This window comes from Pseudomonas brassicacearum, assembly GCF_000585995.1.
Lineage (GTDB): Bacteria > Pseudomonadota > Gammaproteobacteria > Pseudomonadales > Pseudomonadaceae > Aquipseudomonas > Aquipseudomonas brassicacearum_A.
On record NZ_CP007410.1, the window covers coordinates 4,177,301 to 4,232,436 of the forward strand.

The window sequence follows — 55,136 nt, forward strand, 5'->3', positions numbered from 1 at the left end:
TGTTCTGGCACCAGATCGCGGCCGAGACTGGCGCAGCACTCGGCGGCATAGGACTGGGCGGCGGTATGCGCGGCGGCCATGGCGACACTGCGGTCGGCATTGGCGTAGAAGGTGATGTTTGCCTTGATTTGATAGGCGACCTCGACGGGTGACTGCGCACTGACCGTGTCGCACAGAGGGCGAAGTTTTTCGCCACTGACCTGGCTTTCAATGCGTTGGAGTAAGTCGTCTGTTGGCAGACCGGTGGTGGTCAGCGGGAACAGTGCGACATGGCCGTCTGGCTGACCTTCGTCTGGGCCGTGCACGGCGACGTCAATAATGGACTGGTGCACAGCCAGGGCGTGATAGCGATACGCGGCCCGGCTTCCTGCGTTGCTGAAGGCTTCGGGGGCCAGGATGATGCGCTCGCGGTAGCGGTCATCGTCTTCATCCTGGGCACCGTGAGCGGTGACAGTCGTGTTGCTTGCGGTCAGCCCCGGCGCTGGCGCGTTGCTGAGTACGCTGATCTGCCCGGCGGTCCAACCGTTGCCGTGCTCGCCAGCTGTCAGGCAGGTCGCGGTAACGGTTATGTGGGTTTGACCGACAGCCAACACCACGTCTCGATCGGTGATGAAGGTGAGCTTGGCATCTTGGGTACTGACCCGAGTACCCCTTGGGATCGGCAGCGGCTGCGCCACGGCTGCGGGCGTGGTGAAACGGATGTTGCAACGGGCGGCTTGGGCCAGCAGTCTGGGTGTAGCGACCAGTTCGCCGAGGTAATCGAGGATCGGACCGCGGGCGAACCGCACCAGCAGTTGTTCGCCGGCATGTTGGATGCTCATCTGTAACCGGGACACCGCGTAGGCAATCTGGTCGATGTACAACCGTTCGATCTGGGCCGGGTACAGGGTTTTGCCGGACTTCTGCTCATAGCGGGCGATGAGTTGGGCTTCTAGCGTGGCGGGGTCTATTTTGATGAATTCGGGTTTAGGCAGTTCGCGCATAAGGTACCTCGGTCAACTGGGGAGCCTCCCCGGCTACGCGCCATTTCACCCGCACGGTGATCTGCGCTGTATGAATCTGAATTTGCACCTGGACTACAGAGACGCGGGGTTCCCATTGGCGAATCGCGTCGACGGCTTCGCGGACCAAGTGCGGGGTGACGCGGTTGGTGGGCCAATCGAGGTACAGCTGCAGGTCGCAGCCAAATGCCGGGCGATGGGGATCGCTGCCCTTGGGCGTGCAGAGGATGATGCGGATGGCCTGGTCGATGTCGCGCAGGCCCTCGACCACTTCGCCGCAGGTGCCGAGGGCGGGCTGCCAGTGAGCGGCGGTGATGCTGGTGTGGGGAATGGGCTTAGTCATGAGCCCATGGTGGGCGATCCAATTGATGGCCGCTTTTAATCGGATTTAAAGATGCTGCTCGCACGGCCGATGACGCGATATCGCAAAAATATCGAAGGGAGTCGTTTTAATGTTTGGCATCTCAAAATCAACGGTTCAACAGCTAGTAAAAGAGTTTCGAATACCCCTTGTGGTCGCGACGGCGTGGACCACCTACGCCGTTTGGGGGCCGGAAGTCTCGTTTAAAAGCATCATTTCGACTTTCGGAACTTCGTTTTTCTTGGCTAGCTGGATGACTGGTCAGATTTTCAGAGTGCGGAAACAGGCTGGTGTGGAGAAGAGCTTTGGGAGCGTCGAACAGCGCCTCAATCACTTGGTTAACGAGCTTGAAAGCAAAACTGAGAACATGATTAGCCACATCACTGGCGGCGACAGTTACCTGCATTTTTTTCCAGTCAGTTTTGTCGGCACAAAAATACTGTGGATTGCTATCCACAAGGGGCAGTATTCATTGCAGCAAGTGAACGTGACCATTACCGATGTGGAAAAGCTAAGCGGTAGCTTCAGGGCGCAGGGCATTCTGGACTTCACAGCCAAGCACAAACTGGGTGACGTCCACTGCGGTATGAACCAAAAAATCGCTGAAAACGATGTTGGCGATCGAGATCGGTTCAGCTTCAAAATAGTCACGCATGCGCGAAACGGTACGTTTGAACAAGAGACTCGATTTGCGAGAGTCAACGGTGCCATGCGTGTTGCCACGCGCATCAAGGGCGATTCAGGCGTCGTGCATGAAGAAATCCACCCCGAGTTCCCGGGGTACGCAGAAGGGAAGATTGCTTGGGATAAACCACACGTTGGTGCCGGTGATGAAAAGCCGAAAAATGTGGAGCCAGCGACCTAATGACTATGGTGATTTGAGTTGCCTTTGGCATCCATAATGCTGCCGGCTGCGCTGATATTGCCCTTCACCTGCAGGTCACCGTTCAACGTGACCTGCGCGATATCCAACGTCGCCGAAGGTGCTTTCACCACCACGGGACCACCTGCTTCAATCGTGATGTTCCTTCCACACTTCAGCACCAACGCCCCTACGCAATCCAACGTCATCACCCCGGCCTCCCGGTCATACGTCGAAACCGTCCCATCACTAAACCGCACGTAATCCGTGTCCTCATCCCCAACCGGTGGCGGTTCGGCAGTTGAATAGATCCCGCCCAAGTACACGCCACCCACCCCATCCGCATCAAGCAACACCGCAACCTGCTCCCCCAGTTCGGGCATGAGTGGACGACGTTTGGTGCCCTGGGTATTGCGTTGAGGAATGTTGAGCCAATAAGTCTGAAGACCATCGCGGTCGTCCAGACGGACGCGGATGCGGCAGTTTGGATAGTCGATGGCGCTGACTTCGCCATAGGCCAGGTCGATGCTCATGGGGTTTGCTCTTGATTGGTCGTGCGGACGCGGCACACGTGTTTGTAGACGGTGTAGCCGCCAATACGGGTGATGCGGTGGTGGGATGAGGTGATGAGGTAGCGGCCGCCGAGTTGGCCGGCCGCGGCCAGGGTGACGACGCTGCCGCTGACCAGGTTGGGTCGGCCCATGGCCGCCCAGCTGCCGGTGGTGCGTTCGCGGTTGGCTTTGGCCCGTTCTGCGTTGGCTTTCGCTTTGGACTCTTCGGTGGAGGCGCTGCGTTTGCGGCTTTTTTGGGTGTCGCCGCTGGTGGTGGTTTTGCTGAGGCTGCTGGGCACGGCAACGGTTTCGCCGTTCTCGATTTTGTAGGTAAGCAGTTGTTTGCTGGCGGGGTCTTTGTGTTTGAGCTCGATGGTCTGGGGGACGTTTTTTATTTGGTCGCGCAGGTTCACGCGGCTTAGGTCCTGGAGTATCAGGGTTGCTACCGGCGCGGTGTTGGCCAGCTCGCTAATGGCATGAAAGACCAGGCGTTGGCCGGTGATTTTGAAGGCGTAGTCGTACTCGGCGGCGAGATTGCGCAGGAAGGTCAGGTCGGCGTCTTGCTGGGTCAGCCGATCGAGAGGGATCGGTTGGATGTTGCCGATCAGCTGCAGGCCTTGGCGGGTGGCGATTTGCTGGGCGATCGTGGCCAGTGTGGTGTTTTCGTAGGCGTGGTGTTGTGTGGTGCGCAACGCCGCTTTAATGCCGGTGGCTAAGCCATGGAGTGTGATGGTCGAGGGTGGGCAGTTGAGTTCGATTTCGTCGATTTCGAAACGGCCGAGGGCGCGCAGGGGCTGACCCTCCCAGCCGATGGACAGTTCCAGGCTGTCGCCGTGGCCTGGGTACCATTGGTCACGCCACTGGCCTTGTGTGTCTTCCAGCTCGACCGCCAGGCTATCGGCCTGGCCGGTGAGGTAATCGGTGTAGGACAAAGACAGCAGGTGTTGGCTGACATTGCGGGTGATGTTGCGCTGCTGGTAGATGAGTACAAAGCGCGCCTGTGGCACCTGTTGGGGAATCATCGCATCCATGGCGGCAGATCTTCTGTGGTGGGCAGCGGTTGCAGTACAGGGATGGCGAGGGTCAGCCCCGCGGGCAATATGGCGCTGATGGGCACGTGGGGATTGGCCTGGACGATCGGCAAATAACGGTGGGCATCACCGTAATACCGCCAGGCCAATTGGTCCCAACGTTCGCCTTCGGTGGTGATATGCGCGATGAACATCAGGCCCTCCGGGTCAAGACTTGCGCGGCCAGCCCCGCCAATCGGGTGTTGGCCGCGTCCATGGTGCTGAGTGCTTGGTCCAGTGCTTCTTGGGACGCGGAAAAGCGATCGAGGATGTTGCCCAGGTCAACGGGGTTCAAGCTGGCGCGTGCGCCCCTGACGTTGCCCAGCACTTGCTCGCCTAGGCGGGATAAATCTGAGCCATGCTCGAGCAACCCCGCGACGGTGGCTAACCCTTGCAGCGGCTCGATGACTCGCGCCGTGATGCCGAGTAGCTGCGGCACTTGGCCCAGGATCATGGCGGCGTTACCGTCCTTGACCGTGTGATAAAGGCTTTGGCCCGCCCTGAGCATGTTCGCTGCCGTTTTCGCATGGGCGATCACCTTTTGCGTGGTGCTGGGTGATGGCGTCACGCGGGTGATCCAGCCAGGTGAACCGCTATTGGCGGCTGACGTACCGCTCAGGGTGGCGTCGAGTAAGCCGGGGCGCGCGACTTTGCGCGTAAAGGTGCCGGTGTATTCCGCCAGATTGAGCTGCACAGTGGCCGCTTTGGTCTGTCCGGTAGCGGTGGCGCGCCGCAGGGTGTTGCTGATGTGTCTGATGACATAGGCCCCCAGGTACTCGCCACTGCCCATGACGAAAGCCAACGGCTGGTGTTGGCTTTTGGCTTGGCGCAACGCTCGTAGACGTTCTTCGGGGTCGCCGAGCATCGGGTGTAACTCGATGGTCAGGTTGTATTCATCCAAGCCATCGCCCATCCATTCCAATAACGGCTTGCCCTGAATGCGCGCATGCTCGGCCCAATCGGCCGAGGCGTTGTGTTCCATGCCGCTGATGCCGCCTGCGACGGTGAATTCGATATCGCCCAAGATGGCAAACATTAGGCGGTGACCTCGTCGGCGGGGCCGTAACTGCGGCGGCGTTTGTCGTGCAGGTAGCGCTCCATCAACCGCACCCATTCGGCATAACTGGCGTGTAAGCCTTGGTTGATCTGGTCCATGCCGGCACCGCTGGGTAGGTTGATCTGAGGCGAGAAATGGAAGGTCATTGGTCTCGCGAATTCAGAACCCGCTACGGCTGACCTTCGGCCAGTGCCGCCCATCATGCTGGCCTGGGTCACCTGCGCGGGATTGGGCGGCGCCATATCGACCGCGCTTTGTGCGGCCATGCCAAGCGCCGCTTGCCGAACCAAGCCCGCCTGGGCGCGGATACCGAGGGCTGCACCTTCACTGATGTTAGCGCCGTAACCGATGAAAACCCGGCTGGGGGACTCAATGCCCAGGGTTTCGGTAAACCAGCCCTTAACGGATGATCCAATGCCCACGACACTGTCTTTAAGGGCGCCGGCCATGTTGCTGATGCCGTTGACCAACCCCGTGACCAGCAGCCCGCCGAACTCGGTGAATGTACCCGGTAGCTCGATACCCAAGTAACTCATGACACCGGCAAAGGCGCGGTAGAACCACCCGACCGGAGAGAAATTGACCAGTAAGCCGACGATGCCGGACAGACCGCCGCTAAAGCCAGTGGTGACCTCGGCCCACAGACCGGTGAAGAACGCTTTGATCGGCGCCCAGTGCCGGTAAATCAAATACGCCGCCAGCGCGATGCCGGTGATCAACAACCCAATGGGATTGAGCATCAATGCTCGGCCAAGCCATAGGACGGCTTGCCCGGCGAGCTTCAAGCCGACCAACAACGTACCGCCAAGCATCTTGCCCAGGAACAGCGCGCCGCGGGCGACCTTGAGCAACCCTGCGCCGATACGGCTTAGCCGCGTGATGAGCGGCGCAAATGTTCCCGTCTGCCACAGGCCACGGAGCAACGCCCACTTGGCAGACATTGCGGTGACGGTGGTGGTCATGGCCACGAACGGTGCCATGACCAGTTGGGCGCCGTAGGCCACGCCGATGAAGGCCAGTTTGCCGAGCAGCAGGCCCCCCACCAAGCCGACCACGCCGCGAATAAGGTCTGGGTGCTGTTCTGACCAGGCCGAAAACGAGCGCATGAGCGGCACCACGGCGCGGCTGACGTCGACGATGGCGGGCAATAGCGCGCTGCCGACTGAAAGGCCGATGTCGGTCAGGTTGTTGCGCAGCTCTTTCAATTGCTCTTTGGAACTGCCCATGCGCTTGGCCCAGTCCTGATCGAGCAGGCCTTGGTCGGCGGCGCGTTTGCTGCCTTGTTCGATACTGGCCAGGTCCTGTTGATTCGCCAAGGCGGGCCGGACAAAAGACAGGACTTGCTGGTCGGCGAATAAGGCGCCGAGCTTGTAGGCCTCATCGAGCCGGGCCAGTGCCGCCTGCCGTTCTTGTTCGTCCTTGATGTTCAGCGCTTTGCCGTACTCGGCGGCTGCGGCCGGGGCTTTTTTGCCCAGGTGGGCGGTGAGGATGTTGAGCATGGCCTGCGCGGGCGACAAGCCCTCGCTGACCAGGTTTTTCATACTGCCCTTCAGGTCGATACCAGCCTTTTCAAAAGCCTTGAGTGTCTCCGGCGCCGTGAGTTTTGAAAGGAAGTTTTTGTAGTTATTGGCGGCCTCATCATTGCTGCCGGCCCCGCGTCGGGCGATCTGCAGCGAGGCGCCGATCTCGGCCACGGCGCGCTCGCCGGTGATGCCCAAGGCAGCGAACTGGGGCGTGAGCTGCGGCAGCCATTTGGCCATGTCGGCCAGTTCGAACTGACCGCTTTTACCGGCAAACGCCAGCATGTTCATGGCGCGCTCAAGGCCTGCGGCGCCAATGCCCAAGTTGTCGTTGAGCGCGATGGCGACCGAACCCAAATCTTTCATGCTGGCGCGGGTGGCGGTGGCCGCTTTTGCCATGACCGGGGCGTACGCGGTGAGCTCTTGCAGGTTGTCGAGGCCGCCGGCGATGAGGATGGCGGTGCCGTTGGCGATGTCGGTTTGGGTCTGGTTCCACCTGAGCGCCGCGCCACGCATGGCCATGCTCAGACGCTGTTCTTGCGCTAGGTTGAAGCCGCCGGTGATGGCAATGTCGCGGGTCTGGTCCTGGAAATCGACCGCGGTATTGAACGACTTCATCACGGGCGCGCCCAACGCTACACCGGTACCGACGACCTCCATGGCCTGACCGCGTAGCTCACGGCGGTTGCCCTTGAGCGCCGCACCGCGCTCGATGCTGGCGGTGAGGCTGTCTTGCTTGGCTTTGAGTTGGTCGATGGTTCTGCCCACTGACTCGTACTGGTGGCGCAGGTGGACAAGGCCAGTGCCGCCGCGCGCCAGGGATGCCGACAGCGCGTTGCCAATGGTCTGCTGCTTGGCAGTGAGGCCATCAGTGGCCCGCCCGAGCTGCTGCACAGTGGATTTGGCTGAGCCGAAGGCCGCATTGAAACTGCCTGAAACAACCCCACCGATTTTTAACCCCAACAGGACTTCATTCGCCATGGATCTTGCTACGCTTTGGGCATGATTGAAAAAGCCGCGCTACGCACCGCCCACACTGTTTACACACTGGCCATCGGCGCCGGTGTGATCTGGCTTGCCTGGCTCTGCCTGGTGCACTTGCCGTGGTGGGCGGCGGTGTTGGCGTTCTGTTTTGGGCTGCCGTTGCTGGCCTTGGCCGCCACCCCTTTGGCGGCGGGCGGCGCGTTGCTCGCCGGGCTGGTGGTGGGCGTTGTGACGCTGATCAGCCACTGGCTTTGTCGGCCAGTTCGAGCCGACGATTGATCTCTCGTTCACACACCGCCACCCAGCGCCAGTACTCCGCCATTTCGAGCTGGGCGATCTCAGACGGCTGCATCCTGAGCACCAGCAGCAGCGCCTCGTCCCAGGACTGCAGCAAGGTCACGTGCGGCTGCCATTTCCCGCAACACCTCGGTGGCTAGGCGGGAGTCGGCGATATCGAACTCGCCGAGGTCTTCGAGCGTGATGCTGAGCATCTTGGCGACGAGCAGATCTTCCATGGCGCCTTCATCTTTGGTCACCGATTGAGCGGCGGTGATGTCTTTGCGTTTGAGGCGTTTGATGGGCAGCGTCGAGATCTGCTCACCGCTGGCGCTGTTGAAGGGGAATTTGAGGGTGAAGCTGAGTGCATCGGTCATCGCGGGTGCTCCCGGTGGGGTTGCTCTTTGAGAGCCCTGATGATGCGGGTTGGTGTAGACGCTGGCTTTTAATCGCCTTTAACGAGAACATTTGTGGCTTGGCCGAGCGCGTTATCAAGCAGCCATAAGCCTTTAGAAATAGACAAGGTGTCGCAGATGGAAGATGAAGTCACAATCGAGCATGAAGGTACACAGTACGCCGCCCCATATCTGGTGTCGGGCGATATGTTGACGGTGTTTTTACCGAATGGAGAGCAACGGTCTACAGAGCTGCGTGGCCTGAGCCCCGACAGCGCTGCGCGCCAGCATCTGCGATCTTACGTCGGTAGCATTGCCGCAAAGAAATAGCAGCAGTCCTTGAGTGCTTCTAAATAGCGAGGGCGCAAGCGCCCTCGCTATCTGCCCGGCGACTACCCAGGCTTGTGGTTGTCCAGTACTCGATTGACCGCTAACTCACCCAACATGATGACCCGTTGCAGCACCAGCATCGTTTGGCGTCGTGGGCCGTCCGTTAAATCGGTGAGGTCGCTGACCATCACGCTGGCGGATGCGAAGGATTCGCACGCCTCAACGAGCAACGTTTCGTCATCCACCGCTGCGTCGATGGTGAAGATCGTGCTGAGCTTGCGGGGCTGTATCTGCGTTTTCGTTGCCCCGGGGTTCAGGTAGTGCTTGAGCGCGCGGTCTGCCGCCTCTTTCAACTTTTCGGGGTCGAGAGAGTCGCCGTAGAGTACCGAGTCGATATCCGGGGGGTTGGGAGTAACCTTGAACATATGACTAATTCCAGAGTTGGGGCCGCAACCGTTCTCGACTAAAAGAGGGTGGCGGCTGTACGCAGGTTAGTCGACCGGTGGAATTAGCAAACCCGGCGCGCCCAAGGGCGCCCTGCGCACAACCACCATCAAGTACAGGAATAGATGACCCGACTGAATGGTACTCATACACTTTACTAAAACCGACCGAGCGACTAAACCCGACCACTGATGGGCAGTGGCAGGTAAACGATAGAGGCCAGGGGCAAAGGGCACAAGCCAGCGGATTCTGACGCATGCGTAAGTAAGGACGCAAGGTCTCGTAGCCTTTAGGGCGTAACGTGGAATGTATTTAAACGTGTCACGTTGGATATGTTTACAGCAATTAAACGGGCCGAGTTTTCTTCGTTATTTCTTGAAACTGTATTGTTGCAAATACAGCGTCTTATGGGACCCTCCGGCCTCATCGATATTAAACGAGATCATGCTGTAGATAATACGCTGGCGGATGCTTTGAGGAATTTACCTACATTTGCCCGCAGCAACGACGTGCTTTCTCGGCAGAGGGTTTGAGGTTGGAGGTTGTTGTCTTGGGCGACTGGCTTCGGCCCTCGACCGCTCTTAATGGGTTTTGAAGGCTGCTTGGCGGAGGGAGGCAGCTGTACGAGGTCACCAGCAAAGAGGTCGCAATTCGATGCAGTGAGTTGAACCCTCGCACAGCCACCATAAGTAGCCGGGGCGCTAAAAGATGGCCGCTGTAGCCGGAGTAGACCGGAGAACCTGGCATCACCAGAAAGCCTAGGGGCCCAGCGTACAGCGCCATCAAACATCGGGCGGAGCAACCTGTTCATTCATGAGAGGCACCTAAGTACCACCGCAGGCTGCTCCGCCCGGTCACCGCGGGCGGCGACGGGGGATAAGATACCGGGGGGGCTATGGATGCGCTGCCGGGGGATTCTGTGGTGGTTGTAGGGAATGGCGCTGGATGTTGTAGCCCCACGAAAGTCCTCTGTCCCTTGACGGTCCCATATCTGCGCGAGCTTTGGTGGAGATTGCCATGAACAATTTGATGGCATCCGACTTGGGTAATTGAACGCAGGCAACATTTTGCTAGGACTGTCCAACTGATTCGCTGACGGGGCGGTACTACTTCCGCGCTCGCAAACAAGGCGAATCTTAAATTTTCGAATTCAAACCGGATTCGCCCCACTGGTTAACTTTTTCAGCCTGCATATGCTCATGAACAGCTTGAGGGATATGCGGTGATTCAAATGCTAGAGAGTCAATACGGCCCCTAAGGTCTTCAACCTTTTCGGCATCGATCTGAGGGAGGATGCGCATAAGCTCTATCTCTCTACCAATGGCATTGTATTTTGCCCCTGCGGCACGATGCTTTTCCGCCAGTTCCTGATAGCGAAGTGTTGATTGCAACGCGGTAAGGATTGCCGCTATCACGCTCATTGCGCCCACGCCGAGTTGCAACCAGAAATTGGATTGCTGTTGAAGCGTAGCAAACACAGCTGTACCGACTATTGCTGAAAGCCCCACGGTGGGTAGCGCCAGCCAAAAATGCAATCTGGAATACCTGAGCGCCGCACGGTAATGCCCCACCGCGACGACGGATGATCGTTCATACCATTGGTCCAGTACATTTTGCGGATTGCTTTGAGTCATCATTGGAACCATGAGTGTTTGAAAGGGGTAGGCGCAGAGCTACTGAGAAACTATTTTATTCATATTTCATACGACCTAGCAGGTCGTACATCAAATCGCCGTCGAGAATTTCGAAAGGTAGCTCGACGTAATGGTCAGGATGTCTGAGTTTAGCTTTACCATCATGAGGTGCGTTCTTGGTGTGGCCCTTAACAAACTCACCACTTTCCTTAATGTATGGAAGCACAACGATCCGGCCATGATTTTTAGAAAGTATTGTTCCTTCTCTCCAAAGTGTATGTCCTTCTTTTCCAGTACTCGACTCCCCCATCTGCATAACTATCCATCCGACAGAGTCTTTTTCTTCGTACCAAAATACAAAACCGCCACAGACGACGACACGTTGGCCACGACGTTTCGCATCGTCGAGCATCATCTTGAATCCCGTTTCTTGAAGCAGCTGATTCGCCCTAGGGAGCAATGCAGAACGAATTTTGGCCTTGGTTTTCCCCCAATGATCTGTACCGGCCAGATTAAATCCTCTGGCTATTTTTTCACGTGCGCAATAGATGGCCGTCTTTCGATCGTGAAGCGCTCTTGTAGTCCAATCGTTGTCGTCTTTACGAGTCAAAGTGATACCAAATTGAGAAATCCGTGCATAACGGATGTACGGGAATTGCTGGAGCACCTTAAACAGTGGCTCACGCAGCTTCTCTAGACCTGGCGAAAGCAATAGCTCTCCTGCTTTTGGACGCGGATCATTCACATGCCGATTAATTGCCTCCTTCAACATCCAGCTTTCTTCGTCCATCAAACGGCCTTCGGCAGTGATCGATTTCTCGACCTTGAGCTTTATCGAAAGCTTTTCCTCAGGAGGTAACGCCAACGCATCCAAAGCTTTAATTAATTTAGTATTTGTAGCCTTGACGTCCGTTAGTGCGTCATCCAAATTATTATAAGTTATTGGTCCGTCAGCAGGGTTGCGCAGAAACCAATCTAGCTTTCCATCACGTTTTAGCTGAAGATTAAATATATGCCAGACTTCATCAGACTCAGGCCATTGTTGAGGCCAGCAAGCCAAGGTTGGTAGCGGTACTCGAGAGCGCTTTAATGACTTCATGGTCGTCCATTCCTTGTGTCGTGATGAATAAGTGCTGGTCGTTAATTATAGGCTAGCTTACATTTGGTAGCGCTGGAAGATTGTAAGGCTTGGTAATATTGTTGAATCCAGCATTGATTGCATTGCGAAGTTTGTCGAAAGTCGCCGCAGTCTCTGGCAAATGTAAATCGCAAATATTGTCATTTAAATTAATCTCCCCACTCTGGACGTGGGTACGAAAAAGCTGTCGTAGAACGCGCAATTGGTTGTAAATGACGTTGAGCTGATCGGCAAGTGTGTGATCATCAAATTTGGATCGAGGCTTCGTCACGAGTTGCTCCTTCCACTTGCCTGCTTTTATTAAGCCAATAAGGTCGGTGATCGTTCTCCCGAAATCCCTATAGTTGTTTTCCATGTCCCAAGCATCCTGTAGTGCGGGGCAATCCATAAGTTCCCGGATATCGTCAAGAGCCTCCGCATCGGTCTTGTCCAAGGCAGATATTACGGTATTACCATAGCTAATCTCACTTTTTATGAGTAAAAGTATAGCTTGGAGCTCAAGCGTCGTCTTTCTTTCGATGTCCTGCATTAGCGATTTATTATCAATAACGTCGGTAATGCAATTGAAGTTCACTCCGCTAGGAACTACTACAGTGCTGTACTTGCCTGTTCTTTTGCCAATCAACAGGACTTTGAGAGACTTGTAGGTCGTCCCCAACCCATGCTTCCCGAACTTGTCCAAGGTCTTTTGTATCTTTTGCGCTCGTCGATCCGAAGTGACCTGAACGGCGAGGCCAAGGTTTTTGTCAGCTAAGTCGATTGCAGCAGCGTTTAACTGGCTATGGTTGAGGTTGACAAGATTGTACCCGTAGATCTGATTTAGCAACCGTTCGAAGAAGTGTTCTGCTGCAATATTGAGGTCGAAAAAGTGCATTCCTCCGAGAACTTCTACAGCTGCGCTTAGATGTGTCAGGTGGAGTGTAATGTCTTTGATCAGTTTTTCGCGTTTCAACATAACATTCCCAAAATTGTGCGTAGCAGTCAGCGGGGTTGTGTTTTATGGTCAACTGAGTTCGTAAATGTTGCGGGATAGCGTTGATGACAATATTTTCGGGGAAAAGCCCCGGCTTGCTGGGGCTTTAAAAACAATATGGACGCTTAGACAGCGCTAGGAACTTTAAAGGTGACAGCGCTTTCGATTTTAACAAGATGCACCTTGTCTCCCTCTTCGTTCCATACCGAGCTATTCAGCCCCCAGTAGAAATAGCTCGCAGGAGTCCCTTCGGTAGTCTTTCCTTTTCTGTTTGTGCCCGATCTTGTGCTGATGAAGATATATTCATCTTCTTCTACTTCCCAGCTAGGAAAAGTAAAAACATGGCGATGTTTGTTGCTGGTGCTACCATCGTCTTTGTAGGTCTCGTCCAAGATCATGTAACCCTTGAGATCACAGGCTTTCTGAGCGCGAATAACAACATATTCGTTTTTTGCATCACCTTGCTCGACCACCCGAATGACTTCCAAATCCATTACAAAATCCTTATCCATTACAAACGTTTCAGTTCGATCAGGCAAAATGCCAGCATCAGCGCTAGGCTAGCTTGGAGGGTGGTGCCAAGGGAAGGTTTTTTTGATCCCAACAGGACGTTCAAAACCTCTCAGAGCTCCAACCTGGGGCGTGGGTGCGCACCTTTTCCATCGGACCCCGGGTGATTCCTTCCAGGTCCGCAGCAAAGTCCATGCGACTTGACCTTCATAACCAAAATGGATTTTATCTGACGCTTACCTCGATAGTTAGGACGCTAGGTATGTGGAAATAAGATTGGGAGGCATAGAATATTAACAAGTTAATCCTCCCCGGCCACCCGAAAAATATCCGCCAGATAATCCAGCGTCGCACCTCATCCCCATTGATCATCTGCCGCACATAGATCGCCGAAAACGGTGCTTCCTATTTGGTCGGACTCCTCGGTTTATGCGTGCCCAGCTGATATATTATGATTTGCTTGGCATGACAGTTACTTTCGAAACTCCTAACTCTGTTAACGTTGCGTCCAGCCTTCTTAAATAGCTAACCGTAAATTTGTCGTAGTGCTGTAGTAAATTCCAGGCATTCTCTTCGGTATTGCGCTTAGATTCTAACGCATCGAATAGCCCTTCGGTCGTTCTATCTTTAATGTCCGCATTAATAACATCCTGTTTCAATGTCGTAAATCGAGCGTAACATTCGATTTGGCCGTAAAGCTTTTCGATATCATAATTCTTGTCGTCCCCCGGCGGCGAGCAAGGATTTGGGGAGGAATGATTATTTACAGGATGAATGTCGATTTCATCGATATGAATTAGCTCATTCGCCATATTTTTGCCAAAGTAACGAGACAGCTTAAAGTGTTCGGCGATCAGTTGCTGACGCCAGCTTCGTTGGAATTGCATGTACTCATGCCACGGCCCTTTAGAAAATTCCTCCCAACCTTTGTTATCCGTTTCTTTTAATAACTTATCGAGCGCATTGTAGCCATCGTACAACAGGCGGCTGGTTTCTTGCGCCGTGGCTTGGGCACCGTCCAGAAATTTAGCTCTGTCCGCTCGCTCATCTTGGCGAGCTTGCTGGCAGCTCGTGCCAGCAAGGGTTATAGCAGCAGTGAGGAGTGAAGCCGCGAGGGTCTGCAACCACGTCAAATCAGCCATCAATGATTATCCAGTTTTAAGAAATTCACGCTCAATATCGGCTGACGTCCCGGCTTCGTGAGTCACTTCCTTACAACCCTCGAATGGCAATGAAATTTAAGCCTGCCCTATGTTTTTCCGGTACTTGGCCAACTGATCCTCCCCACCCACCCGAAAAATATTCGCCAAATAATCCAGCAACACCACCTCATCCCCATTGATCATCTGCCGCACGTAGGTCGCCGAAAACGGCGTCTCGTACTTGGTCGGATCTCGCGGCTTGTGCGTGCCCAACTGATACTCCTTCCCCGTGATGGTCATGGTCGTGACCAGCGGAATCTCATTCACCAACCCGCCATTGTTGAACACCTGCACGTTAGAACGGCACTGCAACTGCACGCTCTTGAACGGCGTCACCAGCTTCTTGGCCGCCTCAAAGTACAAGCTGTTCCACGTAATTTTCCCTTCCAGCTTGTCGATGCCATCGGGCAGCTCGATCAGCCCGACCATGCCCAGCCCCTGGAAGTCGCTCATCACGGTTTTGATGGTGCCCAGGTCGATCTCTTCGCATTTGCCAAAGAAGCTGGTGCCATCCAGGTACACGTTGGCGTTAGAAATACGATGCGCGCTAAAGCCGGCCATTTATGCAGCCCCCAAGTTGACCAGGTAGTCCCCGGTGATTTCAGTTTCAAAGGTGCCACGCTCAAACGGCAGCGGCACGGTGAGTTTGTAGTTGAACAGTGCGTGGCCTTGTTCCAATTGGGTTTGTGGGTTGCGAGCCGGGTCGTACCAGCACTCGCCGCCGAGTAAGGCGCCGTCGCCGATGAGTTTGCGCAGGAACAGGTTGACGCTTTCGGTGATGCTGGTGATTAACGAGGTGGTGATGGGCTGGTCGACGAATTGCAATGCGCTGTAGCGGATGGATTCATCAACGACGTCTTTGGTGCGTCGCACGTTTTCGAAGTTGCGCATGTGGGTGACGGTCGGCCAGGCCGCTGTGCGGTTACCCCATAAGCGCAGGCCACTGCCGAAGGAGTTGAAGACGGTGGTGATGCCGTTTTCGTTGAGCAGGTTGACTTCGCTGTTCGAGTCATCGACCCGAGCAGTTAGCGGCCGCTCCAGGCCTATGACGCCGATCAGTTCCTGGTTGGAACTGCTCCACCAGTAGCCGTGGTCGTTGTCGACTTTGGCGCGTAGGCCGGCGGCGCGAATGGACAGCGGTTGCAGGCGTTCGCCGTGGGCGGCGTCGCGGACTTTGATGTGCGGGTAGCACAACCGAACACGGTCACTGCTGGTGTTGAAGTTAATGGCACCCGCTGGACCGCGCCCGGCCAATACCTGCTGCACGGTGGTGCCGATGGGCGCGTCGATGTAGGCGATGCCGCCGACTTGGCCGGCCGAGGCGCCCAGTTCGGCGGTCACTTCTTTCAAGGTGCTGAAGCCCGGGGCAATGAAGACTTTAGGAAAGAAGCCCAGCTGGTTATAGCTGTCTTGGAAGGCTTTCAGGCCGGTGCGCCGCCCGGCAGCGTTGACGGCGCCGATGATGTCCGTCGCGGTGACTTTGCTGGGATCGGCGTAGGTGTAGGCCACTTTGATCGGGGCGTTGGCGGCAATGTTGCCGGTCGGCAGGCGCCTGATGTGACCTGTGAGCCTGTCGGCTTTGTAGTCGGTGCTTTCCAGGTAGGTGATCAACCCGTCGGCGGATTTTATTTGCAGCGTTTGCAGCGCACCGTGTTCCAGTTGCAATAGATCGTTGGGGGCGAACTGTTTGTCTTGCTCGTCCACGGTGGTGCTGTGGACGGCAGGATCGAGCACGTTGACGACCAGTACGGTGCCGGCGCCGAAGTCGAAGATGCCTTGCAGGGCTTCGGGGATGGAGAAGCCTGTCCTGTGCGGGCCGAACTGTGCGGCGTGGGTGTCGTTAAGGCATAGGGTCAGCTCGTTGATGGGGCCAGTGGGCGCCGTGCCGATCACGGCGATGACGGCGGATTTAACCACCCGGATGGGTCTGGGGCCGCGTTCGACTTCAGTGGTTTCGATGCCGTGTAGGTAGTTGGCAGGCATGGGTTATTCCTTCGCGGCGGATAATGTTTGTGCTGCCTTTACGGGTAAGCCCGTCGGCAGAGGGTTAACGGGGTGCGGATGCAGGTGTTTGAGGGCCAGCAAAACGCGGGTGTATTCGTGGTCGGCCGGCATGCTGACCGGTTGGCCTGGGTGCAGGAGGACTTCAAGGCGTTCGCCGGTTTTGCCGACGCGTAGAGAGGCGCAACTGGGGGGCCCGGCGTAGCGGTACGTTGTGAGTTTCATGGGTGCTCCTGGCATTGAGCTGAGGTCAGCCGAGGTCCGCTTTCGGGGACAAGGGTTTGCAGGTGTGTGGTGCGGGTGGTGAAGTCTTGGGCGTACTGCCAGACGCCGTTGTGGTGGCCGATAAAGTGTTCTGCGACGGGGCGGCAGGCCTGGTTGGCGTGCGGCGGGTACCAGCCGGTGAGGCAGGTGCGGATGCGGTCAAGGTGACCGACGACGCCGTCTTTGCCATTGAGTTGGCGAAACACCAATGTGAGGCGCAGCACCCAGTGACGTGCCTGGAAGCAGGCGTCGGTGCTTTCTGATTGCCCGAACGTAGATTTGCCGTAGGCGAGCAAGACGGCACCGCGGGGATGGTTGAGCCGGTATTGCAACGGGTTTTCAGGGAACAGCTCGATCATCAATTCGCTGCCAAGGTCGGCTTGTAGCCGGACGAGCATGGCGTCGAGCAGTTGTTCGGTTTGGGTTTTGGCCAGGGTCATTAATAGCGGTCCCACTGTTGGGCGCCGAATTGTTGAGGACGTGCGCGCACGCGGATCTCGCCCGGCTCTGGCACGGCCTGGCCGGTGGGTGTGCCGAGGGTGATGACGCCGTCGCGGATGTTTTCCAGTAGTTGGAGGGTGTCTTTGCGGCTGTCCTTCACGGCGTCGGGCAAGGCGCCCTCGGGGCGGCGTTGGTAGAGCCAGTGGCGGGCCAGGTAGACGACGGCATCGCGCAGGACGGTGGGCACCGGGTCGAGTGGCAGTTGATAGCGGCCGCGCAGGTAACCGTCGACCAGTTCCTGGGCCTGGCGCACGCCGTCATCGATGACGCTTTCGTTGGGCACGGCGGCGGCCGGGTCGTCGTTGGAGAGCTGGATGAGGGTCATCAACGGGATGGCGTTGCCGAGGTCGGCACGGGTGCAGTAGCGCATGGCTCAACCCGCCTTCAGTTCAACGAGGGCTTCGGGGAACAGGCACATGGCCAAGGGGTTGGCCTGGGCTTCCAGGTCCCAGCCTTTGCCCATCTTGCGCGGCTCGGCTTTGCTGTAGAACGCCTGGCCCAGGGTGTTGACGGTTTCGTTGTAATTGGCCGGGGCGTTGAACAGACGGAATACGCCGCGGGCGACGGGAAAAACCTGGGCGATGTCGGCCGGGATGAAGCGCTGGCCGCTGACGGTGACGTCGTATTCGATGTACTCGATGCCGCCGAAGGTGAAGCCCGAGCGCATGTCACCACCGAGACGATCTTGCGCGGCCTGGTAGTGGGCGAAAGCTTCTTTGACTTTGGCGTGGTCGGTGAAGGCGTCGAACCAATCTGGCCCGCACAAGGCGCGAAAGCCGGTGACCATCACGCCGCCGAGTTTGGATTCGGCGTGGCGCTTGGCGTCGAGGCAGGCTTTGCGCACGTTGGTCTCGGGCTTGCTGAGTGGCACGGTGACCTTTTTCTGTTTGACGTCGAATTCGTCAAACAGGTCGAACAATACCGAGCCATCGGCGTCCAGCAATTGGCCGCGCAGTGCGCCGACGCGTTGGAATTCGCGGGTGGCTTCGATGCTGTTTTTGAGTTCCTGCAGGTGGTCGTTGACGACGGTGACGACGGGCGCGGTGGCGCTTTCCTGGCCGAAGGTGGCGATGCCTTGCAACTGACTGGGCAGGATCGAGCTGCTGACGGGCAGGTGCAGGGTTTCGAAGGTGCGGCGTTTGCGTTTGCGGCCTTCGAGCGGCGCGGGGTCGTCGTTGCGTGAAGTGTTGGGCACTAGCACTAACCGGCCTTCGCGCTCGTCGATGATGACGCTGGTGCTGGTGACGCCTTTTTCGTCAAACAGGCCCATGGCGCCGACCTTGCCGGGGATGGCCGGGAGTTTGTTGATGGCGGCGGTGAGGTTGGCGACGCTGAACAGGTCTGGCAGGTTCATGGGTGGCTCCGGGTTAGAGGGTTGCGCGGGCGACGATGCCTAGGGCGTTGAGTTCGTCGAGGGCGACGGCTTGCTGGGCTTCGGTGATGCCGGCGGGCCAGACCAGGTGCGCTATGGCGAGGACGGCGCCGCGGGCGATGATCACGCCGGGTTGATCGCCAGCCGTGGCGTCTACGCGTTCGGCCATAACGGCGGCGGCCTTTTTGGCGGCACCGCTGCCGGCGGGATCAAGGCGTTGGTATATGCCGGCGACTTTGGCGAGTACCTGACCGAGTGGGTAGTCGGTGCCGGCGAGCAGCGTGACGTTGCTTTTGGTCCAGCCGGGGCTGACTTGGAGCAGCAGCAAATCGCCCAGGTCTTTGGGTTGGTTGAAGGTGGCCATGGGGGATTCCTAGCGTTGGGCGCGGGCTGCGGCGTCGGCGAGTAGAGGGTTGGTGGGTGCGGCGTCGGTTAGGCCGGTGCGGGTCTTGGTGGCGACTTCGGTGAAACTGACGGGGTTGGTCAGGTCGTTGAAGAGGGTTTTGAGGCCGTCGCTTAACGGCTGGCGCTGGTCGCCTTCGCCGAACGACAAGGGGTTGGTGCCGGACTGCGCGGCGTCGAGGGCTGCGATGACGACTGGGGCGTGCAGTGGCTTCATGCCGGCGGCGACCAGTTGTTCGGCGTAGGCGACGCTGGCGGTGTGGAGCGTTTGCTGTTCGGTGATACGGGCAGCGTTGTCGCGTTGGGCGAGTTCGGCTTTGAGGCGTTTGTTCTCTGCTTCTAATGCAGCGGCGGATGACGTGGTTTGCAGGGCGCCTTCGTTGAATTCAATGACGCCGGGCTCGCCTTCGGCCAGTTCGATGGGCCGAAGGCCTTTGACGGCCGGCGGCTGTGCGCCGAGGAAGCCGACATGGCGCAAGTAATAGACGCCGGGCACGGGGTTGTTGGCGGCGGTTGGGTGGTAGAAGGATGCGGAGATTTTCTTGTAGCTGCCCTTGGCGATTTGCTCGGCGAAGGATGCGTCGATTTGTTGGGGTTCGGCGATGAGGCCGTGGGCGGTGGCGGACAGGGATTTGACCCAGCCGGCGGCTGGGGCGTCGTGTTGTGGGTGGCCGATGACTAATGGTGCTTCGTGCAAGGTTGGGTTGTAGGCGGCGACGGTGGCGGCCAGGTCGGCTTCGGTGAAGTTGTAGGTGGTGCCGCATTGGGCGGTGTGGGTGCCGGGTTTGAAGATGTGGAGTGGGTTCATGGGGCTGCGCTTGATGGGGATGGTGTGCGCAGTTTCAGGTCTTCGGAGGGGTTAGGCTTTTAACCTGGGTTAGGGAGCTGGTACCCCGAAACTGGTGTGGTTGAGGTAGGTTCAGAGCGTCAGCGGAAGATACGCGAGCCTATTCGAGCAGAGGCTAGTTTTGGGGAAGTATTGGAGTTGGTTGGTAATCATGAGGTCGGCTGCTGAGGCACAAGGCCTCTTAAGCGTTTTATAAAGTCTTTACGTCGGTTACCTGAGGTTGTCGCTGAGCAACGTGAGTCATGCTCGTGTGCGCCAGTGATATGAGCATATAGCGCGTAGTGGTATACATGGAAAAAGCATCGCACCGATGGGTAGCACCATGTCTAGAACCTGCATTATCTGCGGCGTAGCTGCAAATTCTCGCGAACACGTTTTTCCCGCTGCTCTTGGCGGGCGCCGTACCAATAAAGGTATTTATTGTGAGAAGCACAACGAAGCCTATTCAGGGTTGGCCGAGATCATTGCTGATCAGTTGCGCTTCTTCAATGCTCAGCTCGGCGTTGTTGGTGATCATCAAAAAGCTACTGGCGAGGTCAAGCCTGTTCTATTGATTGATCCTGAAACGAATGGCGAAGTGCGGTTGAGCGACAGCTCGATCAGTTACGTGAGCCCGCGTATCTTTCCAGTCGCTGATGCCGAGGATGGAGGTGAGTTTGTACTGGCTGCCAACTCACCGCAAGAAGCACAAGCTTTCATTGCTACCATGCAGAAACCGGGGCATGAAATACGTATTAAAAGCGTAGGAGCACGAGAAAAATATTATCCCGGTACGCTCACGGGAAAGCTTGAATTAGGTGGAAATGGTACCGGGCTTAGGGCCATTACCTATATCGCTCAGACCTTCTTGGCACATACATTCCCCGACTTGGCTCGGCTTCCCGAGATGGCGGGAGTAAAGAACTATACCCTCAACGGTTCTGGAGCTGATTTCGCTTGGTGGCATGCCCCCGTAGGCGATGGGCTGGATGCAGTGCGCAAACCGTTTAGTCATCGAATCATCGTCGGGCACAACGCCGATGACGGTGTGGTCTATGCACGCCTCTCTCTGTTCTCAGCCCTTCATTACGGCGTGAATTTCGGCGTGGTACCTACCACGATGAGTCGGTCGGTTGTGTTCGATATAGATCCCCTGGTCAAGTACGAACCCCATGATGTGCAGAAGACCGAATATCAAAAAGCCGTTGGGTACGTTGAAAAACCCAGTGATCTGACTGAGCATCTCGCCGCTGCAATAACATCAGGCCAGGCTCAAGCTTCCATCAGTTCGTTGATGCGACGGATTACAGACCACCAGAGGGCGCTTGTTGCCACTAAATGGTTGCAAGAGCTGGAACGTGCGTCACCTACTGACAGAGGAGCTGCAGATACTTTTTTTGAGCGCCTGGTTTCTGAGGAGTCGGGCCGGGTATTGATGTTGCTACAGGCCTTTAAGCGCGACTTTATCGAATTTAATGCTGGCAAACATGACAAGGTTCTGACGAAAATTTCAGAAAACTTTGTCCAGAATCCTGACCGCGACCCCGAGTCCAGGGATGGTTTGTCTCCCCGAGGTAGAGCGCTTTTGGAAATTGCCAGTTCGGCTCTGAAGCAGCAACTGACGCAAGAGTTTCTTCAGAATCAGCTTGACCAAGACCGAATGGAAAGGCTCCTGGGCGGAGGTCTTGGGCAACATGCTGTGGGGATGGTCGCTTTGGAGCAGGCGGTGCTTGAGATCTTAGGAGAAAGCGCAGGCTGACACCTGCGCGATGTTCACAGGTAGCGACTATGTCGTTCGATGAGCAACTGGCGGTCATAGACTTGCATGTAGGGAAGCAGCGCCTGGAAGATTTGTTCACGATCCTTTGGACTGATCCAATCTCCGTTGCGACCGGTTGCTTCCAGCATGGCTCTCATCACGTAATCGGTGTTGTCACTGAGCGGAACAAAGTGAGCCTGTTTCAACATGTCGCTGATGGCTTCGCGTAGTTCCTCATGGGTCTCTGCTGAGCTGATACCTAGGCTTGAGCGTATATACCCGGTAAAGCCCTTACCGCCTTTGAGTAACAGCATCAGGGCGCGATACAAACCTGCACGCTGATTGGTCGTAAACCGAGCACGGTTGCTTCGATCACTGTTGTAAAAATACTGAAGCGTCTCCAATGTTTCCAGGACTCCCAGTTTTCGGAATCTGTCAGCCTCGACCAACGGCATTCTGCGCACATCGCTGTAAGGTTCTGAGCTGCTCCAAAACTCGGTGACACGGGCGATCTTTGCTCGTGTTGCTAATGGACGTAGCCAGTTCCGCCAATATCGGCCGATTTGACCCGCCTGCCAACGCCCGATTGCAGGGAGCAACTCGTTGGTCAGCCACTGATAGGTCTCCATACACGACCACCGGGATTCATTGTAAGCATGATAGGTCGGTGGTTCCCATAGGATTGCAACCTGATCCATGTAGCAAAGGTCCTCGATGGCGGCGCCGAAGATAACGCCATGGTACCCAGCGCTTGAAACCGGCATGAGTCTATTCGACGCATTGTGGAACATGTGCCATGCAGAATTGCCTTTATTGGTGTCGTGCACGTTGGCGAACTCAAGCATTTGCTCCCACACCCAAGCATCGACTTTGCATAATGCGACTCGCGTACCCGCCCATTTCACGACGGGAAAGTGTTGCGCCTCCCATTGCGTCTCGACTTGCTTCAAACTCTGTAGGTACTGTGCTGAAAACTCGTCCGCGACATTGATGAGTTCTTGGGCTGCTGGCTCAGGCAGGAGGAACCGGCAGTTTTTCAAGTCAACTATGTGGTTATTCGGTGTCTGCGTGGTTACGCCTTGGAAAAAAGGACGGCATTGCGCCAGCAGCGGTTCGCCCTCGTTACCTAATAAGTTGTTCAGCAGCCACGATTGGTCCAGGACCACCATTACACCTTCAGTGTCGGGCATGGAGATCGAAATGATGGCCGAGCCTGGATAGTCCTCGGGTGTGGGGAGCATCGCCGATACATCGACCCATAGCTTTTTCAAGGCCCAATGTCGGCCGTTCGCATGGCGAATGGTGAGGTCTTCCTTGTCAATCGCTCCGCTGTTCAGAAATTCATTTGCCAACGCTGACACTTCTGCTCTCGGATCTTTGAGCGCTTTCAAGAACATTTCCTGAAAGCCCACACGCTGCATCCACTGATTGCAGAACTGATCGACATGCGGCCCGGAGAAAAAGCGAGTGAGCACGTCTGGGGCGTTTTTGAGCTTTTCCGTTAGGTGTTCCGCAGTCCATAAATCTGCCTCGATTCCACGCGCCGATAATTTGTGCTGGGCTTCAACCCAAGGTTCGTCCAGAGATTTGATGGTGTTTTGAGCCAGGATTAGTGTGAAGCGTCCTGCGGATTCTGCCCACCTGCCAGCTAGGAAACGGTCCACCGCAGTGGTCAGGTCGCGGCCGGTGAAATCCTTCCAACACTTGCATTCGAATACCAATAAACGGTTCTTGCTCAGACGATCAAATGCGAATAAGTCGATGCCGTGCTGGGAAACCTTTCCTTTATTACCCAGGCGCTGGCAGCCGGTGAGCGTGTGTTCTTTCTGAAGAAGCCACCAGCACAGCTGCTCGAATGGCTCGGGGTACATGTCCTCAAGCCGCAGTGCGCTAGATGTTTTAGGCGGTACGTATTCTTGTGCGGTAATTGGAGCTTCAGCGTGAAGGTGGTCGCCCCACTGCTGTGGGAATTCTTCGTGATTGCTCATGGGACCTGGATCGTTTGGGGAAAGGTCAAGGGAACCATGAGGGCGCGAGTCGGGACAACTCAACTCTTTGCAGTTGCTGTCTCAGCCTGATGGGGCGTGGTATGGCGGGTAGCTGTCCTTCATCAAGGCGCAGTGCAGATCCATATTCGACACCCCGTGGCTATCAGCATCCGCTAATCGCAGCCATTCATGACAGAGCTTACCAAGGCGAAACCCTAAGCTCTTTCAGATTTGCCTAGGGGTGCAGAACGATATAGTTACCACCGAAAATCAATATTTTCCTCCCCTAGGATAGTTAAACGATACTAGGTTCTAGGTTATGCTGATCTCACCTAAACGGCTAAAAGGATAGAAACGTGGCGGATATAGAACGCGAAGAGAACCGGCCATTGATAGAAGTGGCCACTTTGGAGGATTTTGCTCACATTAACCCTTCGTCGATTCTCGCCATAAGCAATTCACTGCATTTCCACACGCTCGAACGTAGGTTCCAAGAGGCCGCATACGCAGCAGAAAAAAGCAATGATCTATCCGCTGCAAGGGCGTATAAGATTCTCGCCGTTGTATGCAGTTATCATTTCAATCCCGATAGGTCTGACACCTTTTCCCCTCAAATAATAATGGACGGCAGAAGAACACTGATTCCCAGCGATCTTCTTGCCGCACAGCAAGAAGTGCTTATAGAAGTAGCCAAAGAATTTAACCATCCTTTATTGCGGGCGAGAATCGCAGACAGTTGCTGGTATATAAATAGAAGGCTCTATTTAATGGCCGAGCTGGCCTCGAACTCTTACTTATCCGCCATCGCATGCTTTTTTAATAAAGAGCTACTGTATGAGTACGAATCTGATTTTGAGGTGCCCTCTAAAATTGTAGATATCCTAGAAAGAGCCTTCACTATATATTCTTCAACAGGAAAGCAAGAGTGCATCCCGGAGACCGCGAAAGAGACCTTTGGGCTAGCGTATCAAACGGCTAAAAAAAACAATAATTTAATTGCATTTCACAGGCTTGCTGTGTTGGGTCAGTCTTATAGTCTCTTAGAGTGGAGCAGTATAGCCTCTGAAGCTGAAGCGATAGCTGTAGCCAACAAAGATAAACAATACGCTGAAGCTGTAAAAAAAGTATGGTATCTAGCGGCTCACGCTTATCAAAAAACAAGTGATAAGGACTCGTCTACCCGGTGTAAAATAAAGGCTGTAGATCAGACATTGCGAATGCGTGATGGTGTAAGTTCTGCCATAGCAAAAGCGTCTTGGACGAGAGACGCTATTGGCGAGTTACGTGCTATAGGGGGCATGCGCGAAAAAATCGAAATACTCAAGAAAGAGCTACAACAATACGAAGATGACTCATTGTCCGAGCTTACCGAGTTCAGCGTACCGATTGACCTGACGGGAGAACGTCAGGATACTATCGAAGAATTCGAAGAGCTTGAAGTTCACGAAATGCTTTTTCGCTTAGCTTTCATTGTCCGTAATCCTGAAAAAATCGCTATCCATACGCAGTGCCTCGCAAAAAGAGATCGACATTTTCTTTCGTCCATGTTTGGAAAAAGCTATTCGGACGAAAAAGGAAAAGTAATCGCCACTGCTCCGGCAGCATTTTTAAATGAGAAGCCATCCGAAGATTGGTTTGATCATGAAAGTCTTACTGAGATGAGCTTTCATTATCATATTTCGGCAGAGGGCTTTATAAAGCCAGCTTGTATTACTATGTCTCGTTGCCAAGCTATTGATGAGCGGCATTTAGAGCCAATAGTAACCCACAGCGCGTTCGTTCCACCTGGACATGAATCGATTTTCGCACTTGGTTTCGCTAAACTTATTCAAGGGGATATGATTTCCGCGACTCATATTCTTGTCCCGCAATTAGAAAACTCCCTTAGATACGTGCTTAATAACAGAGGAGCAAGTACAGCAAAATTAAATGTAGACCTCACTCAGGAAGATCAATCGTTAAGTCAGATGTACTCAAATCGCAAGAGAGAGCTTGAACAAGCTTTTGGTGTGGATGGCACATACATCTTGCATTTACTTTTCAATCTTAAAGGTGGCCCCATGCTCAGGCATGAGATGGCCCACGGAAAAATCACTGCCAGCCAGTCCTACCAGAGTGCATGTATCTACGCTTGCTGGCTTATGTATCATTTCACCTGCGCGCCTCTTTACAAATATTGGTCGACGCATATATCCAAAGCAATTCAAGAGATTACTCACTGACTTAATTTCAAGTTGACTGAGTTGCTAAAGATATTTGTGGAAGCGGCTCAACTCTCTAGCTTCTGAAATTTCATGGCTTTTTCTAGATGCCTTTTTAGTTTCTGAAGCTCCGGAAGAGTACTTGGCATGTCAAGAAACTTATTTGCCTCTTGAAGATCCGAGAAAAATGAGGCATTGTTAAGATAGAATAAAACAGCTTGGCGAAAAAACTGCTGAAGCTGATAGCAGTGATAATCTAAATCTTCGATCTCATACCCTGAATGAACGTTACGATTCCTGTATTCACGGAGATGCTCTAGTACTTGCTCATAATAAGGGCGGTCGGCGAACATAAAGGAGCAGCGGCGGACTATAGCGCCTGCATTGTTCTCATGAGGGCAAACTATTGATTCTAGTGCCGCCCAGGTTTTTTGAATTGTCACGTTCCGATCCGATTCGTCATACGCCCTAACGTACCTGACGATGGCGTCCTTAATGGCTAGGGTGTCGGCGTGAATATTTATTTGCCCCTCAACATAATTAAAATTTTTAATAAGGAGGGATGTATTAGAGAGGCGGACCGAAGGCCTGATACGATAATTTTGTTCATACCAATAAACATCCTTCTTGGCCAGACGCCCCTTCGAATCGTGAAGGGTGTGCATGCCGCCAAGCATGATTTTGTTTATGGGGCTGTGGGAACCAAATCCAAAATTCAATTCTGAGGGTGGATTGACAAATAGTGCGTGTACACCTCGAACGTAATCCAAATCATAGATCGCCGCATGGGCTGCATCCATTGAGTCTTTAGATTTAACGGTAACAGTAACGGGGCAATACTCCTCCGGCATTGGAGCATCGCCGTGCCGCCAATCTAATTGTTCACGAGTCAGGTATTTTTTAGGCAGTCCCGCCGGCCATGATCTGATGCTTGAGTTGCGAAGAATTATTATTTTTTTTGCAAAGCCGTCAGGGGTTGAAATCGACGTCACAAGGGTGAACGTTTCTTCCGGCCTTGCGCAGTGTTTAACTACTGCCTCATTAATGCCAGTCATAAAAGAGGACTTAGTGAACTCATTTTTTCTTGCGCAATGCTCTACACCTGAATTGTAAAGCTTCTTCATGGTCGATGAGCTGAACTCTTTATGGAAATCGAGCATGGTTAGAAGAACTGCATCAAGCTGAAGCTTTTCAAAAGCAGAGAAGCTTACCCTTCCGTCCGGAAGTATTGATGTGATCGCAGCTAGTCGATCCATCAGTAACTGGGGCTTTAAATTTTTGTTCTCCTTCCATTTCACCTTCATCGACTACTCCGTCGCCACAACATAAAGTCTAGATAGTGGATCGTAGCCCAATGCCGAAAGTCAGCCTAGTGAGATTGAACATTTAAACCCGGCGGAGATGCTTCCCTGCGGCATGACAATCGTCGAGCTCAGTTGCCCACATTATCGAACGTCCCAGCTAACGACCGCCAAGTAGGCTAGCGCTATATCTAGGATGGCCTTCTCAGCTTCGGGCTGTAGCTTGCCTTTTGCGTCCATTGGCAAATATGGCCTTTCCGGAATAGCTCCCCAAAGCTGCGGAAAGTCCGCCTGATCTCCACCGAACTGCATCATCGCCGCATAAGGCTTGTTGCTACCCACCAACGCCGAGCTATCCGTAGCTTGGGTTGTAATCGAGGCAGCCAGCCCCGCAGCACTGACTTGCAACATCTTGCCAGGCCAGTGGCCGGTTTCGGCTCGGCGTCCGATGGTGACGTCGGAAAGCTCAGGCCACTGGGGACGGCCTTCATATTCGAAGTTTTCTTCGGTTTGGCTGGCGAGCTCGGCGGCCAGGCTATGCATGAGTGGCGTTAGGTCGCTGATGGACTGTTCCACTTTGCTTAGGGTTTGTTGTAGGCGTTGGTGGTCTAGTTCGATGATGAACATGGGATGCCTTCCATTTTGGTTTGCGGTGGGTCAGGACGTATTGGTTGGGCTGGGCTGGGGCTGCTGCGCAGCCCAGCGGGAGCAAGCTCCCTCGCCACGTGGATGTGTTAATTCAGGCGGATCCCCGGGGCGTGGTTGAAGCCTGGGTCGGTGCGGAATGTGAGGGTTTGGCCTTGGGCGTTGGTGAGGCGGATGCCTCCCACGGTTGCTGTTCTGGTTTCTCCAGTGCGTTTGTCGGTGCCAGTTTCGACGGTTTCGGTGAAGGTTTTCCCGTGGCTGGAGATGACGGTGAGCCCGCGGCGCTTGATGGCGGCTTCGCTCAGCGCGATGACGCGGCAGCGGCAGTTGAAGCCATTGGGCGGGAAGATGGTTTGCCAGATGGGATCGTCGTGACGGAAGACCTGGCCGTGCATGGCGCGGTGGCTGCTGCGGGTTTTGCCATCGAGGATGGCGATGTACATCCAGTACGGGTGGGTCTCGGCGGTCTGTTCCATGCCGGCTTTGCGGCCGGCCATGTAGGCGCTTTGCAGGTTGGTTTGATAGATGGTTTTGAGCCGTAGGGGGCTGCCGAGCTGGACGGGTTCGGCATTGCCTTGGCTGTCGACGATGACTTGCCGGCCCCACCAGCCCTGGGCTTGTAGGACGGGTTTTAGATTGGTGGTGAATTGCTGGAGGGTTTGGCCCTGTTGGAGGGCGGTCTCCAAGGCGGCACGAATGTCGCTGAGCAGGTCCAGGCGCATGGCTTTGGCCACGGTGAATGCGTGGTCGTGGGTTTGGTCGAGGATGTCTTGCCAATGCCACGTGATGGTGTAGCCCTTGGCTGTCAGGTAGGCGATGGCGTGGGCGGGTTCGAGGCCGAAGATGGCTTTGAGGTCTGCGGGGTCGAGCTGTTTTGCGGGGCTGGGCATGTCAGTCTTCCCGGTCTGCGCTGGTGCTTAGGCGGCCCCAGGTGTCGGCCATGAACATCAGGTTGGCGAGGCTTTCAGTCAGTTGGTTTAAGGGCTCGGCCGGCAGGCTATTGATGGCTTGGTCGAGGGCGGCTTGATCCGGCGCCCGGTGTTGGGTGGTTTCGGCGAATGACGGTTTGTCGCCCCGGGTCGGTGCTTGTTGTAGGTCACCGTCCTGCAGGTTGTAGGTGCGCTGCCAATAGGCGTTGGTGAACCTTACGCCGGACTCGGTCAGGGCCTTGTCGCGCTGGGCCAGGGATTTGTCGATTTCTTCTTGTTGCCAGAGGGCATAGCGCGGCGCGACGACGTCGGGGCCGAAGTTGAGGTCGACGACGTGACGAATGCAGGCGTTGAGTGCGCTGGCGACGATGGCGGCGTCGCCGTCGCGGATGTCTTGGGTGACTTCGGCGCCGGCCGTGGCGCTGGCGTGGTTGGTGTCTTTTTCGGTGGTCTGGTTTTGCCCGAGCATGGCGACGTTGATTTCGCTGCGGCAGTATTCGAGCAGTTGGCGATAGACGTCGGCGCTACCGGCTTTGCCGGCCGCTTCGATGATTTGCACGCTGGCGTCGTCGGGGATGGCGGCGACGGCGTCTTGGACCATGGCTTCGAGGCTGTCGAGCAGCAGGTCGGTTTCGCCGTCGGTGGCGCCGCGTGGGTGTTGGCCGATGACCCAGGGGCTGCCGTACTTTTCGGTGAACTGTACCCAGAACTTGAGCCCGCCTTTCATGAAGGTGGCCGGCCAGAAGCACATGCTCAGGTCTGGGAAACCGTAGGGGTTGGCGTAGGTGGCGTCTTGCCGAGCGACGACAAAGCGTTGCGGGTCGCAGGGCTCGCCGTCTGGGCCGGCGTCTTTGGCGCGAAAGTGCAGCGCGTTGTTTTTGTCGTAGAAGAACCATTCCGCCGGTTTGCCGAGCAGGTCTTGTGGCACCCAATGCCTGCCCACGGGGCGCCATAGGAGTTCGATGGGCTGGTAGCCGAATAACGGTGCGTCGAGTAGTTCGCGGATGATGCGGTCCAGGTCGAGGTCGGTGAGCCAGTCGGTGATGAAGCGTTCGACTTTGCGGGTGGTGTCTTCACGTTGCAGGCCTCGTTCCAGCGACAGCACGGCGGCCTTGCGGCGGCGGATATTGCCACCGACGAGGGCTGAGCTGCGCAGGTGGCGGTACACCGCCATGTCTTTGCCTTGGGCTTTGAGAATCGGGTCTGGGTTAGGCAAATGGCTGCCGAAGTCGCTGGCCTGGGCGCGGCCTCGGGTGGCGATGTGGCGGTTGAGGGAGCGGCTGCGTTGGGGCTCGGCAAAGTGGACGAATTCAGTGGGGCTGACCCATAGGCCTGTGTTGTTCATGCGTACCCCTGGGTGAGGCGCTGGCCCTGGCGCGGGCGGCGTGATTTGACGGTGACCGGGCCGCTGGCGACTTCCAGCGTGGCGAAGTTGGCGAGCGCACCGGCACCGGCGAAGTCGCCGTGGCGGTAGAGGTCGGGGTCTTTGAGGTCTTGTTTGCGGGCTTTGACGATCATGGGGATGCCGTCGACGGTTTCGATGGCGCGGATGTCTTGGTGCAACGAGTCGTCTTTGGGCAGCGTGATCGTCGCGTCTTCGAACAGTTGCACGAATTTGGGCATCCAGGCGCCGTACCAGGTTCGGGTGATTTTCACTTGTTGGATGCGGTTGTGGCCGAACGCGTCGGCGGTGTCTTCGGCGAGGGTTTCGCCGCTGCCGGTGGCGTCCAGGGCCGCGCCGACGAAACGCGGCAGCCGGCGCAGGATGTAGAACAGGATCTGCTGCTGTTGCCGGGTGGGCACTTTGTGCATCTCGACCACGAACGGCACGTCGCGATGCCGTGCCTGGTCAACGGACATCGGGCAGATAATGGAGAAGTCGCGGTGCCGGGCGTAGTCCATGCCGAGGAAGTGGCGTTGCTCGGGGGAAAGCGACTGTAGCAATGGCGCCAGGTAGCGCTCGATCCAGTCGTTGACGTAGGCCTCGCGCCGGTAGACCGGCTGTTGGGCGAAGTCATCGTCCAGGGCCAAGCGCAGGACGGTACGACCGGGACGCATGGCGTCTTCGATCCAGACGCCAGGGATGCAGACGCCGTTGCCGTCGCGGGGGATGGCGTCGAGCTCTTCGCGCATTTGCGCTTTGCGCGGGCCGTAGGCGTTGCGGATTTGTTTGTACCAGGCTTCTTTTTCGTCCGCCGTGGCGACCTTGCCGGCCATGAAGCAGACCCGTTCAAACAGGCCGTTGGCGACGGCGTCGTCGAAGGTGGCGCGGAAGACCTGGGCGCTGCTGCCGTAGCGCTGATCGCGGATGTCGCTGACCATCTGGTTGAAAGCGTTGGCTTTGCCATTGTGGGTGCTGATGATGACGATGCGACCGCCCCAGATCAGCAGCGCGGTGGCGGCGTCGAGCACGGCCGCGACGTCGCGGTGAAACGCGGCTTCATCGATGATTACTTTGCCTTGTAGGCCGCGAACACCGGCCGGGTTGCTGGAGAGCGCGACGATTTTGAAGCCTGAGGCGTAGCGGATGCGGTAGGCGTTGATGTGGCGGGTGTTGCCGGCCTCATCTTGGTCTTGGAAGAGGAATTCTTCGATTTGGCTGACGCCCGACGCTTGGGCTTCGGCGATGACGCGGCTGAATTTGGCGCAGTAGCCGATGAATTCCAGGCCCTTTTCCTTAGTGTCGCCGATGTAGAAACAGTCCATGCCGCCGGCGATTTTTTGGGAGGCGGCGGTGATGACGCTGTCCAGGGCTTCGGCGAAGGTGATGCCGGTGCGGCGGCCTTTTTCACAGAGTTTGATGTGGGCGTCGATGGCCAGCCATTGCGATTGGTGGGCCATCAGGATGCCTTCGCCCAGCGGGTCGTAGCCCTCGGGGATCTGGCGGACGCTGGGCGGCAGTTCATCCCATTCGATGACGCGCAGTGTGCTGGCGGCGGCTTTCATGGTTTGACGCCGAGGAATTTCTGCCGCCAGAACTGGGCCTGGTCTTCGGTCATGCCTTGGGCTTTGACGGCGTTGTCGAGTTCGACGGCTTGCTCTTGCAGCAGGCGTTCGCGGGTGGCTTTTTCGATGGATTGGCGCTCTTTGACGCTGAGGGTCCGGGCTTCCATGGTGGCTTTGGCGGCGCGGGCCAGCGCGGAGACTTCAGCGACGGTGACATCGTCTTTTTCGTGGGCGCCCATGGCGGCCTGGTAGGTCAGGGTCGAGATGGCTTCGACCAGTAAGGCGCCGGTTTTGTCTGAGGCGTCTTCACCGAAGGCGCCGACGAAGGCTTCGGCCATTTCGCGCTGCTGACGGGCTTTGTCGATGAGTTCGTCGAAGCCCAGTTTGAAGCGCCCCAGGGCGCTGCGACTGGGGGCTTTGTCGTCGGGGAAGCGCTTTTGGATGTCGGCGAGCATGTCGTCGAGCGTCAAGCGATCCTCGCGCAGGAGCTTTTGTATGTAGGCCTTGACCCGCGGTGGCAGGCGGTTGATGGAGGATTTTCCGGCCATGGTCAGGCCCCCGGGCGTTTGATGCCGGGCACGCGGGCGCGGCCGGCGGCGATGTCTTGGCCGCGTTCGGTGAGGGTGGCGACCAGCACCGGGCCGATGTCGGCGAGGGTTACGGCGCCCTGTTCGGCGAGCCATTGCAGTTCGGTTTTGACTTGGTCGCGGCTGGCGGTGTGGCCGAAGTTGTCGAGGGCGGTGTTGAGGACGGAGCTGTTGGCGCGGTAGCCGGGCATTTCAACCAGCAGCCGCAAGATGACCAGGCGCATGTCGTGGCGCAGGTAATCGGCATAGGGGGTCATGTTTTTTCTCGCAGCAGGTAGTCGTTGATGCGGTCGAGCGACCGGGCCAAGGGGCTGAGGGCGTCTTTGACGCCGGTGAGTTCGGCGCGGATGGCTTTCATGTCGCCCAACAGGTCGGTGACCGCTGATGAGTCTGGCAGGTGCCGGACGTGTTCCTCGAGGGCGACGATGCGGGTGCGCAGTTCAAGCAGTTCTCGGGCGCTGGCGGTGTGGCGGTTGGTGATCCAGGTGTAGAGGGCCAGTATGGTGAGGACCAGCCATTGCACGGTCTGGAAGCCGAAGTTGAGTTCATTGAGGTTCATTCAACGCTCCGCAGGTTTAGTGCTGTGGTGGTCGGTCTGGCCCTTGTTTGATCAGGCGTGCGACGAACAGGAGGATGGCCAGTGCGCTGTTGAGGGTGGCGTAGGCCTTGGGGGTTAGCTGGGGCTGCCAGAGGGGCAATAGTTCCAGTTGGGCGAACCCTGCCAGGACGATGACTAGGCCGATCTGGAGGCTGTAGAGCTTGTAGCCGTGGCGCCAATCGCTGATGAGTCTCATACGGGCGCCCCCTTGAGTTGGCCGTGGACAACACCGCGCTCGATGCCGGCCAGTGATAGGCCGTCGGCAATGATGGTGTCGCCGTACCAGCGACCGCCCGGCAAGGGGCCTGGGCCGTTTTCGTGGCGGATGATGACGGTGACCAGGGCGCGCATGATGTCGAAGTCGTAGACGTCGACGCTGGCCGCATCGGGGTCGAGGCCCAGGGCGCGCGCGACGCTGATGATGTAGGCATCGGTGTTGTTTTCTGAGGGCGGCGCCCAGCGTTCGATGATTTCGCGCACGGTGTCGATGGGGCTGCCGTCGGCGGCGCGGCGTTTGTCTTGGTAGGTGATGAGGACGCGGGCGATGGCGCGGATGCCCCAGCGTGGGTTGATGTATTGGACGTATTGGTTGTCGGTCTGGGCGGTGGCCATGCCTTGCCAGCGGACGCGATGGGTGTGGCGGATGTTGCCGGGGTTGTAGTTGCGGATGCCGCGGGGGTGTTCGGGTCGCATGGGGGATGCCTCCAGTCGTGGCGCCCCTTGGGTTGGGGCGCTGGATGTGCTCAGGCCGCTATGGTGGGTGGCGTGGGCTGGAGGGGCTTTTAATCGGGTTTAGGGAGTGGTCGGGACTGGGCTTACTCGCGATAACTCAACAGTTCTTCCTTGGTTGGTAGTTGAAATGGTTGGAGCCGTGCGCGTCGTAACGTGACTGGAGGAGATCGACCCAGTGCAGCCTTTCGGAACCGGCAGAAGTCGGCCAAAATTCGCCAGTCGCGAAGTGCTATCGCCTCTGCTCTGGCTATTTTCACGAAGCGGTCTAGGATCATCTAGACGTGTTGCGGATTCCCAGAGGCCGGCTTTGCCCAAGACATATATTTTTATATTGGATATCGTTGATGGCGGTATGAGTTATTCAGTAAATATTCGGCATGTATCTGTGTGGTTGGCTGGGAAAATTCAAAGGTAATTATTGGCGTTACAAAAATACAGGCCAGTTTCGGCTATAAGTATCTCAAAGCCAATGGATTAAGAGGATGAATATGAAAAAGTTGCGTCTGTGTGTCTTGCTTATTTTTGCAGTGATTTCCCAAGGATGTGCCGACTCAATTCATTACAAGAAAATTGGGGAGCAAAACGAAGGAGATACGCCTGGAGGGCCAGGCACTCCTAATCATGTGTTTGACGGAGAAAGAGAAGGAGCAGGTACAAAAGGAAGTTCAAAGCTAGGACGGTCCGAGGATCTGCGAGAAGAAGCTGAAAGACGAGCGGCTGTAGAAGCAGAAAAAAAGGCGAAGGCTGCTGCAGTCGCAGCAGCATTGGCAGCTGAGCAAGCCGCCGCGATAAAAAGGAATGCCGCAGCAATCGAGGCTGTAAAGGCTGCCGAACTAGCCAAAGCGAGGAGCATTTGGCAGAAGGCACTTGATGCCCTAGTCAATCTATTAAACTCGCCACCAATCCTAGAAAAAGACGCTGATAGAATAACAAGTGAATTAGCGACGAGTTACGGTAATTTGAGCAGTTGGCCAATGCCACCAGACCCCGCGATAGGCCGCTATATCGGCGGCGGCGGTGCAATTCTAGATGTAGCAGTTTGGGTTAAAGATTACATTACGTTAACAAGAGTTGTCGAAAAAGTTGAAGCCTTTCGAAAAAGTCTCCGTAGGGACGAAATTGTTAACGTCGCGATCTCTGTAACTAAGGAGGGGGATGTTTCGGTGACCCGATTGATTGGGGGCAATAGGGAAGTATGGAGCGCCCCAGAAACAAGGACTCAGTTCACAATAATATCGGGATACCCCTCTCCAAAAGGTGTTGAAAAAATTTTTAAGAGCTCCGGCCAAAGCAAGCTGGAGGAAGAAATATTTTACAGTGAGTTGGCTACAGTCACAAGGAAGGTTATAAATGAAAACCAAATGAGAACCAAAGATGAAATCGAGAAAGCCATAAAGGAACTTAGGCAGAACGAGCCGATTTGAATAAGCTGCGAATTACTAGGTGCTATTCGAAAGTTATGCCCCTACTGAGATAAAATATTGATCGCGTGCACCATTAACCGAATCGCCCCCCATGACCGCTTTATGGCCGATTTCTGCCTATCTTCACCTGCATCGACGAGTTGTTCTAAGCCGATCATGGCTGATACGTACGCTGGCCAATCCGTCGTGTTTTGTCGGTCGTTGGCGTAGCGGTTTCGACCGAGGGATCCGCGCTTTGCAGGCAGTCAGCTCGGTTGAGGGTGTATTCATCCAAGTGGCTTTGGATCGAGCCGGGAATCACCTCTGTACCGCCTTGGCGAGCGGCAGTCACTTGGGCCTGCCACCAGCTGTTGGCAAAGACGGCCGCCGAGGTACACTTGCCTAAGGGCTGAAACACGGAGCGACCGAATTGCGCGTAGCCCTCTTTAAGCAATGATTTGAATACTTGGCTATGAGCGGCCAGTTCATGGGGCTGGTTGGCCTTGAGTAGGTGCATCCCTTCAGTCATCGCGCTGTCCAGCTGCGATAGGTACCAGATTGCACTGTTCAAGGCCTGTGTACTGGCGCGGTTGTGTTGGGCTGTGGGGGGCAGTACTTCAGTTTCGATGCCTGGTGCGGGAGCACTCGGTTCGGGTTTGTTCGGCAGGAATGCGTATGCCATGAGGTTTGCGATGATCAACCAGCCGACGATCAATGCGATTTTTTCGGCGGCGGGCCGATCTTTCCAAGGTGTGGTGTGTTTTTTCTCAGACATTGAAACCTCCTTTTAAAGTGTCTTTGGTCGTCCCTGACCGTTAAAGCTGGCGGCTACAGCGCGGTCTGCCGGTCTTATTTGTGTGATGCCATGATGGCGAATGCAAAGAAACCGAAAACACCTGTAATGCCTAATGCCCAAGGTTTTAATGTTTCAGGCAGAAAGTCCCTGACAAGAAAGCTCAGCGCCGCGATGCCCATGCAGCCGCCAAAGACTTTCAACATTTGTAGGTTGTTTCGCTCTTGGCGTGCCCGTTCTTTTTCGTGCTCTGCAACTTTGTCGTGACGGTGCAGGTTGTAGTCACAGTGCATGCACAGTTGGGTGTAACGCCAGGTGCAGCGGTGACATTGCGGGCATTCTCGGGCGCGGTCACTGCCCTCTGGTGGGGGCTCTTTAGCGGTCTTTATGTCAAAGGTCTGGTGGCCGAGGTTGATGTGTCCCCGGTTGCCTTTGATTTTGATGGTGAGTTCGTGATCTTTTCCATCCCTGGGGAGGCTTTCAATTTCCTCAGAAAGCCTGGCTGAAAGATTTTTTACCAGGGCTTCGTCCTCGCTTCGCATACAGCTCCTTTGCTATTTCAGCGATTTACTACCAACTTCAATATTCGCTCAACGCGTGGTTGATCAAATCCTTGATCGTCACCCAGCGCGTTGTAGACCTCTGCGGCCACTTCGGCCAGTTTTTTGGCCGGCCAGCGCCGACCGGCTTGTTTGGCGGCCGCTTCTAGCATTTCGATGATTCGGCCGAGCTTCTCGCTATCGATGGGTGCCCATGCGCTAGGCGACGTGGCGGCGATTTTTTGCCCGGTAATGATGAAGTACGTATCAGCACCGGCTTCGGCGATGGCGGCTAGGTAGTTTGCGTCGGGCACGCGTTCATCTGCTTCGTAGAGCATCTGCGTTTTCTTTGTCACGCCGGCCAGTGCCGCGAAGTCGGTCTGGTTGAGGCCAAGTCGTGTTCGTTCTGAGCGCAGTCGCTCACAAAAAGAAACCATTCGGTTACCAAAAACCCTTTGAAAAGGAACCGATTGGTTCCATCATAAATTCACACCGTCCTACCACGAACGGCAACTTAATCGGCACCCCAGCGGTGCCAGCAGCCCCCGGAGTGAACCCATGGCGCTACGTACAGCAGATCAGGCCCGAGCGGAGCTCAAGGCCAAAGGTGTTTCGATTACCCAATGGGCAATCGCCAATCGTTTTTCACCCAACCTGGTGTTCGAGGTGTTGGGTGGACGCAAGAAATGTGTAAGGGGTCAGGCCCACGAGATCGCGATCAAACTGGGTCTTAAAGCCGGAGAAATTTGTACTGATCCGGCGACGGCCCTTGAGCTCAACCGTTTTGTGGCGTGAGGCTCGTGATGAAAAATCATATCGGCTATTCGGAATCTACCGTTTTAAAACCTACGTCGTGTGGGGGCGCAGGGCAAAAAAAGAGTTTTCCTACAAAAAAACCACCAATTCACACCTTTTTCGTTGTTTCCACTTTTTGCCTGAACCCATTGCCACTCAATGCCACCGGTACTGAGGGTGTCAATTTACCTGAAATGTCTGAGCCGGAGGCGAGGTTATGAATCGTTCGGGGTCGGCTGCTGCACGCGTTTTGCGTGCGCTGAAGGCGTTGAAGGGCCACACGGTGACGGGTTTGAGTAATACGGAGTTGGCGCAGCTGACGCAGGACAGTCCCTGCAATATCACGCGGGCCATGCAAACCCTGATTGAGGAAGGTCTGGCGGTGAAGCTGGATAACGGCCGCTTTGCTCACTCGGTGGGTGTGTTGCAGATCGCGCAGGCGCATGCCGAGCACATGGCCCGTTTGACGGAGCGTATGCAGGAAATCAATCAGCGTATTGCCGCTGGGTCGATCGTTTAAGGAGGTTGTATGGCACGGAGCAAGAGCATACCCGTGGAGACGCTGGCGCTGCCTGTTTTGGATGGGGTGATGTTGACGGCTGATCAGAACGCGATGGCTGCGCTTCACGCCTCGCACAGTGAAGAGCGTGACACGGTGAATCAGTTGCTGGGGCAGGCGCAAATGGCCGGCGTGTTTGAGGCGTTTTCCCGCACGGTGCGGACTTCGAAGTTGGCATTTGTGAAGGAGAAGAAGCTGTATCGAGGGCTGGCCGGGCGCAAAAGTCCGCACGGTGCGCAGGTGTTGAGCGGTACGTGGGAGGAGTTTTGCGGGCTGCTGGGGCGTTCGGTTGATCAGGTGGATCGGGATATCGCGAACCTGCGGGCCTTCGGTGAGGAGGCGCTGGATTCGATGTCGCGTATGGGGATCGGTTATCGCGAGCTGCGCCAGTATCGGCGTTTGCCGCAGGACCAGCAGGCAGCGCTGATTGAAGTGGCGAAAGCCGGTGACAAGGAGGCGTTTGTTGATCTTGCTGAGGAGATGATTGCCAAGCACACCCAGGAGAAGGAGCTGTTAGACCGGCGCCTTGATGAGATGAAGGCTGATTACACCGCGCAGAGCGAGGTGATGGCGAAGAAGACCGGTGAGTTGGATAAGGCTCGGCGGGAGTTGGAGGTATCCCGTAAGCGAGTCCAGGCGATGTCTGCGGATGAAGTGGCGAAGGCTTTGCGCGGGGAAGTGGCGGCGATCGCTTATGAGGCAGAGGCCAGTGTGTTGGGACCATTGCGCGAGGGGTTTGCGAAGCTGGAGGCGTTGGCTGTCGGTGGTGAGGATCACCGTGTCTTTAAAGCCGGTTTGATTCGGCAATTGGAGATCACGCTGGGGGCGGTTCGCAGTGAGTTCAACTTGCCAGATCAGGCGGATGGCGTGGCCTGGATGACGCCTGCGGAGGCCTGATTGATGAATCCGGTACACATTGAGCAGTTGATGCAGGTCGCACAGCGCGCTGATGCGGCTGTGCATGGTGAGCGTACGGCTATTTACGAAGCTGGGGCGCTAGCGTTGGGGGTTTCGATTTCTACTCTGCAACGCCAGTTGAAGGCGGTGCGTTTGGCGAAGCCGCGAAAGCGGCGCAGCGATGCGGGTTGCAGTGCGTTGCCGCTTGAGGAAGCGCGGTTGATTTCGGCGGTGTTGTTGGAGTCCATCCGGGCGAACAATAAGCAGTTGTCGACGATTGTGCGGGCCGTTGAGCGCTTGCGCAGTAATAATTTGGTGATGGCTGGCCGGGTGGATGAGGAAACGGGGGAGTTTCGACCGTTGAGTCGCAGTGCGATCAGCCGGGCGTTGCGCGCTTATAAGTTGCACCCCGAGCAGTTGCTGCAGGACGCTCCGGCGGTGTCGTTGGCGAGTCAGCATCCCAATCATGTTTGGCAGATTGATGCTTCGATCTCGACGCAGTTTTATCTGGCCGATGATGGCGCTCGGGTGATGAATAAGGCCGAGTTTTACGACGGCAAGCCCGCGAATCTGAAGAAGATCGAACGCCAGCGGCTGTGGCGGTACGTGATTACCGATCATACGAGCGGCACGCTGTATGTGGAGTATGTGTTGGGGGCGGAGTCGGCTGAGAACTTGTGCAGTGTGTTGATTAATGCGATGCAGAAGCGCAGCGAGTCGGACCCTTTTCATGGGGTGCCTTGGGTGTTGATGACGGACCCTGGGGCGGCGATGACGAGTGGTATTTTTCGCAATCTTTGCCGTGTTCTGTCGGTTGATTTGATGATTCATAGGCCCGGGAATGCGCGGGCCAAGGGTCAGGTTGAGCAGGCCCACAATATTGTCGAGCGTGAGTTTGAGAGTGCTCTGAAGTTTCAGGCTGCCACGAGTCTGGAGCAGATCAATGCATGGGCCGGTCAGTGGATGCGGTATTTCAATGCGACGTCGATTCATACCCGCACGCGGCGTACTCGGTATGGCGTTTGGCAACTGATTAAGCAGGAGCAACTGCGGCTGGCGCCCAGCGTTGAGGTGTGTCGCGAGTTGGCGGTGAGCACGCCGGAAAACCGCAAGGTGAGCAATTTGCTGAGGGTTTCGTTTCGGGGCGCGCAGTTTGATGTGAGTTCAGTGCCGGATGTGATGGTGGGTGATCAGTTGCTGATCACTCGCAATTGCTGGCGCGATAAGGACTCGGCGATTGCGGTGCTGGTGGGCGATGACGGGCGCGAGTGCTATCACGTGATCGAGCGCGTTGGGGTGGATGCGTTTGGGTTTGCCGAGACGTCTGCGATGCTCGGTGAGCGGTATAAGCGCCACGCTGAGACGCCGGCCCAGGTGTCGCGCAAGGTGTTGGAGCAGCTTGCGACGGGTACGAGCAATCAGGCCGACGCGCAGGCCGCCCGCAAATCGAAGGCTGTGCCGTTTGGTGGGCTGATCGATCCGCATAAGCATGTCAATGACACCGTGTTGCCGGCTTATCTGCCGCGGCGCGGTACGCATCTGGATTTTACTGCTCCCACTGTTGAGATTGCCCCGCTGAGTCATGTTGAGGCGGCGAAGCTTCTGCGTCCGCGTTTGGGCAATCTTTGGTCGGCTCAGACGTTTGGTTGGTTGCTGACGCGGTTTCCAGAGGGTGTTCCCCACGAACAGATTGAGGCGGTTGAGGCTGAGTTGAAGCGGCCCGCTGAGGTCATGCGCCATTCGATTGGAGTTGAGTGATGTTGAAGTTGAAAAGGATTTTGCAGGATGTGGGCCAGCCTCAGGCAGCGTTGGCTCATTCGCTGAACTTGAGTTGCGCAACGATTGCGCAGTTGGTGAACCACAACCTTTGGCCTCGCCGTCTTGACGGTGAGGTTTTACGGGGGCGCATTCGGGGGTTCTTGGCGGAGTCCGGCGTCAATGATGCCGCTATTGCTAATGCTTTTGATGAAGTGGATCGGCCGTACGCCAATACGGCAGGTTCGGCCCTTGTGAAGGGGCCGTCCGGTGAGGAGGAATCGATGTTATTGCCCAAACAAGTACTGCAGCCAGCCACTCGCAAGGCGTTTGGTTTGTTTCGTGATCCGTTTGATGAGTTGCAGTGTGCGCAGGATATGTGGGTGAGCCCGGAGATTCGTTATGTGCGTGAGGCGATGTATCAGACGGCCCGACACGGTGGGTTCCTGGCCGTTGAGGGGGAGTCGGGGGCCGGCAAAAGTACGCTTCGCCGGGATCTGGTGAACCGCATTGCCGAGAACAATGATCCGGTGATGATCATTGAACCGTATGTGCTGGCTTCCGAGGATAACGACGCTAAGGGCAAGTCGTTGAAGAGCACGCACATCGCCGAGTCGATGATGGCGGCTATTGCGCCGTTATCGAAGCCAAAAAGTAGTCCTGAGGCGCGTTTCGCTCAGGTCCATAAGGCGTTGAAGGAGTCGCATGCGGCTGGGTATCGCCATTGCCTGGTGCTTGAGGAGGCGCACAGTTTGCCGGTTCCGACGTTGAAGCATCTTAAGCGCATTCTGGAGTTGGAGATCGGGTTCACCAAGTTGGTGAGCATCATCATGATTGGCCAGCCCGAGCTGGGGGTGAAATTGAGTGAGCGCAACGCAGATGTGCGTGAGGTGGTGCAGCGTTGTGAGCGGGTGAAGTTGATGCCGGTTGGGCATTCACGTTTGGCGGAGTTTTTGACGTTCCGCTTTGATCGCGTGGGCAAGGTGCTGGGGGACGTCATTGATGAGGGGGCCATTGAGGCGATTGCGGCGCGGTTGTCTCAGCCGACTCGCTATGGGGGGCGTGATGGGACTGTTTCGCTGCTTTATCCATTGGCGATTGGCAATTTGGTGATTGCGGCGATGAACTTGGCTGCTCATCTGGGTGTGCCGAAGGTAACCGCCGATGTTGTTAAGGGGGTTTGAGATGGATTCTCTGGATCTGGTGAGGGATGCAGCGCCGGCCAAGCCGTTGAGTATTTTGACGGAGGCGTTTCCGGCGCAGTTGTCCGCGTTCAATGAGTTGACGCGTGACATTCGTGAGGCTGGGGTTTCGATCAAGCTCTTGGTGTTTTTGGACAATAAGATTTTTATCGAGCTGGACAGTCTTGAGCGGTTTATGCGCCGCTTTGGAACTCAGATGCGGGGAATTCGCTATTCGCCTGCGGGGCCATTGACCTGTAACACCGTGACGGTTCGGGGTGTTGATGTGGCTTGGTTTACGCCAGTGAAGGAGCAGGATCAATGAGCCTGGCCCTTGATGCTGCGGTGAAGGCTGTATGAATGACTTCCGAAGCAAGGGGCCGGAACTGCTGGTTGATCTGACTGAACACGTTGCGGATGCGCTGCGTGAGTTGGTGTCGATGGATGATGAGGCTGCCCGCCATGTGGCCAAGGAGGTCACCGATCGCATGGCGGCGCATTGGGGCGGGCAGAATGTCTATTTCCCAATGGGGCTGGCGGGCAAGCTGAGTCGGCGGGATCGGCAGATCTACGAGGAATTCAACGGCACCAATCAAAGCGACCTGGCACGCAAGTGGGGGGTATCGCTTCAGTGGATCTATAAGATCGTTAAGGCGGTTCGAAAAGACGAGATAGCGCGTCGCCAGGCCGATATGTTCGCCCCGCCAGTCGATGACTGAGCGGGGTGTTTTTTGTTGCACTGGCTGCAACGGTATTGCATAGGCTGTCCCAATTTGTGCCAGCCTATCCCGGAATAGACCGGATTTATCTCGCTTATGCGGTAGGATTTATCTCAACCCCGAACAGCTTGACGGATGTTGCGGTAAGCGGATTGAGCAGTAACGTACCGGTGATCGTGAGATTGCCTTCGCGCAACAGCTGGCCACTGACGTAGACCACCCCGCGGTGCACCACGTCGGGTACATAGTCGCGGCGCGGGCGGGTCGGGGAACACGACACCGAGCTGGGCAGGCTTTGCGCACGAGATCATGCGGGCTCCATGTGATGGACAGACCGTCGGGAGCCGACGGCCTACTATCCGGAAACCTGCGGTTTACTTGCCCAGAATGTTCTTCAACGCAGCAGTATGGCCGGCCGGGTCGTTTACGCTGGACATCACTTCGATGACGGTGATCTTCTGATCGTTCATCGTCATTAACGAGGCCATCAGTAGTTTCAGGCCGTTGAAATCGTCGGTGCCGTCCAGGCGATACATCTTCAAGTCGTTCACCTGAACGGTCTTCTCGCTAGTCATGCGAAAGTTGGGTGACGCGGCCTGCTGCTTTTCCTTCAAGGTATCCACGGCAAGGCGAAACGCAGCGTCCGGGGTGGTGCCCACAGTCGGCGCCGGACCTTCGGTAACGATGATGGCCCGCTCGCTTTTCGGATCGAAGTACATCGTGCCGCCGTTCTCGCTGTTCAAGGTACGGGCCTCGACGCCTTTCAGCACGAACTTCAGCTTGCCGCCTGCCAGGGACACCGATTGCGTGTCCGATGCCGCCGTAGCGGTTTTTTCAGCCGGGGCAGCAACTGCCATGGTGGCCGCGCCGCTCAAGGCAGCAAGCACGCACAAGGAACGGGTCCAGCCCAACAGAAAATGCTTCGTCATTGATAGCGCCTTTGTTTTCAGGCCGTCGAATACCAACGGCCAGTCGTGCGAACAGCCTAGCTTACTTGCCTGCTCACTTGTCCAGGATGTTGTTCACAGCCGCGGGTGACCGCGTCTGACTACCCGACAACCAGATACGGCCTCGGGCGCTGGGGCGCAAGAACTGGCTCTTTGCTGGGTCCCTACGCGGCGGCAAACGCGCCGCTGCGATCATGAGTTTGATCCAGGAAGCGCACCCACCAGGAGCGCTTTCATAAGAAAAACCCAATGCATCCGAGCCCTTCGCGAGGAGCGTAGAACACTTCGCCATAACCGTTGACGTTTAGCAGGATTGATCGCCTTTGGTCCAAGAACGAAGCTTGTCCAACGTAGGCGCCTTGACTCCAATCGTGCTCCAACCCTTGAGGGTGTATAGCTTTATTTCAGCGATACCCTCAGGGGTAGGCTCGACAGTGATGATCGCCAAACTGAGCCTAACGCCTTGGGCCACCATACGCTGGGTGATTTGCCCGCTACCGAGTTCTGAATCGAACTCGCCTTCTGTTGTGACGGGGGTCCCCATGGGCGAGTGTTCCAAACAGATTCTGCTTGCTTGACGGATGTTGCGGTAAGCGGATTGAGCAGTAACGTTCGCCTGGATCGAGCCATCGTAACCGTCTGGATCAGCCATCAGATTTGCGGGTGTATTTGTGCATCCCGCCAGCAATAAAAAACCGATAGCCCATATGAAATTCAAAACCTTGCTCCCTTTGTCGACAGAGTGAACATGCAAGCAAGGTGATATAGGTCATTCAGCCCCCTATCCGCACACTCAATCGCACGACGGTGAAACGTGATGCTGATCCACCTGTATTTTTTTGTTCGTTATAACGCTCTAATGATCGAGTATCTAGTGCAGGTATCCAAACGCTGAAGCATTTTCCAGGCACAAAAAAAAAAGCCACTCATCTGAGTGGCTTTTTTCTGAATCTTGGAGCGGGAAACGAGACTCGTATCTGGTGTCCGACCCATTGAAATCTAAAGGGTTTCTTTTCTTGCCAGGGCAGGAAAAGACTTAATTTTGGACTTGTTTTTAAAGTACTTCAACGGTCAAAAGGGGTTTATTCCAAGCTGCGCTACTGGATTACATCCGTAGCCAATTGGACGAACGCGCGCCGCCGTTACGAACGGTGAGCCTACCAGAACGGTAAATAACATGATGCAACGCCTGACCGCGCCCAACCTCAATGCATTCCCAAAACCAGTGGGTGCGGCTCGTGTTCGATGAGTACACAGAACTTTATGGCGCTGCGCTGGGCCCAACGATTGAGGAATTGAGCGGCTAGGGTGATGATGAAACTCGGAACCCACCGAACCAAACAAGAACTTGCTGCTCCATCCGCGCCTTCTGCCACTCCCGGCACGAAACGCAACCCGTTCGGCCTAGCCTAGGCTTAGAACTGTGCTCTCCTGTTTTCGAAGGCTGACGAGGCCCACATCAAGCGGTACAGCTGCATTTTGCTCGGGAACTCTTGATAGTAAACCATGCCAACGCAGGTCAAGGCCGACTTGCACGATATACAAGTCGCGATCACACAACTCCGGCTTTTGTTCGGCAAAACGGTCTAACGTCAATTACTCAAAACCGATCTGGCGATTGCAGACTTGGCGTCGATAATAAGTCTAGGAAGAACAAAACACTCAGCGCCATTGGTCGATCCGGGTGACCCCTGCCACTTTGATTTACAACGAGAGTTGCCGTAGTAATGTAAAGGCCTGCTTCATTTGGTCTTCACTGACGACGAACGCCCGTAGCTGCCCTGCCATGTCCAGCCCTTTGGCTACCAGCCCCTGTGCCTCAAGGTTGATCTGCCATTGCAAGTCCTTCCGGTTGGTTTCTCCGGCCAGGTGCAGCGGCATTTCCGGGGTCTTGATCTTCACCAGCATCGCCGGGAACTTCACTTGCTCATCGCCACCCAGCACATTACTCGCCAGGGTCATGGCGCTTAACTGAATGGGTTGTAGAAACGGCAGCAGCTTGCCCTGGATTTGCGCGCAATCGCCAACGGCAAATATGTGTGGGTCAGAGGTGCACATGCGTTCATCAACTTCAATGCCACGATCAACCCGTAGGCCAGCCTGCGCCGCTAACGTCGTATCAGGTTTCAATCCGATTGAGGCAATGATCACATCGGTGGTGATTTGCCGGCCATTGGACAAAGTCGCCAACAGGCTATCGTCTCTCTTTTCAATGGATTCCAAAGCCTGGTTGAACACCATTTCCACCCCCATCTGGCATAACCGATGCTGCAAGCGGCTACTCACCTCAACAGGCAGCAACGATGCCAGCAGGCTGCAGGACTTATCCATCAGTACCACTTGCTTTCCGGCACGATTGACATCCATTGCCAGTTCACTGCCAATCAAGCCGGCTCCCAGAATCAGTACGCGCTCTGCCGCTCTCAGAGCGTGTTGTGCATGACGGTATTCTTGCTGACTATTCAAAGTCACCATCCACTCCCGTCCGGGAATTGGCGGAACGATGGCTTGCGCACCCGTGGCAAGAATCAGTTTGTCGTAGCTGAACGCCTCACTGCCGGCGCTGACACGCTTGTTTTCGCGATCAATTGCAGTCAGCTGGCAACCAGCATTCAGGGTTAACCGATACATCTCGGCAAACTCCGCCGCAGACTGACGAGTCATGTCGTCCGCTGTCTGATTGAGACTGATGACGTGACTCAGGTCGGGCTTGTTGTACTCATCGCAACTGTCTGCAGCAATCAGCCGAATGGGCACCGCTGCATCGAGCCTGCGCAAGTTCTTGACCACCTGACGAGCAGCGAAGCCGGAGCCCACAATGACGATTTCCTTGTTCATTTCGCCTCCGAAGCAAGCTCATCGAATACCGATTTACCCAGTGAACATTCCGGGCACAGGAAGTAATCAGGCACATCACACCAGGCCGTATCGGCCTGCACATCCTGCATTGGTTCCCCGATCGCCGGGTCGTAAATCCATTGGCAGACACTGCACTGCATGCGCGGGCCGTTGTCCGCGATTGGTTCTGCCTGGGCAGTTGCGGCGGCGGCAGATCGTGCGACTTGTGCTTGCGTCGATGGTTGCAGCGCCCATTGCCGAGCAATTTCGCGGCCATGAGCTCGGCAAACCTCAAGCGAGTCACCGTCTGGCCGCCACTTGGCTTTGAGCGTCAATGTGGTTTCAAAACCAGCGTCCATCAAGCGTGTCTGAATACGGTCTACCGCCCCACCATTCCAGCCGTAACTGCCAAACGCCGAAGCCTTTTTGTTACGAAAACGCAGCCCGGTTATTTCCTCCAGCAGGGCGGCGACTTTCGGCATCATGACGTTGTTCATGGTGGACGAGCCCACCAGAACACCTTTTGAGCGGAACACGTTGGTCAGAATCTCATTCTTGTCGTGGCGCGAGACGTTGAAAATCTTCACCGCCACACCCGGATCAACTTCGTGAATGCCTTGTGCGATGGCATCGGCCATCATGCGGGTGTTATTCGACATGGTGTCGTAGAACAATGTGATGCGGTCCTCCTGATAGTCCGCCGCCCATTCCAGATAGCGGTGCACAATCTGCGTCGGATTATCACGCCACACCACGCCATGAGCGGTGGCAATCATATCGACCGGCAGATTGAAACCGAGGATCTCGGTAATCTTAGGAATGACCAGACGACTGAATGGCGTGAGGATATTGGCGTAGTAGCGTTGGCACTGATCGAACAGTTCGTTTTGATCCACTTCATCATTAAACAGGTGTTCGTCGCAGTAATGTTGGCCAAAGGCGTCGTTACTGAACAGTACGGCATCGCCGGTTATGTACGTCATCATGCTGTCTGGCCAATGCAGCATCGGAGTTTCCACGAAAACCAGCTGTTTGCCATTGCCGACATCCAGGGTGTCGCCGGTATGTACGACGTGGAAATCCCACTCTGGATGATGGTGATGACCGTTGATCGAGTCCACGCCATTGGCGGTGCAATAGATCGGCGTATTCGGGATCAGCGACATCAGTTCTGTCAGCGCCCCTGCATGGTCCTCTTCGGCATGATTGATGACGATATAGTCCAGCGTGTTCAGGTCGATTTCCATCGCCAGGTTCTGTATGAACTCCCGGCTGAACCTGTGATCAACCGTATCAATCAGCACGGTCTTTTCTTCACGGATCAGGTAGCTGTTGTAACTGCTACCTTTGTGGCATTTGTATTCTGTGCCATGAAAGTCCCGCACTTCCCAATCGCGCTGACCGACCCAATGGATGTTGTTCTTGACGAGAATTGACATAACCTACCTCGGTAAAAAATGATGTTCTACACCGAAGATGGCAATGTTCGTGCCAGACAATAAGACATTGATTTTAAAGGACAAATAAAACAACTATTGTCAATATGACATTACCCGTTTACTGTCTTTATGACTAATCATTGTCAAAGTGACAAAACATGAGTCTGTCCGTTGAATCCTTGGCGCGCATCGCTATTCAGTTGCAAAGCGGCATTTCCCATCAGGATCGCTTTCAACGTCTAATCAATACCTTGCGCCAATTGCTGGGTTGCGACGCTTCTGCCTTGTTGCGTTATGAACAGCGACAGTTCCGTCCGCTGGCGATTGACGGCCTGGCACCGGATGTTCTGGGACGTCGCTTCAGCCTTGATGCGCATCCGCGACTGGAAGCCATCGCTCGCGCCGGTGACGTGGTGCGCTTTCCGGCAGAAAGTCATTTGCCTGACCCCTATGACGGACTGATACCGAGCCGGCAGGACCTCAAAGTGCATGCCTGCATCGGATTGCCGTTGTTCGCGGACCAGACACTGATTGGTGCGCTGACGATCGATGGCATGGACCCGGCACAGTTTGATCACTTCAGCGACGAAGAGCTGCGACTTGTGGGAGCCCTCGCTTCTGCTGCCTTGGCCAATGCATTGCTGGTGGAGCAACTGGAAAGTCAGACAATTACGCCTCTCTCCATCAGCAATATCCCGGCGGGCAAACCCAGCACCGAAATGGTCGGGCTCAGCGAAGTCATGCGACAGTTGAAGAGAGAGATCGAAATGGTGGCAGGTTCCGACCTGAACGTCTTGATCACTGGAGAAACCGGAGTCGGCAAGGAACTGGTCGCCAAGGCCATACATGAAGGTTCATCACGCGCAGGTCAGTCTGTGGTTTATCTGAACTGCGCTGCGCTACCGGAATCAGTGGCTGAGAGTGAGTTGTTCGGCCATGTCAAAGGGGCTTTTACCGGTGCAATCCATCATCGCACCGGCAAGTTCGAAATGGCTGATAACGGCACACTGTTTCTCGACGAAATCGGTGAACTGTCATTGAATCTGCAAGCAAAACTGTTGCGGGTACTGCAATACGGCGACCTGCAACGGGTTGGTGACGATAACGTCTTGCGGGTCAACGTACGGGTGCTTGCCGCGACCAATCGTGATCTGAAGCAGGAGGTGTTGAACAATCGGTTCCGTGCAGACCTGTTCCACCGTTTAAGCGTATTCCCTGTGCATGTACCACCACTGCGTGAGCGTGATCAGGACATCACGTTGCTAGCGGGTTTTTTCTGCGAGCAGAGCCGGGAACGCATGGGATTGAAACGGGTGGCTTTGGCTGCCAACTGTCTGTCGTTGCTCAAGCAGTACACGTGGCCAGGAAACGTTCGCGAACTGGAGCACGCTGTTTATCGGGCGACGATCATTGCTCGTGCGACCCAGCAAAGTGACGAGCTGCTGCTTGAAGCACAGCATTTCAATCAAGTACCCGAGCAGATGGTAGCGCCGCCTGTTGCTCTGGATGTTCCTTTCCTCGGCGTTGAACAGGGTCTGCGGGAAGCGACGGATGACTTCCAGCGTCAGCTGATTGATAACACGCTGAATAATTGCGCAAGGAAATGGTCTGCCTGTGCTCGAATGCTGGATATGGACGTAGCTAACCTGCACCGACTGGCGAAGCGGCTTGGTTTGAAATAACACTCACGGCCGATCAGGGCTCAATTCAACCAGAACCAAGCATTGATCGACTGGCCGATTGCAGGTCAGTCAAGGCCGCTACCGACACCGGCAATGCTCCAGCACCTCCTACCCGGACTCCGACGATATTTGGCGCGCCTTGCAGAACTCGATTTAATTTAGCGGTTGCACCCAGGAGCCTCCTACGGGAGGAATGGGGTGGCAAGGGGGGATATGATTGACTCCGAGCTCCTCATAGTCACAGCAACAATCATTTCAGCAAAGCCATACCTCAATGATGTTTTCTTTCTTTTCGAGAACCTATTTTTAATTTAATCACCGCGGATATATTGCCGAGCGTACACAGGGCTTTGCTGACGTCCAGCATATCCTCCACGCCCTATTTTAATTTCAATATATTTTAGCGACTTACACAACACAAACTTAAAGGAAGGGCCATGAAGATAAATAATCAGCATTCAACCCCGGGAGTTGCGAATACGACACACTTAGCATGCATCAGTTAATTATCCACTGGCGACAATTAACCACACGCCCTCCAATACATCCTGATAAAATTGAACGAATGCCCAAAATGGCAAATCTAAAAATCTAATAAAGGTGAAAAGAGCGTTTTTCCACAATTCGGCTCCCCACCGACAATCAACAGCACATGAAGAATGTGAGTACCGATAAATTCACCCTAATAATATTCAATGCGATGCCTGTTGAATAAACCGGAAGCGGGTCGTTTCGAATCTGCTTCGTAGTCTGAGGTAACACTGATGAAAAGGATTCTTGTTCCACTGCTGGCCCTGAGTGCCGCGCTGACGTTGCAGTCAGCTCAAGCCGTTGATGGCGAGGCGCTCTTCAAGAGCAAAACCTGTGTTGCCTGCCATATGGTCGACGCCAAAATGGTCGGTCCAGGTTACAAGGAAGTGGCGGCCAAATACGCTGGCCAAGCCGACGCATCGGCAACCCTGGTCAAGAGCATCAAAGAAGGCAGTACGGGCAAATGGGGGCCAATCGCAATGCCGGCCAACCAGGTGACCGACGAAGAAGCGAAGACCTTGGCCGACTGGATCCTGACGCTGAAGTAAGAGAGCCCAATAAAAAACACCCACACCGCAGAAGCGAGCCCGCTCTCTTCTGCGAACCGGGTCGCTCGGCTACATTGTCGGGGTTTGCTGTAAAAGCGCCAGATCGATATCTTCAAAACGCAACACCCTGCCGCCCTGCTCGCTGGCCAGATTGCGTGCGGTGGCCTCCTCGGAAAATGACGCCAGAACTACACCCATGGAACCTTTAAGCTGAGTGCCGACGACATAGTAGGCTTGGGTTGCATCAATCAGAAAATGGTCGTCGGGTTTCTCCCATGCACTTTTCCCCATATCGTGCACATACAATTTTGCCTCAGTGTGGTGATTCTCCGGTTGAAGCCACCATCCGAGCATTTCCGCAGTGGAGCAAAATTTCTTGATCGTGCCCTTTTCCACGACCTGACCTTTGGGGCCCGGAAAGTCGGTGATGACCATCCCGCAGACATGACACTCGTCACTCTGATGGAAGGCCACGGGTCCAAGGGTTTGCTTCTCCTCTGCGCGATCGTTGCACGCCGCCAATACCAAACTGGTAATGATGACGACCAGGACACGGGCCCCGGTTAGGTACCAAGTGTTCATTTGAATCTCCCGAGCTTGGAAAATCAGGTCAGCCGACGGCGAAACATCCAGTAAGCCAACAGCAACAGAACGCCGACCCAAAGCAGCAGGCAGCCCCACAACATTGAACCCGGCACCGGCAGATCGCTGCTCAACGCCATAAGGCCGACGGCATTGCCGCTGCCCTCGAAACCGGAAAGGTTGATCAAGCGATAGACGTCAGTCGGGTTGAGCAGCAATAACCAGGGCAACAGGTCCGGGTTGAACCGGCCTTTACTGAGGACCAGCAACGCCAGCAGCGCCAAGTCAAACACCAACACGAAGAGGAACCACACCCCCAGCGCCATTCCGGCTGCGCTGGATTTTTCGCTGGCCTTGCTGCTCAGCACGTAAGCCAGCGCCAGGAACACCCAGCCCAACAGCGTGGAGGAGACCATGAAGCGACCGAACGCCCAGAACAGCATTCCCAACTCGACATCATCGACCAGCAAGGCAATGGCCACGGCGGCACAGCCAAATCCGATCAGCGTGGCCAGCGCCAGGATCAGACCGTGACCGACAAACTTGCCCAACAGGATTTGTCCACGCCCCAAGGGGTAGGTCAGCAACAGCATCAGCGTCCCGCCCTCGTCCTCGCCGACGATCGCGTCATAGGCCAATAGCAAGGCAATCAGCGGCACCAGGAACGTCGCCAGGCTGGCGAGGCTGGCGATGGTGGCCGGAATGGAAGTGAAGCCCACTTGCCCGGAAGCCGCCGCACCGAGCCAGGCGATACCCACCGCCAGAATGGCGAACAACAGGCTGATAGCCAGTAGCCAGCGATTGCGCAGCCCGTCGCTGAACTCTTTACCGGCGATACTCCAGATCTGCATCATGGCTGGGCGCCTTCTGTGCCAGTGGTCGCACGACTCATGTAGTAGCCATAGAGGTCTTCGAGGGACGGTTGCAGTATCTCGATGTCCTGCGGTTGATCCTCGTGGAACAACTGGCGCAGTAGATCAACTTTGTAGCCATTGACAGCCATCACCTCGATCCCGTTGCCGCCCACCGCTGTGGCGGTGTGCCCGGCGGCATTCCAGCGCTGCAACCATTGCTCGCGTCGGCAAAGACCACTGGCCCGGATCCGCGCCGGCAAGTCGGCGTCTTCACGCAGTCTGGACAGACTCCCGATCGCCTGTAAGCAGCCATTGGCCAGGATGGCCGCACGGTTGATATGCGCTTCGACACCTGCCAACACATGGGAGCAAAGGATGATGCTCGCGCCCTGTTGGCGCAGACGGTCGATCAATAGGTAAAGATCCTGGGTAGCGATCGGGTCCAGCCCCACCGTGGGTTCGTCCAACAGCAACAAGCGCGGCTCGCCGAGCACCGCCTGAGCCAGGCCCAGACGCTGGCGCATGCCCTTGGAATAGGTTTTCACCCGACGGTCTGCGGCCCCCGCAAGCCCGACCTGCTCGAGCAAATCGTCCACTTGCGTCAGGGCGGCTCCTTTGAGGCGGGCGAAATACCGCAGAGTTTCGCGGCCACTGAGTTGCGGGTAGAACGTCACGTTTTCCGGCAGGTAACCGAGTTGGCGACGCACGTCGGCTTGTGCGGGTCGGCAGCCAAGTACGTGCACCTGGCCGGCGCTGGCCTTGAGCAGGCCAAGGATCAATTTCATCACCGTGGTCTTGCCCGCACCGTTGTGGCCAAACAAGCCCAGCACCTCGCCTTCGCCCAGACTCAGGGTCAGATCGTGCAGCACGGTCATGCTGCCGTAACGCTGGCTGACCTCTTCGATTTCGACGGTGATCATAAGGTCGGCCGCTGTGTTTGGGGCATCGTCGGAAGGTTCATCAGGGGGAAACTGTCTTTTACCCCCGGTGATTTCGTCACGGGGAAACTGCTCTGAACCCAACGCAATAATTGAACGCTCGGGCTATTCATCAACAGACGGACCTGCGGATACAGCCACAGCAGACGGTCGACGTTGTCGTTGGGTTCGTAGATCACGTCGCCCACCGCATCGTTATTGCGATCCCAACCCAGGTAATCACTCCAGTAATTGCCCCGCCCCTCGGCCGACCATTCCTGCAAGCGGGTGGCGACGTATTTGACTTGCTGCTGATTGTCGACGAAGGCGTTGTCGGCGATCCGGTTGTCTTCGGAGCCTGCGGTGAGGTGAATGCCCACGGCACTGCGCTCGAAGTGGTTGTGTTCGATGACATTGAACAGCGAGTTGTAGATAAACAGCGCCTTGCCTTCGGCACCGCTGACCATACCGCCATCGGCGGAACCGCTGCGCACGTCGCTGACGAAGTTGTCGCGCAGCTCGGAATAGGTGATGTAGTTCATCAGGATGCCATAGCTCTCGTCCTGCTCGGAACGGTTGCCAATCACCGTCAGCTTGCGGCTCTGCATCAAGGCATAACCGGTGCGTGTCCGGCGGGTGGTGTTGCCGAGCAACTGGTTGTCGTTGGCGTACATGTAGTGCACGCCATAGCGCAGGTCTTCCAAAGTATTGCCCTGCAGCAGGTTGCCGTTCGAGGTATCGATGTAGATCCCGTCCCGGGTCTGTCGCACGTGATTACCGATAACCTTGGCGCCGTGCACGGCATACAGATGAATCCCATTGCCGCGATCCTGGGAGCGAATGCTCGGGTCGCCTTCGATATCGTTGTCAATCAGGCTGACGTCGTGGGTGCTATCCACCCAGATGCCGAAGCCTGGTCCTTTCATGCGGTTGTTGCGTATCACCGCACCCTGGGCTTTGGGACCGATGAAAATCGCTGAGTTCATGGCCGTCATGTCGCGCCCCCAGTCGCGCAATGTGCAGCCCTCGATCCGCACGTCGGGAGCGCTGATGAACACAGCGTTGCCCTGCCCCTCGCTCTGGATCACCGCGCCCGGCTCACAGATAATCTGCATCGATTGATCGACACTGAACGAGCCGCGGTATTCCCCCGCCGGCAGGTGCCAGCGTTGCTCGGCGTCCAGCTTCAACGGCAGCGTGGTGATGGGTTGTACTGCCGCCAGCGCGCTGCCACCTGTCAACAGCGACGCCAGCACAATGACCTTCATCGGGGTTGGCTTGAATGGGGTCATTGGCCTGCGCTCCTGACGATAGGCAACGATCAGACTTTCTCCACCAGCATGCGGCCGACCATTTCCATGTGCAACGCATGACAGAACCAGCTGCAGTAGTACCAATGCAGGCCGGCCTTGTCGGCGATGAAGGTGATCGAGGCCGTCTGTTGCGGACTGATCTCCATGCTCACGCCATGGTTGGTCATGACGAAACCGTGGGTCACGTCTTCAATCTTGTCGATGTTGGTGATGGTCACCGTGACCTCGTCACCCTGTTTGACGGTGAACTCCGGCAGACCATAGGCCGGGGCCATCGAGGTCATGTACACACGCACTTTCTTGCCGTCGCGTATGACCTTGTTATCGGTTTCCAGCTTGATCCCATCCTTGGCAGCAATCGCTACAGTTTCGGCGAAAAACGGGTCGTTGCGATCCCAGATTTTTTTGGTCCGGATCTGGTCGCGACGGGCCATGACGCAGTCGTGAGGTTCGGCGAAGGCCGGGCCGTCGTGCACCAGTTTCATCTCGTCGCCGGAGATATCGATCAACTGATCGTTTTCCGGGTGCAGCGGGCCAGTCGGCAGGAAGCGGTCCTTGGAGAATTTGCTCAGGACCATCAGCCATTTGCCGTCGGCCTCGCTGGTTTCGGTCAGCGAGGCATGGTTGTGGCCAGGCTGATACTGCACGTCGAGTTTTTGCTTGATGTAATTGACCTTCTCGCCGGTGTAGGCGCGAACGGCTTCGTCCATGTTCCACTTGACCACCTGGCTGTCGATAAACAGCGTGGTGTAGGCGTTACCGCGACCGTCGAAGGTGGTGTGCAGAGGACCCAGACCCAGTTCTGGCTCGCCGACCACCGCGTCACGCGGCTCCTTGAGTTTGTCGTCAAACAGATCGTCCAGCTTGGCGGTGGCGATGATGGTGCAGGTCGGCGAAAGCTTGCCGGCGGCGATGAAATACTTGCCGTCGGGCGACATATTGATGCCATGCGGGTTCTTCGGCACCGGGATATAACGGGTGAATGCGCTGTCCTTGCCCTCGGTTCTACGACCGTCGACCACCGGCACTTTCGAATCGCCCAGCGTGATGAACTTGCCGGCCTTGATCGCTGCCTCGATGCGCGGAATGTTGAATACCACCACCCAATCGCGCTCGTTGCGCATCATGCCGCCCAAGTCGTAGGCCTTCTCCGAGTTGTAGCAAGTCGAAGCCGCATACTTGCCGGTGTAGTCGGCATCGGTGTTGTCCAGGTTGCCCTCGACGATGACCTGGAACGCCATCTCCATTTTCTCGGCATCAATGGCATTGAACATGGTGTAGCTGTTCTTGTCCTGGAGGTCGAAGGTGCTGCCGTCATTGGGGTGAGGAATGACGAATTCGGCGTTGGCGAACACGTATTTGGTGTGCGGCATTTTCTGGAGACGCAAACCGTGTACGGCCTGCACATTCGGTACGGTGAGCATTCTGTCGCATTTCATGACATCCAAGCGGATGCGCGCGACCCGGCTGTTGGCCTTGTCGTT

Annotated in this window: 61 protein-coding genes (2 of these 61 running past the window's edge); 16 read left to right on the top strand and 45 right to left on the bottom strand. The window is 55.9% G+C overall.

Going from position 1 to position 55,136, the window contains the following annotated elements:
* Positions 1 to 983, bottom strand: partial view of a baseplate assembly protein gene (locus CD58_RS17555; RefSeq protein ID WP_025214306.1) — the 5' portion only. 139 nt of this gene lie to the left of the window's left edge; the window shows 983 of its 1,122 coding nt (coding positions 1-983); its start codon is at positions 981 to 983; its stop codon lies beyond the left edge, outside the window.
* Entirely contained in the window at positions 967 to 1,344 is a 378-nt protein-coding gene (locus CD58_RS17560; RefSeq protein ID WP_025214307.1) for a GPW/gp25 family protein, read from the bottom strand. The genes CD58_RS17555 and CD58_RS17560 overlap by 17 nt, the downstream gene beginning before the upstream one ends.
* Positions 1,345 to 1,453: 109 nt before the next feature.
* On the opposite strand from CD58_RS17560, the gene CD58_RS17565 reads away from it, so the two are divergent.
* Positions 1,454 to 2,227, top strand: coding sequence for a hypothetical protein (locus tag CD58_RS17565; RefSeq protein ID WP_025214308.1), 774 nt, complete (start codon positions 1,454 to 1,456; stop codon positions 2,225 to 2,227).
* Here CD58_RS17565 and CD58_RS17570 read toward each other — a convergent pair.
* Genes CD58_RS17570 through CD58_RS17590 form a run of 5 tightly spaced genes read right to left on the bottom strand, consistent with a single transcriptional unit; the run spans position 2,224 to position 7,403 of the window.
* Positions 2,224 to 2,757 (bottom strand): phage baseplate assembly protein V, encoded by a 534-nt coding sequence (locus CD58_RS17570; RefSeq protein ID WP_025214309.1) that lies wholly within the window; start codon positions 2,755 to 2,757, stop codon positions 2,224 to 2,226. The genes CD58_RS17565 and CD58_RS17570 overlap by 4 nt on opposite strands.
* Complete coding sequence (locus CD58_RS17575; protein WP_025214310.1) at positions 2,754 to 3,806, bottom strand: phage late control D family protein; 1,053 nt, start codon at positions 3,804 to 3,806, stop codon at positions 2,754 to 2,756. The genes CD58_RS17570 and CD58_RS17575 overlap by 4 nt, the downstream gene beginning before the upstream one ends.
* A complete protein-coding gene (locus CD58_RS17580) occupies positions 3,794 to 4,000 on the bottom strand; it encodes a tail protein X (protein WP_025214311.1) in 207 nt (68 codons plus the stop codon). The genes CD58_RS17575 and CD58_RS17580 overlap by 13 nt, the downstream gene beginning before the upstream one ends.
* On the bottom strand, positions 4,000 to 4,881 hold the full coding sequence (locus tag CD58_RS17585; RefSeq protein ID WP_025214312.1) for a phage tail protein: 882 nt from the start codon (positions 4,879 to 4,881) through the stop codon (positions 4,000 to 4,002). The genes CD58_RS17580 and CD58_RS17585 overlap by 1 nt, the downstream gene beginning before the upstream one ends.
* A complete protein-coding gene (locus CD58_RS17590) occupies positions 4,881 to 7,403 on the bottom strand; it encodes a phage tail tape measure protein (RefSeq protein ID WP_025214313.1) in 2,523 nt (840 codons plus the stop codon). The genes CD58_RS17585 and CD58_RS17590 overlap by 1 nt, the downstream gene beginning before the upstream one ends.
* 21 nt (positions 7,404 to 7,424) lie before the next feature.
* Here CD58_RS17590 and CD58_RS17595 point away from each other — a divergent pair, with 21 nt between their 5' ends.
* Positions 7,425 to 7,685: a hypothetical protein gene (locus tag CD58_RS17595; RefSeq protein ID WP_025214314.1), complete on the top strand. Its 261-nt coding sequence runs from the start codon at positions 7,425 to 7,427 to the stop codon at positions 7,683 to 7,685.
* Positions 7,686 to 7,744: 59 nt separating this feature from the next.
* Here CD58_RS17595 and CD58_RS17600 read toward each other — a convergent pair whose 3' ends face one another.
* A complete protein-coding gene (locus CD58_RS17600) occupies positions 7,745 to 8,059 on the bottom strand; it encodes a phage tail assembly protein (protein WP_025214315.1) in 315 nt (104 codons plus the stop codon).
* Between the two features lie 156 nt (positions 8,060 to 8,215).
* Between CD58_RS17600 and CD58_RS17605 the strand changes: the two genes are divergently transcribed.
* Positions 8,216 to 8,407 carry a hypothetical protein gene (locus CD58_RS17605; protein WP_025214316.1) on the top strand — a complete coding sequence of 64 codons (192 nt, stop codon included), beginning with the start codon at positions 8,216 to 8,218 and terminating at the stop codon, positions 8,405 to 8,407.
* 62 nt (positions 8,408 to 8,469) lie between these two features.
* On the opposite strand, the gene CD58_RS17610 is transcribed toward CD58_RS17605, so the two are convergent.
* From CD58_RS17610 to CD58_RS17670, 14 genes are all read right to left on the bottom strand, one after another.
* Complete coding sequence (locus tag CD58_RS17610; RefSeq protein ID WP_025214317.1) at positions 8,470 to 8,832, bottom strand: DUF6124 family protein; 363 nt, start codon at positions 8,830 to 8,832, stop codon at positions 8,470 to 8,472.
* 1,155 nt (positions 8,833 to 9,987) lie between these two features.
* Positions 9,988 to 10,485 carry an SLATT domain-containing protein gene (locus CD58_RS28790; RefSeq protein WP_025214318.1) on the bottom strand — a complete coding sequence of 166 codons (498 nt, stop codon included), beginning with the start codon at positions 10,483 to 10,485 and terminating at the stop codon, positions 9,988 to 9,990.
* 55 nt (positions 10,486 to 10,540) lie between these two features.
* Positions 10,541 to 11,584 (bottom strand): hypothetical protein, encoded by a 1,044-nt coding sequence (locus CD58_RS17620; RefSeq protein WP_025214319.1) that lies wholly within the window; start codon positions 11,582 to 11,584, stop codon positions 10,541 to 10,543.
* A 52-nt stretch (positions 11,585 to 11,636) separates the two neighbouring features.
* Positions 11,637 to 12,578, bottom strand: coding sequence for an SMEK domain-containing protein (locus tag CD58_RS28795; RefSeq protein WP_025214320.1), 942 nt, complete (start codon positions 12,576 to 12,578; stop codon positions 11,637 to 11,639).
* Between the two features lie 143 nt (positions 12,579 to 12,721).
* Positions 12,722 to 13,090 carry a hypothetical protein gene (locus CD58_RS17630; protein ID WP_025214321.1) on the bottom strand — a complete coding sequence of 123 codons (369 nt, stop codon included), beginning with the start codon at positions 13,088 to 13,090 and terminating at the stop codon, positions 12,722 to 12,724.
* Between the two features lie 465 nt (positions 13,091 to 13,555).
* A complete protein-coding gene (locus CD58_RS17635) occupies positions 13,556 to 14,248 on the bottom strand; it encodes a hypothetical protein (protein WP_025214322.1) in 693 nt (230 codons plus the stop codon).
* Between the two features lie 96 nt (positions 14,249 to 14,344).
* Entirely contained in the window at positions 14,345 to 14,869 is a 525-nt protein-coding gene (locus tag CD58_RS17640) for a phage major tail tube protein (protein ID WP_025214323.1), read from the bottom strand.
* Positions 14,870 to 16,291, bottom strand: coding sequence for a phage tail sheath subtilisin-like domain-containing protein (locus tag CD58_RS17645; RefSeq protein WP_025214324.1), 1,422 nt, complete (start codon positions 16,289 to 16,291; stop codon positions 14,870 to 14,872).
* A 3-nt stretch (positions 16,292 to 16,294) separates the two neighbouring features.
* On the bottom strand, positions 16,295 to 16,534 hold the full coding sequence (locus CD58_RS29365) for a hypothetical protein (RefSeq protein WP_080712579.1): 240 nt from the start codon (positions 16,532 to 16,534) through the stop codon (positions 16,295 to 16,297).
* On the bottom strand, positions 16,531 to 17,013 hold the full coding sequence (locus tag CD58_RS17650; RefSeq protein WP_038436680.1) for a Gp37 family protein: 483 nt from the start codon (positions 17,011 to 17,013) through the stop codon (positions 16,531 to 16,533). Before CD58_RS17650 ends, CD58_RS29365 begins: the two co-directional genes overlap by 4 nt.
* Positions 17,013 to 17,444, bottom strand: coding sequence for a gp436 family protein (locus CD58_RS17655; RefSeq protein WP_025214326.1), 432 nt, complete (start codon positions 17,442 to 17,444; stop codon positions 17,013 to 17,015). Before CD58_RS17655 ends, CD58_RS17650 begins: the two co-directional genes overlap by 1 nt.
* Positions 17,445 to 17,447: 3 nt before the next feature.
* On the bottom strand, positions 17,448 to 18,428 hold the full coding sequence (locus CD58_RS17660) for a major capsid protein (RefSeq protein ID WP_025214327.1): 981 nt from the start codon (positions 18,426 to 18,428) through the stop codon (positions 17,448 to 17,450).
* Between the two features lie 13 nt (positions 18,429 to 18,441).
* The gene (locus CD58_RS17665; RefSeq protein ID WP_025214328.1) at positions 18,442 to 18,810 is read right to left on the bottom strand and encodes a head decoration protein; all 369 of its coding nucleotides are present in this window, start codon (positions 18,808 to 18,810) and stop codon (positions 18,442 to 18,444) included.
* Positions 18,811 to 18,819: 9 nt separating this feature from the next.
* Entirely contained in the window at positions 18,820 to 19,656 is an 837-nt protein-coding gene (locus tag CD58_RS17670) for a peptidase (RefSeq protein WP_025214329.1), read from the bottom strand.
* Between the two features lie 361 nt (positions 19,657 to 20,017).
* Between CD58_RS17670 and CD58_RS17675 the strand changes: the two genes are divergently transcribed.
* Positions 20,018 to 21,433, top strand: coding sequence for a hypothetical protein (locus tag CD58_RS17675; protein ID WP_144238586.1), 1,416 nt, complete (start codon positions 20,018 to 20,020; stop codon positions 21,431 to 21,433).
* A 14-nt stretch (positions 21,434 to 21,447) separates the two neighbouring features.
* On the opposite strand, the gene CD58_RS17680 is transcribed toward CD58_RS17675, so the two are convergent.
* Complete coding sequence (locus CD58_RS17680) at positions 21,448 to 23,421, bottom strand: hypothetical protein (protein ID WP_025214331.1); 1,974 nt, start codon at positions 23,419 to 23,421, stop codon at positions 21,448 to 21,450.
* Positions 23,422 to 23,777: 356 nt separating this feature from the next.
* On the opposite strand from CD58_RS17680, the gene CD58_RS17685 reads away from it, so the two are divergent.
* Positions 23,778 to 25,643 (top strand): DUF7380 domain-containing protein, encoded by a 1,866-nt coding sequence (locus tag CD58_RS17685; RefSeq protein ID WP_235195271.1) that lies wholly within the window; start codon positions 23,778 to 23,780, stop codon positions 25,641 to 25,643.
* Between the two features lie 47 nt (positions 25,644 to 25,690).
* Here CD58_RS17685 and CD58_RS17690 read toward each other — a convergent pair whose 3' ends face one another.
* From CD58_RS17690 to CD58_RS17735, 10 genes are all read right to left on the bottom strand, one after another.
* Complete coding sequence (locus CD58_RS17690) at positions 25,691 to 26,926, bottom strand: hypothetical protein (protein ID WP_025214333.1); 1,236 nt, start codon at positions 26,924 to 26,926, stop codon at positions 25,691 to 25,693.
* Between the two features lie 141 nt (positions 26,927 to 27,067).
* Positions 27,068 to 27,550 (bottom strand): phage virion morphogenesis protein, encoded by a 483-nt coding sequence (locus CD58_RS17695; RefSeq protein ID WP_025214334.1) that lies wholly within the window; start codon positions 27,548 to 27,550, stop codon positions 27,068 to 27,070.
* Between the two features lie 107 nt (positions 27,551 to 27,657).
* Positions 27,658 to 28,458 (bottom strand): phage minor head protein, encoded by an 801-nt coding sequence (locus CD58_RS17700; protein ID WP_038436683.1) that lies wholly within the window; start codon positions 28,456 to 28,458, stop codon positions 27,658 to 27,660.
* A gap of 1 nt (position 28,459) precedes the next feature.
* A complete protein-coding gene (locus CD58_RS17705; RefSeq protein ID WP_025214335.1) occupies positions 28,460 to 29,842 on the bottom strand; it encodes a DUF935 domain-containing protein in 1,383 nt (460 codons plus the stop codon).
* Complete coding sequence (locus tag CD58_RS17710; protein WP_025214336.1) at positions 29,839 to 31,443, bottom strand: terminase large subunit domain-containing protein; 1,605 nt, start codon at positions 31,441 to 31,443, stop codon at positions 29,839 to 29,841. Before CD58_RS17710 ends, CD58_RS17705 begins: the two co-directional genes overlap by 4 nt.
* Positions 31,440 to 31,991 (bottom strand): phage protein Gp27 family protein, encoded by a 552-nt coding sequence (locus CD58_RS17715; protein ID WP_025214337.1) that lies wholly within the window; start codon positions 31,989 to 31,991, stop codon positions 31,440 to 31,442. Before CD58_RS17715 ends, CD58_RS17710 begins: the two co-directional genes overlap by 4 nt.
* Before the next feature lie 2 nt (positions 31,992 to 31,993).
* A complete protein-coding gene (locus CD58_RS17720; RefSeq protein WP_025214338.1) occupies positions 31,994 to 32,287 on the bottom strand; it encodes a hypothetical protein in 294 nt (97 codons plus the stop codon).
* Positions 32,284 to 32,589, bottom strand: a complete 306-nt coding sequence (locus CD58_RS17725; protein ID WP_025214339.1) for a hypothetical protein — start codon at positions 32,587 to 32,589, stop codon at positions 32,284 to 32,286. Before CD58_RS17725 ends, CD58_RS17720 begins: the two co-directional genes overlap by 4 nt.
* Before the next feature lie 16 nt (positions 32,590 to 32,605).
* Positions 32,606 to 32,824, bottom strand: coding sequence for a hypothetical protein (locus CD58_RS17730; protein ID WP_025214340.1), 219 nt, complete (start codon positions 32,822 to 32,824; stop codon positions 32,606 to 32,608).
* Complete coding sequence (locus CD58_RS17735) at positions 32,821 to 33,321, bottom strand: hypothetical protein (RefSeq protein ID WP_025214341.1); 501 nt, start codon at positions 33,319 to 33,321, stop codon at positions 32,821 to 32,823. The genes CD58_RS17730 and CD58_RS17735 overlap by 4 nt, the downstream gene beginning before the upstream one ends.
* Before the next feature lie 521 nt (positions 33,322 to 33,842).
* Here CD58_RS17735 and CD58_RS30575 point away from each other — a divergent pair.
* Complete coding sequence (locus CD58_RS30575; RefSeq protein WP_144238587.1) at positions 33,843 to 34,784, top strand: hypothetical protein; 942 nt, start codon at positions 33,843 to 33,845, stop codon at positions 34,782 to 34,784.
* A 154-nt stretch (positions 34,785 to 34,938) separates the two neighbouring features.
* On the opposite strand, the gene CD58_RS17745 is transcribed toward CD58_RS30575, so the two are convergent.
* The 3 genes from CD58_RS17745 to CD58_RS28800 form a co-directional block, all read right to left on the bottom strand.
* A complete protein-coding gene (locus tag CD58_RS17745; RefSeq protein ID WP_025214343.1) occupies positions 34,939 to 35,538 on the bottom strand; it encodes a hypothetical protein in 600 nt (199 codons plus the stop codon).
* A gap of 74 nt (positions 35,539 to 35,612) precedes the next feature.
* Positions 35,613 to 36,098 (bottom strand): hypothetical protein, encoded by a 486-nt coding sequence (locus CD58_RS17750; protein ID WP_025214344.1) that lies wholly within the window; start codon positions 36,096 to 36,098, stop codon positions 35,613 to 35,615.
* A gap of 17 nt (positions 36,099 to 36,115) precedes the next feature.
* A complete protein-coding gene (locus tag CD58_RS28800) occupies positions 36,116 to 36,433 on the bottom strand; it encodes a hypothetical protein (RefSeq protein WP_049866966.1) in 318 nt (105 codons plus the stop codon).
* A 220-nt stretch (positions 36,434 to 36,653) separates the two neighbouring features.
* On the opposite strand from CD58_RS28800, the gene CD58_RS17760 reads away from it, so the two are divergent.
* Genes CD58_RS17760 through CD58_RS17790 form a run of 8 tightly spaced genes read left to right on the top strand, consistent with a single transcriptional unit; the run spans position 36,654 to position 42,001 of the window.
* Positions 36,654 to 36,890 (top strand): DNA-binding protein, encoded by a 237-nt coding sequence (locus tag CD58_RS17760; RefSeq protein ID WP_025214346.1) that lies wholly within the window; start codon positions 36,654 to 36,656, stop codon positions 36,888 to 36,890.
* Positions 36,891 to 36,898: 8 nt separating this feature from the next.
* Positions 36,899 to 37,111 (top strand): hypothetical protein, encoded by a 213-nt coding sequence (locus tag CD58_RS30580; RefSeq protein WP_144238588.1) that lies wholly within the window; start codon positions 36,899 to 36,901, stop codon positions 37,109 to 37,111.
* Positions 37,108 to 37,410: a helix-turn-helix domain-containing protein gene (locus tag CD58_RS17765; protein ID WP_025214347.1), complete on the top strand. Its 303-nt coding sequence runs from the start codon at positions 37,108 to 37,110 to the stop codon at positions 37,408 to 37,410. The genes CD58_RS30580 and CD58_RS17765 overlap by 4 nt, the downstream gene beginning before the upstream one ends.
* A 9-nt stretch (positions 37,411 to 37,419) precedes the next feature.
* Positions 37,420 to 38,346 (top strand): hypothetical protein, encoded by a 927-nt coding sequence (locus tag CD58_RS17770; RefSeq protein ID WP_025214348.1) that lies wholly within the window; start codon positions 37,420 to 37,422, stop codon positions 38,344 to 38,346.
* A gap of 3 nt (positions 38,347 to 38,349) precedes the next feature.
* Complete coding sequence (locus CD58_RS17775) at positions 38,350 to 40,104, top strand: DDE-type integrase/transposase/recombinase (RefSeq protein ID WP_025214349.1); 1,755 nt, start codon at positions 38,350 to 38,352, stop codon at positions 40,102 to 40,104.
* Complete coding sequence (locus CD58_RS17780) at positions 40,104 to 41,285, top strand: ExeA family protein (protein ID WP_025214350.1); 1,182 nt, start codon at positions 40,104 to 40,106, stop codon at positions 41,283 to 41,285. The genes CD58_RS17775 and CD58_RS17780 overlap by 1 nt, the downstream gene beginning before the upstream one ends.
* Before the next feature lies 1 nt (position 41,286).
* Entirely contained in the window at positions 41,287 to 41,607 is a 321-nt protein-coding gene (locus CD58_RS17785; protein ID WP_038436684.1) for a hypothetical protein, read from the top strand.
* Between the two features lie 31 nt (positions 41,608 to 41,638).
* Positions 41,639 to 42,001 (top strand): Mor transcription activator family protein, encoded by a 363-nt coding sequence (locus CD58_RS17790; protein WP_025214352.1) that lies wholly within the window; start codon positions 41,639 to 41,641, stop codon positions 41,999 to 42,001.
* 374 nt (positions 42,002 to 42,375) lie between these two features.
* Here CD58_RS17790 and CD58_RS17795 read toward each other — a convergent pair whose 3' ends face one another.
* The 4 genes from CD58_RS17795 to norV form a co-directional block, all read right to left on the bottom strand.
* Positions 42,376 to 42,930 carry a hypothetical protein gene (locus CD58_RS17795; protein WP_025214353.1) on the bottom strand — a complete coding sequence of 185 codons (555 nt, stop codon included), beginning with the start codon at positions 42,928 to 42,930 and terminating at the stop codon, positions 42,376 to 42,378.
* A 322-nt stretch (positions 42,931 to 43,252) separates the two neighbouring features.
* The gene (locus CD58_RS30590; RefSeq protein ID WP_144238589.1) at positions 43,253 to 43,666 is read right to left on the bottom strand and encodes a hypothetical protein; all 414 of its coding nucleotides are present in this window, start codon (positions 43,664 to 43,666) and stop codon (positions 43,253 to 43,255) included.
* 986 nt (positions 43,667 to 44,652) lie between these two features.
* Positions 44,653 to 45,786, bottom strand: a complete 1,134-nt coding sequence (gene norW, locus CD58_RS17805; RefSeq protein ID WP_025214355.1) for an NADH:flavorubredoxin reductase NorW — start codon at positions 45,784 to 45,786, stop codon at positions 44,653 to 44,655.
* Complete coding sequence (gene norV / locus CD58_RS17810) at positions 45,783 to 47,225, bottom strand: anaerobic nitric oxide reductase flavorubredoxin (RefSeq protein WP_025214356.1); 1,443 nt, start codon at positions 47,223 to 47,225, stop codon at positions 45,783 to 45,785. The genes norW and norV overlap by 4 nt, the downstream gene beginning before the upstream one ends.
* A gap of 158 nt (positions 47,226 to 47,383) precedes the next feature.
* Between norV and norR the strand changes: the two genes are divergently transcribed.
* Complete coding sequence (norR, locus tag CD58_RS17815) at positions 47,384 to 48,907, top strand: nitric oxide reductase transcriptional regulator NorR (protein WP_025214357.1); 1,524 nt, start codon at positions 47,384 to 47,386, stop codon at positions 48,905 to 48,907.
* A 764-nt stretch (positions 48,908 to 49,671) separates the two neighbouring features.
* The gene (locus tag CD58_RS17820) at positions 49,672 to 49,986 is read left to right on the top strand and encodes a c-type cytochrome (RefSeq protein WP_025214358.1); all 315 of its coding nucleotides are present in this window, start codon (positions 49,672 to 49,674) and stop codon (positions 49,984 to 49,986) included.
* Positions 49,987 to 50,055: 69 nt separating this feature from the next.
* Here the strand turns inward: CD58_RS17820 and CD58_RS17825 are convergent, their stop codons facing one another.
* The 5 genes in view from CD58_RS17825 to nosZ are tightly spaced (at most 29 nt apart) and all read right to left on the bottom strand, a layout consistent with a single transcriptional unit that may run on beyond the window.
* A complete protein-coding gene (locus tag CD58_RS17825; protein WP_025214359.1) occupies positions 50,056 to 50,568 on the bottom strand; it encodes a nitrous oxide reductase accessory protein NosL in 513 nt (170 codons plus the stop codon).
* Between the two features lie 23 nt (positions 50,569 to 50,591).
* Positions 50,592 to 51,422: an ABC transporter permease gene (locus CD58_RS17830; RefSeq protein WP_025214360.1), complete on the bottom strand. Its 831-nt coding sequence runs from the start codon at positions 51,420 to 51,422 to the stop codon at positions 50,592 to 50,594.
* Positions 51,419 to 52,342, bottom strand: coding sequence for an ABC transporter ATP-binding protein (locus CD58_RS17835; RefSeq protein WP_025214361.1), 924 nt, complete (start codon positions 52,340 to 52,342; stop codon positions 51,419 to 51,421). The genes CD58_RS17830 and CD58_RS17835 overlap by 4 nt, the downstream gene beginning before the upstream one ends.
* Positions 52,339 to 53,631 (bottom strand): nitrous oxide reductase family maturation protein NosD, encoded by a 1,293-nt coding sequence (locus CD58_RS17840; RefSeq protein WP_025214362.1) that lies wholly within the window; start codon positions 53,629 to 53,631, stop codon positions 52,339 to 52,341. Before CD58_RS17840 ends, CD58_RS17835 begins: the two co-directional genes overlap by 4 nt.
* A 29-nt stretch (positions 53,632 to 53,660) precedes the next feature.
* Positions 53,661 to 55,136, bottom strand: partial view of a TAT-dependent nitrous-oxide reductase gene (gene nosZ / locus CD58_RS17845; protein WP_025214363.1) — the 3' portion only. Its footprint extends 462 nt past the window's final position; the window shows 1,476 of its 1,938 coding nt (coding positions 463-1,938); its start codon lies beyond the right edge, outside the window; the stop codon is at positions 53,661 to 53,663.

Coding starts and splice junctions, on each gene's coding strand:
- CD58_RS17730 (WP_025214340.1), bottom strand. CDS start 32,824: ATGAGACTCATCAGCGATTGGCGCCACGGCTACAAGCTCTACAGCCTC.
- norR (WP_025214357.1), top strand. CDS start 47,384: ATGAGTCTGTCCGTTGAATCCTTGGCGCGCATCGCTATTCAGTTGCAA.
- CD58_RS17600 (WP_025214315.1), bottom strand. CDS start 8,059: ATGACCGATGCACTCAGCTTCACCCTCAAATTCCCCTTCAACAGCGCC.
- CD58_RS17585 (WP_025214312.1), bottom strand. CDS start 4,881: ATGTTTGCCATCTTGGGCGATATCGAATTCACCGTCGCAGGCGGCATC.
- CD58_RS17680 (WP_025214331.1), bottom strand. CDS start 23,421: ATGAGCAATCACGAAGAATTCCCACAGCAGTGGGGCGACCACCTTCAC.
- CD58_RS17790 (WP_025214352.1), top strand. CDS start 41,639: ATGAATGACTTCCGAAGCAAGGGGCCGGAACTGCTGGTTGATCTGACT.
- CD58_RS28800 (WP_049866966.1), bottom strand. CDS start 36,433: ATGCTCTACGAAGCAGATGAACGCGTGCCCGACGCAAACTACCTAGCC.
- CD58_RS17735 (WP_025214341.1), bottom strand. CDS start 33,321: ATGCGACCCGAACACCCCCGCGGCATCCGCAACTACAACCCCGGCAAC.
- CD58_RS28795 (WP_025214320.1), bottom strand. CDS start 12,578: ATGTTGAAACGCGAAAAACTGATCAAAGACATTACACTCCACCTGACA.
- CD58_RS17745 (WP_025214343.1), bottom strand. CDS start 35,538: ATGTCTGAGAAAAAACACACCACACCTTGGAAAGATCGGCCCGCCGCC.
- CD58_RS17620 (WP_025214319.1), bottom strand. CDS start 11,584: ATGAAGTCATTAAAGCGCTCTCGAGTACCGCTACCAACCTTGGCTTGC.
- CD58_RS17765 (WP_025214347.1), top strand. CDS start 37,108: ATGAATCGTTCGGGGTCGGCTGCTGCACGCGTTTTGCGTGCGCTGAAG.
- CD58_RS17700 (WP_038436683.1), bottom strand. CDS start 28,458: ATGCCCAGCCCCGCAAAACAGCTCGACCCCGCAGACCTCAAAGCCATC.
- CD58_RS17705 (WP_025214335.1), bottom strand. CDS start 29,842: ATGAACAACACAGGCCTATGGGTCAGCCCCACTGAATTCGTCCACTTT.
- CD58_RS17785 (WP_038436684.1), top strand. CDS start 41,287: ATGGATTCTCTGGATCTGGTGAGGGATGCAGCGCCGGCCAAGCCGTTG.
- CD58_RS17590 (WP_025214313.1), bottom strand. CDS start 7,403: ATGGCGAATGAAGTCCTGTTGGGGTTAAAAATCGGTGGGGTTGTTTCA.
- CD58_RS17580 (WP_025214311.1), bottom strand. CDS start 4,000: ATGTTCATCGCGCATATCACCACCGAAGGCGAACGTTGGGACCAATTG.
- CD58_RS28790 (WP_025214318.1), bottom strand. CDS start 10,485: ATGACTCAAAGCAATCCGCAAAATGTACTGGACCAATGGTATGAACGA.
- CD58_RS17690 (WP_025214333.1), bottom strand. CDS start 26,926: ATGAAGGTGAAATGGAAGGAGAACAAAAATTTAAAGCCCCAGTTACTG.
- norW (WP_025214355.1), bottom strand. CDS start 45,786: ATGAACAAGGAAATCGTCATTGTGGGCTCCGGCTTCGCTGCTCGTCAG.
- CD58_RS17835 (WP_025214361.1), bottom strand. CDS start 52,342: ATGATCACCGTCGAAATCGAAGAGGTCAGCCAGCGTTACGGCAGCATG.
- CD58_RS17640 (WP_025214323.1), bottom strand. CDS start 14,869: ATGGCCGGCTTTAGCGCGCATCGTATTTCTAACGCCAACGTGTACCTG.
- CD58_RS30580 (WP_144238588.1), top strand. CDS start 36,899: ATGAAAAATCATATCGGCTATTCGGAATCTACCGTTTTAAAACCTACG.
- CD58_RS17695 (WP_025214334.1), bottom strand. CDS start 27,550: ATGTTCATCATCGAACTAGACCACCAACGCCTACAACAAACCCTAAGC.
- CD58_RS17725 (WP_025214339.1), bottom strand. CDS start 32,589: ATGAACCTCAATGAACTCAACTTCGGCTTCCAGACCGTGCAATGGCTG.
- CD58_RS17635 (WP_025214322.1), bottom strand. CDS start 14,248: ATGGCTGATTTGACGTGGTTGCAGACCCTCGCGGCTTCACTCCTCACT.
- CD58_RS17650 (WP_038436680.1), bottom strand. CDS start 17,013: ATGACCCTGGCCAAAACCCAAACCGAACAACTGCTCGACGCCATGCTC.
- CD58_RS17570 (WP_025214309.1), bottom strand. CDS start 2,757: ATGAGCATCGACCTGGCCTATGGCGAAGTCAGCGCCATCGACTATCCA.
- CD58_RS17770 (WP_025214348.1), top strand. CDS start 37,420: ATGGCACGGAGCAAGAGCATACCCGTGGAGACGCTGGCGCTGCCTGTT.
- CD58_RS17675 (WP_144238586.1), top strand. CDS start 20,018: ATGTCTAGAACCTGCATTATCTGCGGCGTAGCTGCAAATTCTCGCGAA.
- CD58_RS17670 (WP_025214329.1), bottom strand. CDS start 19,656: ATGAACCCACTCCACATCTTCAAACCCGGCACCCACACCGCCCAATGC.
- CD58_RS17610 (WP_025214317.1), bottom strand. CDS start 8,832: ATGTTCAAGGTTACTCCCAACCCCCCGGATATCGACTCGGTACTCTAC.
- norV (WP_025214356.1), bottom strand. CDS start 47,225: ATGTCAATTCTCGTCAAGAACAACATCCATTGGGTCGGTCAGCGCGAT.
- CD58_RS17825 (WP_025214359.1), bottom strand. CDS start 50,568: ATGAACACTTGGTACCTAACCGGGGCCCGTGTCCTGGTCGTCATCATT.
- CD58_RS17820 (WP_025214358.1), top strand. CDS start 49,672: ATGAAAAGGATTCTTGTTCCACTGCTGGCCCTGAGTGCCGCGCTGACG.
- CD58_RS30575 (WP_144238587.1), top strand. CDS start 33,843: ATGAATATGAAAAAGTTGCGTCTGTGTGTCTTGCTTATTTTTGCAGTG.
- CD58_RS17750 (WP_025214344.1), bottom strand. CDS start 36,098: ATGCGAAGCGAGGACGAAGCCCTGGTAAAAAATCTTTCAGCCAGGCTT.
- CD58_RS17840 (WP_025214362.1), bottom strand. CDS start 53,631: ATGACCCCATTCAAGCCAACCCCGATGAAGGTCATTGTGCTGGCGTCG.
- CD58_RS17560 (WP_025214307.1), bottom strand. CDS start 1,344: ATGACTAAGCCCATTCCCCACACCAGCATCACCGCCGCTCACTGGCAG.
- CD58_RS17595 (WP_025214314.1), top strand. CDS start 7,425: ATGATTGAAAAAGCCGCGCTACGCACCGCCCACACTGTTTACACACTG.
- CD58_RS17760 (WP_025214346.1), top strand. CDS start 36,654: ATGGCGCTACGTACAGCAGATCAGGCCCGAGCGGAGCTCAAGGCCAAA.
- CD58_RS17795 (WP_025214353.1), bottom strand. CDS start 42,930: ATGACGAAGCATTTTCTGTTGGGCTGGACCCGTTCCTTGTGCGTGCTT.
- CD58_RS17575 (WP_025214310.1), bottom strand. CDS start 3,806: ATGGATGCGATGATTCCCCAACAGGTGCCACAGGCGCGCTTTGTACTC.
- CD58_RS17830 (WP_025214360.1), bottom strand. CDS start 51,422: ATGATGCAGATCTGGAGTATCGCCGGTAAAGAGTTCAGCGACGGGCTG.
- CD58_RS17775 (WP_025214349.1), top strand. CDS start 38,350: ATGAATCCGGTACACATTGAGCAGTTGATGCAGGTCGCACAGCGCGCT.
- CD58_RS17780 (WP_025214350.1), top strand. CDS start 40,104: ATGTTGAAGTTGAAAAGGATTTTGCAGGATGTGGGCCAGCCTCAGGCA.
- CD58_RS29365 (WP_080712579.1), bottom strand. CDS start 16,534: ATGAAACTCACAACGTACCGCTACGCCGGGCCCCCCAGTTGCGCCTCT.
- CD58_RS17660 (WP_025214327.1), bottom strand. CDS start 18,428: ATGAACCTGCCAGACCTGTTCAGCGTCGCCAACCTCACCGCCGCCATC.
- CD58_RS17710 (WP_025214336.1), bottom strand. CDS start 31,443: ATGAAAGCCGCCGCCAGCACACTGCGCGTCATCGAATGGGATGAACTG.
- CD58_RS17665 (WP_025214328.1), bottom strand. CDS start 18,810: ATGGCCACCTTCAACCAACCCAAAGACCTGGGCGATTTGCTGCTGCTC.
- CD58_RS17605 (WP_025214316.1), top strand. CDS start 8,216: ATGGAAGATGAAGTCACAATCGAGCATGAAGGTACACAGTACGCCGCC.
- CD58_RS17655 (WP_025214326.1), bottom strand. CDS start 17,444: ATGCGCTACTGCACCCGTGCCGACCTCGGCAACGCCATCCCGTTGATG.
- CD58_RS17565 (WP_025214308.1), top strand. CDS start 1,454: ATGTTTGGCATCTCAAAATCAACGGTTCAACAGCTAGTAAAAGAGTTT.
- CD58_RS17630 (WP_025214321.1), bottom strand. CDS start 13,090: ATGGATTTGGAAGTCATTCGGGTGGTCGAGCAAGGTGATGCAAAAAAC.
- CD58_RS17715 (WP_025214337.1), bottom strand. CDS start 31,991: ATGGCCGGAAAATCCTCCATCAACCGCCTGCCACCGCGGGTCAAGGCC.
- CD58_RS17645 (WP_025214324.1), bottom strand. CDS start 16,291: ATGCCTGCCAACTACCTACACGGCATCGAAACCACTGAAGTCGAACGC.
- CD58_RS17720 (WP_025214338.1), bottom strand. CDS start 32,287: ATGACCCCCTATGCCGATTACCTGCGCCACGACATGCGCCTGGTCATC.